The sequence below is a fragment of the Pantoea sp. USHLN256 genome, from assembly GCF_037149875.1.
GTDB classification, from domain to species: Bacteria; Pseudomonadota; Gammaproteobacteria; order Enterobacterales; family Enterobacteriaceae; genus Pantoea; species Pantoea nemavictus.
The window spans coordinates 229,875-287,545 of record NZ_JBBCQO010000004.1; the positions used below are offsets into that span (position 1 = coordinate 229,875).

50 protein-coding genes, 1 pseudogene and 1 other annotated feature (3 of these 52 running past the window's edge) are annotated in these 57,671 nt (G+C 54.0%); of the genes and pseudogenes, 26 read left to right on the forward strand and 25 right to left on the reverse strand.

Going from position 1 to position 57,671, the window contains the following annotated elements:
• From trpB to WFL93_RS12855, 4 genes and pseudogenes are all read right to left on the reverse strand, one after another.
• Positions 1 to 1,051, reverse strand: partial view of a tryptophan synthase subunit beta gene (trpB, locus tag WFL93_RS12840; protein ID WP_007892408.1) — the 5' portion only. Its footprint begins 143 nt before the window's first position; 1,051 of the gene's 1,194 nt are visible here — the first part of the coding sequence; it begins with the start codon at positions 1,049 to 1,051; the stop codon falls past the left edge of the window.
• A 46-nt stretch (positions 1,052 to 1,097) separates the two neighbouring features.
• Positions 1,098 to 2,465, reverse strand: coding sequence for a bifunctional indole-3-glycerol-phosphate synthase TrpC/phosphoribosylanthranilate isomerase TrpF (gene trpCF / locus WFL93_RS12845; RefSeq protein ID WP_442955891.1), 1,368 nt, complete (start codon positions 2,463 to 2,465; stop codon positions 1,098 to 1,100).
• A 1-nt stretch (position 2,466) separates the two neighbouring features.
• Positions 2,467 to 4,060, reverse strand: a pseudogene (trpD, locus tag WFL93_RS12850) (bifunctional anthranilate synthase glutamate amidotransferase component TrpG/anthranilate phosphoribosyltransferase TrpD).
• The gene (locus WFL93_RS12855) at positions 4,060 to 5,622 is read right to left on the reverse strand and encodes an anthranilate synthase component 1 (protein WP_007892415.1); all 1,563 of its coding nucleotides are present in this window, start codon (positions 5,620 to 5,622) and stop codon (positions 4,060 to 4,062) included. The pseudogene trpD and the gene WFL93_RS12855 overlap by 1 nt, the downstream one beginning before the upstream one ends.
• Before the next feature lie 23 nt (positions 5,623 to 5,645).
• Positions 5,646 to 5,750: a sequence feature (Trp leader region), on the reverse strand.
• A 154-nt stretch (positions 5,751 to 5,904) separates the two neighbouring features.
• Between WFL93_RS12855 and rnm the strand changes: the two genes are divergently transcribed.
• Entirely contained in the window at positions 5,905 to 6,789 is an 885-nt protein-coding gene (gene rnm, locus WFL93_RS12860) for an RNase RNM (RefSeq protein WP_336778287.1), read from the forward strand.
• A 12-nt stretch (positions 6,790 to 6,801) separates the two neighbouring features.
• A complete protein-coding gene (locus WFL93_RS12865) occupies positions 6,802 to 7,422 on the forward strand; it encodes an L-threonylcarbamoyladenylate synthase (RefSeq protein ID WP_007892417.1) in 621 nt (206 codons plus the stop codon).
• On the opposite strand, the gene WFL93_RS12870 is transcribed toward WFL93_RS12865, so the two are convergent.
• On the reverse strand, positions 7,423 to 8,079 hold the full coding sequence (locus tag WFL93_RS12870; protein ID WP_336778288.1) for a serine protease: 657 nt from the start codon (positions 8,077 to 8,079) through the stop codon (positions 7,423 to 7,425).
• A gap of 817 nt (positions 8,080 to 8,896) precedes the next feature.
• On the opposite strand from WFL93_RS12870, the gene rluB reads away from it, so the two are divergent.
• A complete protein-coding gene (gene rluB, locus WFL93_RS12875; RefSeq protein WP_336778289.1) occupies positions 8,897 to 9,772 on the forward strand; it encodes a 23S rRNA pseudouridine(2605) synthase RluB in 876 nt (291 codons plus the stop codon).
• Between the two features lie 37 nt (positions 9,773 to 9,809).
• Here the strand turns inward: rluB and cobO are convergent, their stop codons facing one another.
• Positions 9,810 to 10,397, reverse strand: a complete 588-nt coding sequence (gene cobO / locus WFL93_RS12880) for a cob(I)yrinic acid a,c-diamide adenosyltransferase (RefSeq protein ID WP_336778290.1) — start codon at positions 10,395 to 10,397, stop codon at positions 9,810 to 9,812.
• Positions 10,394 to 11,158 carry a YciK family oxidoreductase gene (locus WFL93_RS12885; protein WP_336778291.1) on the reverse strand — a complete coding sequence of 255 codons (765 nt, stop codon included), beginning with the start codon at positions 11,156 to 11,158 and terminating at the stop codon, positions 10,394 to 10,396. The genes cobO and WFL93_RS12885 overlap by 4 nt, the downstream gene beginning before the upstream one ends.
• Before the next feature lie 174 nt (positions 11,159 to 11,332).
• On the opposite strand from WFL93_RS12885, the gene sohB reads away from it, so the two are divergent.
• Positions 11,333 to 12,379: a protease SohB gene (sohB, locus tag WFL93_RS12890; protein ID WP_336778292.1), complete on the forward strand. Its 1,047-nt coding sequence runs from the start codon at positions 11,333 to 11,335 to the stop codon at positions 12,377 to 12,379.
• A 28-nt stretch (positions 12,380 to 12,407) separates the two neighbouring features.
• On the opposite strand, the gene WFL93_RS12895 is transcribed toward sohB, so the two are convergent.
• Positions 12,408 to 12,656 carry a DUF2498 family protein gene (locus tag WFL93_RS12895; protein ID WP_336778293.1) on the reverse strand — a complete coding sequence of 83 codons (249 nt, stop codon included), beginning with the start codon at positions 12,654 to 12,656 and terminating at the stop codon, positions 12,408 to 12,410.
• Positions 12,657 to 13,027: 371 nt separating this feature from the next.
• Between WFL93_RS12895 and topA the strand changes: the two genes are divergently transcribed.
• The 4 genes from topA (at position 13,028) to acnA (ending at position 20,754) form a co-directional block, all read left to right on the forward strand.
• Positions 13,028 to 15,625, forward strand: coding sequence for a type I DNA topoisomerase (gene topA / locus WFL93_RS12900; protein WP_007892424.1), 2,598 nt, complete (start codon positions 13,028 to 13,030; stop codon positions 15,623 to 15,625).
• A 192-nt stretch (positions 15,626 to 15,817) separates the two neighbouring features.
• On the forward strand, positions 15,818 to 16,792 hold the full coding sequence (gene cysB, locus WFL93_RS12905; protein ID WP_007892425.1) for an HTH-type transcriptional regulator CysB: 975 nt from the start codon (positions 15,818 to 15,820) through the stop codon (positions 16,790 to 16,792).
• 493 nt (positions 16,793 to 17,285) lie between these two features.
• Positions 17,286 to 17,444 carry a YmiA family putative membrane protein gene (locus tag WFL93_RS12910; RefSeq protein ID WP_071531079.1) on the forward strand — a complete coding sequence of 53 codons (159 nt, stop codon included), beginning with the start codon at positions 17,286 to 17,288 and terminating at the stop codon, positions 17,442 to 17,444.
• A gap of 628 nt (positions 17,445 to 18,072) precedes the next feature.
• The gene (gene acnA, locus WFL93_RS12915; RefSeq protein WP_336778294.1) at positions 18,073 to 20,754 is read left to right on the forward strand and encodes an aconitate hydratase AcnA; all 2,682 of its coding nucleotides are present in this window, start codon (positions 18,073 to 18,075) and stop codon (positions 20,752 to 20,754) included.
• 45 nt (positions 20,755 to 20,799) lie between these two features.
• On the opposite strand, the gene ribA is transcribed toward acnA, so the two are convergent.
• The gene (gene ribA / locus WFL93_RS12920; protein WP_007892427.1) at positions 20,800 to 21,393 is read right to left on the reverse strand and encodes a GTP cyclohydrolase II; all 594 of its coding nucleotides are present in this window, start codon (positions 21,391 to 21,393) and stop codon (positions 20,800 to 20,802) included.
• 229 nt (positions 21,394 to 21,622) lie between these two features.
• On the opposite strand from ribA, the gene pgpB reads away from it, so the two are divergent.
• The 5 genes from pgpB (at position 21,623) to yciH (ending at position 25,234) form a co-directional block, all read left to right on the forward strand.
• The gene (gene pgpB, locus WFL93_RS12925) at positions 21,623 to 22,387 is read left to right on the forward strand and encodes a phosphatidylglycerophosphatase B (protein WP_049852198.1); all 765 of its coding nucleotides are present in this window, start codon (positions 21,623 to 21,625) and stop codon (positions 22,385 to 22,387) included.
• Between the two features lie 127 nt (positions 22,388 to 22,514).
• Positions 22,515 to 22,820 (forward strand): LapA family protein, encoded by a 306-nt coding sequence (locus tag WFL93_RS12930; RefSeq protein ID WP_007892429.1) that lies wholly within the window; start codon positions 22,515 to 22,517, stop codon positions 22,818 to 22,820.
• A 6-nt stretch (positions 22,821 to 22,826) separates the two neighbouring features.
• Entirely contained in the window at positions 22,827 to 23,996 is a 1,170-nt protein-coding gene (gene lapB / locus WFL93_RS12935; protein ID WP_007892430.1) for a lipopolysaccharide assembly protein LapB, read from the forward strand.
• Between the two features lie 207 nt (positions 23,997 to 24,203).
• Entirely contained in the window at positions 24,204 to 24,911 is a 708-nt protein-coding gene (gene pyrF / locus WFL93_RS12940; RefSeq protein ID WP_336778295.1) for an orotidine-5'-phosphate decarboxylase, read from the forward strand.
• Positions 24,911 to 25,234, forward strand: coding sequence for a stress response translation initiation inhibitor YciH (gene yciH, locus WFL93_RS12945; RefSeq protein ID WP_007892432.1), 324 nt, complete (start codon positions 24,911 to 24,913; stop codon positions 25,232 to 25,234). The genes pyrF and yciH overlap by 1 nt, the downstream gene beginning before the upstream one ends.
• A gap of 69 nt (positions 25,235 to 25,303) precedes the next feature.
• Here the strand turns inward: yciH and osmB are convergent, their stop codons facing one another.
• Positions 25,304 to 25,522: an osmotically-inducible lipoprotein OsmB gene (gene osmB / locus WFL93_RS12950; protein ID WP_049852200.1), complete on the reverse strand. Its 219-nt coding sequence runs from the start codon at positions 25,520 to 25,522 to the stop codon at positions 25,304 to 25,306.
• A gap of 246 nt (positions 25,523 to 25,768) precedes the next feature.
• Between osmB and araD the strand changes: the two genes are divergently transcribed.
• The 3 genes from araD to WFL93_RS12965 all read left to right on the forward strand — a co-directional run bounded on the left by araD (position 25,769) and on the right by WFL93_RS12965 (position 28,693).
• The gene (gene araD / locus WFL93_RS12955) at positions 25,769 to 26,467 is read left to right on the forward strand and encodes an L-ribulose-5-phosphate 4-epimerase (RefSeq protein ID WP_336778296.1); all 699 of its coding nucleotides are present in this window, start codon (positions 25,769 to 25,771) and stop codon (positions 26,465 to 26,467) included.
• 230 nt (positions 26,468 to 26,697) lie between these two features.
• Positions 26,698 to 27,681: a 2-keto-3-deoxygluconate transporter gene (gene kdgT / locus WFL93_RS12960; protein WP_007892437.1), complete on the forward strand. Its 984-nt coding sequence runs from the start codon at positions 26,698 to 26,700 to the stop codon at positions 27,679 to 27,681.
• A 145-nt stretch (positions 27,682 to 27,826) separates the two neighbouring features.
• On the forward strand, positions 27,827 to 28,693 hold the full coding sequence (locus WFL93_RS12965) for a crotonase/enoyl-CoA hydratase family protein (protein ID WP_007892438.1): 867 nt from the start codon (positions 27,827 to 27,829) through the stop codon (positions 28,691 to 28,693).
• Positions 28,694 to 28,708: 15 nt separating this feature from the next.
• Here WFL93_RS12965 and pdeR read toward each other — a convergent pair whose 3' ends face one another.
• The 5 genes from pdeR to WFL93_RS12990 all read right to left on the reverse strand — a co-directional run bounded on the left by pdeR (position 28,709) and on the right by WFL93_RS12990 (position 37,757).
• Entirely contained in the window at positions 28,709 to 30,694 is a 1,986-nt protein-coding gene (gene pdeR, locus WFL93_RS12970; protein WP_007892439.1) for a cyclic di-GMP phosphodiesterase, read from the reverse strand.
• 157 nt (positions 30,695 to 30,851) lie between these two features.
• Entirely contained in the window at positions 30,852 to 31,148 is a 297-nt protein-coding gene (locus WFL93_RS12975) for a YbdD/YjiX family protein (protein WP_336778297.1), read from the reverse strand.
• Complete coding sequence (locus tag WFL93_RS12980; RefSeq protein WP_049852202.1) at positions 31,141 to 33,207, reverse strand: carbon starvation CstA family protein; 2,067 nt, start codon at positions 33,205 to 33,207, stop codon at positions 31,141 to 31,143. The genes WFL93_RS12975 and WFL93_RS12980 overlap by 8 nt, the downstream gene beginning before the upstream one ends.
• 184 nt (positions 33,208 to 33,391) lie before the next feature.
• Positions 33,392 to 35,326, reverse strand: a complete 1,935-nt coding sequence (locus WFL93_RS12985) for an exoribonuclease II (RefSeq protein ID WP_007892442.1) — start codon at positions 35,324 to 35,326, stop codon at positions 33,392 to 33,394.
• A 124-nt stretch (positions 35,327 to 35,450) separates the two neighbouring features.
• Positions 35,451 to 37,757 carry an FdhF/YdeP family oxidoreductase gene (locus WFL93_RS12990; RefSeq protein ID WP_336778298.1) on the reverse strand — a complete coding sequence of 769 codons (2,307 nt, stop codon included), beginning with the start codon at positions 37,755 to 37,757 and terminating at the stop codon, positions 35,451 to 35,453.
• Between the two features lie 244 nt (positions 37,758 to 38,001).
• Between WFL93_RS12990 and WFL93_RS12995 the strand changes: the two genes are divergently transcribed.
• Together WFL93_RS12995 and WFL93_RS13000 are read left to right on the forward strand one after the other, a co-directional pair.
• Entirely contained in the window at positions 38,002 to 39,591 is a 1,590-nt protein-coding gene (locus tag WFL93_RS12995) for a PTS transporter subunit EIIC (protein WP_336778299.1), read from the forward strand.
• Between the two features lie 79 nt (positions 39,592 to 39,670).
• A complete protein-coding gene (locus WFL93_RS13000; protein WP_336778300.1) occupies positions 39,671 to 40,567 on the forward strand; it encodes a LysR family transcriptional regulator in 897 nt (298 codons plus the stop codon).
• On the opposite strand, the gene WFL93_RS13005 is transcribed toward WFL93_RS13000, so the two are convergent.
• The 8 genes from WFL93_RS13005 to pspF form a co-directional block, all read right to left on the reverse strand.
• Entirely contained in the window at positions 40,564 to 41,685 is a 1,122-nt protein-coding gene (locus WFL93_RS13005) for a CMD domain-containing protein (RefSeq protein ID WP_336778301.1), read from the reverse strand. The two genes, WFL93_RS13000 and WFL93_RS13005, sit on opposite strands and share 4 nt — an antisense overlap.
• A gap of 197 nt (positions 41,686 to 41,882) precedes the next feature.
• Positions 41,883 to 42,671 carry an enoyl-ACP reductase FabI gene (gene fabI, locus WFL93_RS13010; protein WP_007892455.1) on the reverse strand — a complete coding sequence of 263 codons (789 nt, stop codon included), beginning with the start codon at positions 42,669 to 42,671 and terminating at the stop codon, positions 41,883 to 41,885.
• A 139-nt stretch (positions 42,672 to 42,810) separates the two neighbouring features.
• The gene (sapF, locus tag WFL93_RS13015; RefSeq protein WP_336778302.1) at positions 42,811 to 43,614 is read right to left on the reverse strand and encodes a putrescine export ABC transporter ATP-binding protein SapF; all 804 of its coding nucleotides are present in this window, start codon (positions 43,612 to 43,614) and stop codon (positions 42,811 to 42,813) included.
• A 2-nt stretch (positions 43,615 to 43,616) separates the two neighbouring features.
• Entirely contained in the window at positions 43,617 to 44,612 is a 996-nt protein-coding gene (gene sapD / locus WFL93_RS13020) for a putrescine export ABC transporter ATP-binding protein SapD (protein ID WP_007892458.1), read from the reverse strand.
• Positions 44,612 to 45,502 carry a putrescine export ABC transporter permease SapC gene (sapC, locus tag WFL93_RS13025; RefSeq protein WP_336778303.1) on the reverse strand — a complete coding sequence of 297 codons (891 nt, stop codon included), beginning with the start codon at positions 45,500 to 45,502 and terminating at the stop codon, positions 44,612 to 44,614. The genes sapD and sapC overlap by 1 nt, the downstream gene beginning before the upstream one ends.
• Positions 45,489 to 46,454, reverse strand: a complete 966-nt coding sequence (gene sapB / locus WFL93_RS13030) for a putrescine export ABC transporter permease SapB (RefSeq protein ID WP_007888087.1) — start codon at positions 46,452 to 46,454, stop codon at positions 45,489 to 45,491. The genes sapC and sapB overlap by 14 nt, the downstream gene beginning before the upstream one ends.
• A gap of 2 nt (positions 46,455 to 46,456) precedes the next feature.
• A complete protein-coding gene (gene sapA, locus WFL93_RS13035) occupies positions 46,457 to 48,079 on the reverse strand; it encodes an ABC transporter substrate-binding protein SapA (protein ID WP_049852207.1) in 1,623 nt (540 codons plus the stop codon).
• Positions 48,080 to 48,965: 886 nt separating this feature from the next.
• Positions 48,966 to 49,964 carry a phage shock protein operon transcriptional activator gene (pspF, locus tag WFL93_RS13040; protein ID WP_180823667.1) on the reverse strand — a complete coding sequence of 333 codons (999 nt, stop codon included), beginning with the start codon at positions 49,962 to 49,964 and terminating at the stop codon, positions 48,966 to 48,968.
• A 164-nt stretch (positions 49,965 to 50,128) separates the two neighbouring features.
• On the opposite strand from pspF, the gene pspA reads away from it, so the two are divergent.
• The 7 genes from pspA to tyrR all read left to right on the forward strand — a co-directional run bounded on the left by pspA (position 50,129) and on the right by tyrR (position 55,964).
• Positions 50,129 to 50,794, forward strand: coding sequence for a phage shock protein PspA (pspA, locus tag WFL93_RS13045; protein WP_180823666.1), 666 nt, complete (start codon positions 50,129 to 50,131; stop codon positions 50,792 to 50,794).
• A gap of 64 nt (positions 50,795 to 50,858) precedes the next feature.
• On the forward strand, positions 50,859 to 51,086 hold the full coding sequence (pspB, locus tag WFL93_RS13050; RefSeq protein ID WP_336778304.1) for an envelope stress response membrane protein PspB: 228 nt from the start codon (positions 50,859 to 50,861) through the stop codon (positions 51,084 to 51,086).
• Positions 51,083 to 51,430, forward strand: coding sequence for an envelope stress response membrane protein PspC (gene pspC / locus WFL93_RS13055; RefSeq protein WP_336778305.1), 348 nt, complete (start codon positions 51,083 to 51,085; stop codon positions 51,428 to 51,430). The genes pspB and pspC overlap by 4 nt, the downstream gene beginning before the upstream one ends.
• Before the next feature lie 58 nt (positions 51,431 to 51,488).
• On the forward strand, positions 51,489 to 51,737 hold the full coding sequence (gene pspD / locus WFL93_RS13060; RefSeq protein WP_007888070.1) for a phage shock protein PspD: 249 nt from the start codon (positions 51,489 to 51,491) through the stop codon (positions 51,735 to 51,737).
• Positions 51,718 to 53,115 carry a YcjX family protein gene (locus WFL93_RS13065; RefSeq protein WP_336778306.1) on the forward strand — a complete coding sequence of 466 codons (1,398 nt, stop codon included), beginning with the start codon at positions 51,718 to 51,720 and terminating at the stop codon, positions 53,113 to 53,115. Before pspD ends, WFL93_RS13065 begins: the two co-directional genes overlap by 20 nt.
• Complete coding sequence (locus WFL93_RS13070) at positions 53,112 to 54,185, forward strand: YcjF family protein (protein WP_336778307.1); 1,074 nt, start codon at positions 53,112 to 53,114, stop codon at positions 54,183 to 54,185. The genes WFL93_RS13065 and WFL93_RS13070 overlap by 4 nt, the downstream gene beginning before the upstream one ends.
• Positions 54,186 to 54,398: 213 nt before the next feature.
• Positions 54,399 to 55,964 (forward strand): transcriptional regulator TyrR, encoded by a 1,566-nt coding sequence (tyrR, locus tag WFL93_RS13075; RefSeq protein WP_049852211.1) that lies wholly within the window; start codon positions 54,399 to 54,401, stop codon positions 55,962 to 55,964.
• A gap of 81 nt (positions 55,965 to 56,045) precedes the next feature.
• Here tyrR and tpx read toward each other — a convergent pair whose 3' ends face one another.
• Positions 56,046 to 56,549 (reverse strand): thiol peroxidase, encoded by a 504-nt coding sequence (tpx, locus tag WFL93_RS13080; protein ID WP_007888056.1) that lies wholly within the window; start codon positions 56,547 to 56,549, stop codon positions 56,046 to 56,048.
• A 156-nt stretch (positions 56,550 to 56,705) separates the two neighbouring features.
• Between tpx and ycjG the strand changes: the two genes are divergently transcribed.
• Positions 56,706 to 57,671, forward strand: partial view of an L-Ala-D/L-Glu epimerase gene (gene ycjG, locus WFL93_RS13085; protein ID WP_336778308.1) — the 5' portion only. It continues 21 nt past the right edge of the window; 966 of the gene's 987 nt are visible here — the first part of the coding sequence; it begins with the start codon at positions 56,706 to 56,708; its stop codon lies off the right edge, out of view.
• Positions 57,661 to 57,671: the final stretch of a murein tripeptide amidase MpaA gene (mpaA, locus tag WFL93_RS13090; RefSeq protein WP_007888036.1), read on the reverse strand. Its footprint extends 703 nt past the window's final position; only the last 11 of its 714 coding nucleotides appear in the window; its start codon lies off the right edge, out of view; its stop codon occupies positions 57,661 to 57,663. The genes ycjG and mpaA overlap by 32 nt on opposite strands.

The following is a 57,671-nucleotide window of genomic DNA, read 5'->3' on the forward strand; positions in this document are numbered from 1 at the left end:
ATTCGAGCGCAGGGATAATCCCTTCCGCGCGACACAGCTCTTTAAAGGCGCTCAGCGCTTCGTCATCAGTAATTGAGACATATTCAGCGCGGCCGATGCTGTTCAGATGCGCGTGCTGTGGACCGACTGATGGGAAGTCCAGACCCGCAGAAATCGAGTAAGACTCTTCAATCTGACCCTCTTCGGTCTGCATCATCGGTGCTTTCATCCCGAAGTAGATGCCTACGCGACCATGTTTCAGTGGCGCACCGTGTTCACCGGTTTCAATGCCGTGACCAGCGGGCTCAACGCCGATCAGACCCACACTCTCTTCTTCGATAAAGTCAGCAAACATGCCGATAGCGTTCGAACCGCCGCCTACGCAGGCTAACACCGCATCTGGCAAACGACCTTCGCGCTCCAGAATCTGCGCTTTCGTCTCTTCGCCAATCATGCGCTGGAATTCACGCACAATGGTTGGGAACGGATGTGGGCCAGCCGCAGTGCCGAGCATATAGTGCGCGGTTTCATAGCTGCCAGACCAGTCGCGCAGCGCTTCATTACAGGCATCTTTCAGCGTAGCGGAGCCGCTATGTACCGGAATCACTTCTGCGCCCATCAAACGCATACGGAATACGTTGGGTGACTGACGTTCGACATCTTTCGCGCCCATATAGATGCGGCATTTCATACCGAGCAGTGCGCAGGCTAACGCCGAGGCCACGCCGTGCTGACCTGCGCCGGTTTCGGCGATAATCTCATTTTTGCCCATACGCTTGGCCAACAGCGCCTGACCGAGCACCTGGTTGGTTTTGTGCGCGCCGCCGTGCAGCAGATCTTCACGCTTCAAATACAGGCGGGTTTTAGTACCTTTGGTCAGGTTGCTGCACAGCGTTAACGCAGTTGGGCGTCCTGCGTAGTTCTTCAGCAGGTCAGTAAACTCGGCCTGAAATTCAGGATCGCGCTGTGCTTCAACAAAGGCGTTTTCCAGCTGGCGCAGGGCTGGCATCAGGATTTGCGGCACATATTGGCCGCCAAACTCGCCAAAATAGGGATTCAATAACGTGGTCATTTCTTCATCTTCCTTATTCGGCCCGCACGCTGGCGGGCAAGCGAAATTAATAGGCGCGCAGCGTGCGGAATACCGCCGCGACTTTGCTGGCATCTTTAATGCCTGGCGCAGACTCTACGCCGGAGTTGAAATCAAGGCCGGCACAGCCTTGCTGCGCGGCTTCAACACAGTTATCTGCGCTTAGGCCACCGGCCAGCAGCACGTTGCTCAAATCCTGGCCTTGCAGCAGGGACCAATCGAAACGCTGGCCGGTACCGCCCTGGCCGTTATCTAACACGTAGCGATCAACATGTGGCCAGTCGCGTGCAGGTAAGTGATCTTTGATGCTCAATGCTTTCCAGATTTTTATTTCTGCTGGCAACGCCTGACGCAGTTCCGCGACGAACGCCTGGTCTTCATCGCCGTGCAGTTGAACCGCCGCCAGTGTTAATGTCGTGGCTTTGGTGACAATGTCACTTATGCTGCTATTGCGGAACACACCCACATACTTCAGCGGAGCGGCAGCCTGCAACTCTTGTGCCTGTTGACTGCTGATTTTACGCGGCGAGCCTTCGGCGAAGATCAGCCCACCGTAAATGGCGCCGGCTTCGTGCGCAGCAAGCGCATCTTCGGCGCGGGTTAAACCGCAAACCTTATTATCACCCAGCAGCACGCGACGCACGCCAGCGGTTAGGTTAGCTTCTTCCATCAATGCGGATCCAATCAGGAAACCATTGGCAAAATGACTCAATTCTCGCACTTGCGCATAGTTATGAATGCCCGATTCACTGATCACGGTGACGCCATGGCCGAGGCGCGGCGCCAGCTGACGTGTGCGGTTCAGGTCGATAGACAGGTCACGCAGGTCGCGGTTGTTAATCCCAACCACTTTGGCTTCCAGCGCAATGGCGCGCTCCAGCTCTTCTTCATTACTCACTTCGGTCAGCACGCCCATTTTCAGGCTGTGTGCCACGGCGGCGAGTTGACGATACTGTTCATCGTCCAGTACCGATAACATCAGCAGAATGGCATCCGCCTGATAATGGCGTGCTAAGTAAATCTGATAAGGATCGATGATAAAGTCTTTGCACAGTACCGGTTGAGTGATGGCGGCGCTGACGATCGGCAGGAACGCAAAATCGCCCTGAAAGTATTTTTCATCGGTTAACACCGAAACCGCAGAAGCGTAATGACGATAAACCCCAGCGATGGTCGCGGGATCGAAGTCCTCGCGAATTAGCCCTTTAGAGGGGGAGGCTTTTTTGCATTCCAGGATGAATACGGTGCGCGAGCCACGCAACGCATCGTAAAAATGACGTGCCGCAGGTTGCAAATCGTTCTGGAAGGTTGCCAGCGGCTGCTGAGCCTGACGCGCTTCAACCCAAACGGCTTTGTCTTGTACGATTTTCTCTAAAACAGTGCCCTTAATACTCATCTCATCCTCTCGCTGCCAGAGCAACAACGCGTTCATAAGCCTGTCCGCTGCGAATGGCAGCGATGGCACGCTGTGCGTTGTCGCGCAAATCTTCATTTCCGAATACTTTCAGCAACATTGCGACGTTCACCGCAACGGCCTGCTCATGGGCGGGCTGGCCTTTACCCTGGAGTAAACGGGTCAGAATGTCACGGTTTTCTTCCGGGGTGCCGCCCGCCAGCGCTTCTTTATCGTGGAAACCAAAACCAAAGTCTTCGGGTGTCAGCTGATATCCGGTGATTTCACCATCGCGCAGCTCTGCCACTTGAGTAGGGCTGTGCAATGCAACTTCATCCATTCCGCCACCGTGTACCACCGCCGCGCGCTGGTAACCCAACACTTTCAGCGTTTGTGCAATCGGTAAAACCAATTCCGGGCTGTATACGCCAATCACTGCCAGCGGTGGACGCGCGGGATTAATCAGTGGACCCAGTACGTTGAACAGCGTGCGCGTCTTCAACTGTTGACGTACCGGCATGGCGTGACGAAAACCGCTGTGATACTGCGGTGCAAACAGAAAACAGACGTTGAGATCGTCCAGCGCCTTGCGTGCTTGCTCTGCCGGCATATCCAGATTGATGCCAAACGCCGCCAGCAGATCGGAAGATCCCGATTTACTCGAGACGCTGCGGTTGCCGTGTTTCGCCACTTTTAAGCCGCAGGTCGCCGCGACAAAGGCGCTGGCGGTGGAAATATTAATGCTATTAATGCCGTCGCCGCCGGTACCGACGATATCGGCAAAGGTGTAATCCGGGCGCGGAAACGGCTTAGCGTCTTCCAGCAGTGCGGAAGCGGCACCGGCAATTTCCTCGGGACGCTCGCCACGCACTTTCATGGCAATCAACGCGGCAGCGAGCTGTGTCGGCTCCAACTGGCCTTTAATAATGGCGCTAAACAGCTGGTGGCTCTCTCCCTGGCTGAGGGTTTCTGATTGGTAAAGTTTTTCCAGAATAGTTTGCATCATAATCTCCCTATTATTTCGCCAGCGCCCAGGCCAACGTCTGTTCTAATAAACGCGCGCCCTGAGTGGTGAGAATGGATTCGGGGTGGAACTGGAAGCCACATACCCGGTCGGCATCATGGCGTACGGCCATCACCATGCCGTTGTAGCTGGCGTTAACGGTTAACTCTGCGGGCGTATTACTGCCTACCAGCGAGTGATAGCGTGCCACTGGCAGTGGATTGCTGAGTCCGGCAAACATGCCTTCGCCGTCATGCGTAATAGAAGACGCTTTTCCGTGCAGGATTTCGCCAGCCTGGCCAACATGACCGCCATAAGCTTCAACGATTGCCTGATGACCGAGACAAATACCGATAATCGGCAGACGACCGCGCAGCGCTTGCAGCAGGTCGGGCATGCAACCGGCATCTTTCGGGGCGCCCGGACCTGGCGACAGCATCAGAATCGGATTTTCCATCTGCTGCAGGCGTTCGATCAGTACGTCAGCGGGCACATTGTTGCGATAAATCACCACGTTATGGCCGAAGGTACGCAGCTGATCAACGAGGTTATAAGTAAAGGAGTCGATGTTATCGAGCAGCAGGATATCGGCCATCAGAAAATCTCCTTGCAGTGATGGGCTGTTGCGATGGCACGTAATACCGCACGCGCTTTGTTGCGGCTCTCGTCCGCTTCGGCCTGAGGCTGAGAATCGAGTACCACACCGGCACCGGCTTGCACGGTAGCCACGCCGTCTTCGACCCAGGCGGAACGGATCACGATGCAGGTATCGAGGTCGCCGTTGGCCGTGAAGTAACCCACGGCGCCGCCGTAGCTGCCGCGACGTGTGCCTTCTTTCTCGGCGATTAGCTGCATTGCGCGCACTTTCGGCGCGCCGCTCAGCGTGCCCATGTTCATGCAGGCGCGATAGGCGTGCAGCACATCAAGGTCTTCACGCAGCGTGCCCACCACGCGTGACACCAAATGCATCACAAACGAGTAGCGGTCAACCTTCGTCAGATCAGCAACGTAGCGGCTACCGGGTACACAGATGCGTGCCAAATCGTTGCGCGCTAAATCGACCAGCATCAGGTGCTCCGCCATCTCTTTATGGTCGGTACGCATTTCAAGTTCGATACGGCTGTCGAGATCGCGGTCCAGCGATCCATCGGCATGGCGACCGCGAGGGCGCGTACCGGCAATCGGGTAGATTTCAATCTGACGCGAGGTAGCGTCATATTTCAGCGAGCTTTCCGGCGACGCGCCAAACAGGGCGAAATCCTGGTCCTGCATAAAGAACATGTAAGGACTCGGGTTGCTGTTTTTCAGCGTGTCATATGCGGCCAATGGTGAAGGGCACGGCAGCGAGAAGCGACGTGAAGGTACCACCTGGAAGATTTCACCGATGCGAATCGCTTCCTGCATCTCACGCACTACGCTGCAATACTCTTCGTCGCTCTGGCTGGTGCTCAGCGCCATCTGCTCGACGCGCTGAACGGGCAGTGCGGGCGCCGCCTGGGTCATTTGACCGCGCAGTTGTTCAATGCGGCCTTGCAGACGCTGGAACTCGCTGGTAGATGGAGTGAACAAACTGGCCTGCAGGCGCGCGCTGCGCTGCTGGTGGTCGATCACCAATAAGGTTTCAGCCAGATAGAAGCAGTAATCCGGGCAGCGCTGTTCGTTGCGCAGTTCTGGCAGATCTTCAAATCCCGCCACTAAGTCATAGGCAAAAAGGCCACCCAGCAACATCGCTTCGCGCTCTTCTTCTGGGCTGTTAACCAGCTGCGGAATCAGGCGCAGGGCATCAAATACTGAGAGTGCTTTCAGGCGTGAATCTTCATCTTGTAGACCCTGTGGCTGAGTGAAATGCAGCTCGCGGCCATCAGGACGCACTTCAATACGTACGTCAGATGGCAGCGCTTCATCCAGCAGCGGCAAGATAGCGCGACCATTTTCGGATAACGCTTTGAGGGTAACGACATTGCCCAGCGCACTGACGCGCAGCGCGCTATCGACGATGAGCAGACTTTTCAGGTTTTGTTTGCTGTCGATATCCGCAGATTCAAGCAGCAGAGTTGCTGGACGTGCGCCGCATAACTGATGAAACACTGCGGCCGGATCTTCGCGGTAGGGCGCGGTACCGGTTATCAACTTCAATGTAGGTTTCGCAATAGCCATAATGGATTCTCTGAATTTCGCTCAAAAAAAAGCCCGCTCGGTGGCGGGCTCAGGTATCTGCACAGCGGTTACGCAAGTTGTGCACGACGACGTCGCCCGTTAAAGGGATCATCGCGCCACCAACCAGTTAAATGCGTACCCAAAATAGCCATGATTAAATACCCGTTACGTGTGAACTTGTGTACTAGTTAACTGGTTCGGGCGAAAAAAGTCAATACCCTTTTTCAGCCCAAGGCAAAATCGTTATCATGCCTGCCAGTTTATGCCGTTGCTGGAGTTCTCTTGTCAGACATTGCTCGTTTTCCCCTTTACGATTTACATAGCCACACGTTGGCTTCAGACGGCCTTTTGACGCCTACCGCGCTGGTGCAACGGGCAGTTGAAATGAAAGTCGGTGTGCTGGCTATTACCGATCACGACACGGTGGCGGGGATAGCAGAGGCGCAGGCAGCGGCAGTGACCCTGGATCTGCCTGTCCGCGTGCTGGCTGGTTTAGAAGCCTCCACCTTATGGGAAAATCACGAAATCCATATTGTGGGGCTGAATGTGGATTGCCAGCACCCCGCGCTGACAGCATTTCTTGCGCATCAGCATCAGTGTCGCCTCGACCGTGCACAGCAGATTGCCGAACGCCTTGAGCGCGCGCGTATTCCCGATGCGCTGGCTGGCGCGCAGCGTTTGGCGCAGGGTGGCCTGATTACTCGCGGCCATTTTGCCCGTTATCTGGTAGAAATCGGCAAAGCCGACAATATGGCGCAGGTCTTCAAGAATTATCTGGCGCGCGGGAAAACCGGCTACGTGCCTCCGCAATGGTGTACAATTAAACAAGCCATTGATGCCATTCATCATTCTGGCGGCTATGCCGTTTTAGCGCACCCAGGTCGTTATGGCTTGTCGGCGAAATGGTTAAAGCGGCTGATTGCGCATTTTGCTGAAGTGGGCGGTGACGCGATGGAAGTCGCGCAGTGCCAGCAAGCGCCGAACGAGCGCACGCAGTTGGCCACCTATGCGCGCGATAATCAGTTAGCAGGGTCGCAAGGATCAGATTTTCACCAACCTTGTCCGTGGATAGAGCTGGGACGTAAATTATGGCTACCGGGTGGCGTAGAGCCGGTTTGGGAACGGTTCCCGGAGTTGGCGCCCAGCGTTGCTGTTGCAGACAGGTGATATGAGGTTTTTATGAGTCAATACTTTCACATTCATCCCGACAATCCGCAGCCGCGCCTGGTTAATCAGGCGGTCGATTATCTGAATAAAGGCAGCGTGATTGTGTACCCAACCGATTCTGGCTACGCGCTGGGCTGTCGGCTGGAAGAGAAAAATGCCATGGAGCGCATTTGTCGTATTCGACAACTGGATGGTAATCACAACTTTACGTTGATGTGTCGCGATCTGTCAGAACTGTCGACTTATGCGCAGGTGGATAACTCTGCGTTTCGTATCCTGAAAAACAATACGCCAGGCAACTACACCTTCATTTTGAAGGCGACAAAAGAGGTGCCGCGTCGATTGATGAATGACAAACGTAAAACCATCGGGCTGCGCGTGCCATCAAATCCCGTGGCGCTAGCGCTGCTGGAGCGTTTGAATGAGCCGATGATGTCGACTTCACTGATGTTGCCGGGCAACGATTTTACGGAGTCCGATCCCGAAGAGATTCAATACAGCATTGGCAAGCTGGTGGATCTGATCATCGATGGTGGCACGCTGGGACAGCAGCCGACTACGGTGATCGATCTCACCAGCGATGCGCCGGTGGTGGTGCGTGAAGGCGTCGGTGACACGCGCCCGTTCCAGTAATCATGCATGGTCAGGCGTGGCGTTCAGCGTCTGACCGATATTTGATTGCAGCCATGTTTTAAAATCTCCGTACGGAATATACAGAGAGACATCTTTTAAGATGACTTTCTTACTACGCACATTTGAAATTTCGTGACTGTAACCGACAATAACACCACCAATAGTTTGGTCAGCATTATATACCGCACCACCTGACATACCTTGCACTACGCCCGCATTGGATGCCATTGCCATGCAGGGTTTTTTATTCCACTTATTGGTGATAGCCGTGCGCGCCAAATTAACGCCGCTCGATTCCACCGGCATGGCGGAAATAAAGCTATAACCGTACATCTTAATCGGTTCGCCCACAGCGCCGCTGCGGAATTTAGCCAGCGTTTCCGGACTGTTTTTATGATAGATAATCGCGACGTCGCAATAAGGGTGATAAGCCTTCACGCGTTGAACGGCGGTTTTCGCTACGTGAGCCGCTGTCAGACTATATTCTGGCGTCAGAGGAATGGTTGTGCCGAGGATGCCCAAACCTAATACAGTCGGGATGCCTGTCACGCTCATATCAACGTGTTGCATCGCAGTACGGCTGTACTCAGTATGGCCCACAGAACAACCGCTCAGTGCCAGCGCCGCAAACGCAGGCCAAAGCAGAGAGGTTTTCATGGTAGTGATCTTCATTAAAGCATGTCACTAAAATCCCTGGTGAAGACTTTCGACATGCGAATTAAATTCATTCCATAAATGAATAAACGCGTTAATTCCCGCACGCGCCGGTTTATATTATCAGTGAAATTACACAGTGTTCGTTAATGACTTGTTAGCAAAACGAAGGTGATTCGTAAGCGTAAGATTTTTTATAAATGCGACACACTGGATTTCAGGCTTAAATTTTACACAGTTTTTTTATCAGAACAATTCATCAAATTTAATCTTAATCAATAAATACAAAAATACAGACTTAATCCAACCTTTAGAGCCAATACGCTATAAATTTAGATTTGATATTAGATTGAAACCCATTTAAGTCTGTTACTTGGAGTTTTGTGCTGTTTTGTTGTTTTTATCTGGATTTAACGTTTGTAGTATTCCAGAAGCGTGGCGAGCTCTGCTATCCACTTAGTCTTGCATGACGCTAATGTATCATGCAGCTAATATTGATGCATTTATAGGGCACAGGAGGTTAGGAGCAAATGAAAATAATTCAGACACTTGGCGGCGATGCGCGGGATAGCAATGGAGGAGATCTATCAATCTGCTGAATGTTTCATCCACTGGCACGGCAAGGGGCGTTTTTGTCAGGCCAACTATTATCGGCAGCAAAGGAAAAGGTGTTAACAAAACTTGCGTTAGTGTAAAATCGCGGGCCGCCTGAGATTGCATAAGCGATGCACAGCGGTAACAGATTCTGATATGGGAATTGGTAATCCCTGTATCGCACCTCTTCTTACCACGACGCCTGGGAAGGCGACAACGAGGCTCCATGAGCGAAAAATTACAGAAAGTTTTAGCGCGCGCCGGTCACGGTTCGCGTCGCGAAATCGAAACCATGATTTCAGCCGGACGCGTTAGCGTTGACGGCAAACTGGCGACGCTTGGCGATCGCATCGAAAGTGATAAATCACTGAAAATCCGTATTGATGGTCATCTGGTTTCCATCGCTGAATCGGCGACCGAAGTCTGCCGCGTGTTGGCGTATTACAAACCGGAAGGTGAACTCTGCACACGCAACGATCCAGAAGGGCGTCCAACCGTCTTTGATCGTCTGCCGCGTCTGCGTGGTTCACGCTGGATTGCCGTTGGTCGTCTGGATGTGAATACCTGCGGCCTGATGCTGTTCACCACCGATGGTGAACTGGCCAATCGCCTGATGCATCCAAGCCGCGAAGTTGAGCGTGAATATGCGGTGCGTGTGTTTGGTGAAGTGGATGACGACAAAATCCGTCAGCTGAGTAAAGGCGTGCAGTTGGAAGATGGTCCCGCTTCCTTTAAAACGATCAAGTTTGCTGGCGGTGAAGGTATTAACCAGTGGTATAACGTGACGCTGACGGAAGGACGCAACCGCGAAGTGCGTCGTCTGTGGGAAGCGGTTGGCGTGCAGGTGAGCCGCCTGATGCGTGTGCGCTACGGTGACATCCAATTGCCAAAAGGCCTGCCACGCGGCGGCTGGATTGAGATGGAGTTACCGGCGGTAAACTATCTGCGTACTTTAGTCAGTATGCCGGAAGAGACCGTGACCAAAGTGGCGGTTGAGAAAGATCGTCGTCGCACCAAGGCTAACCAGATTCGTCGTGCGGTAAAACGTCACGGTGTGGCGAGCAACAATCCGCGTCGCAATACTACTAAACGCGGTTCCTGATGCGATGACTGACGCCGCGTTCTGCGGCGTCAGTCTATTACCAATCAATTCCTTGCTGTGCCTGAATTCCCGCATCAAACGCATGTTTCACCGGACGCATTTCCGTCACGGTATCCGCCAGATCCAGCAATCTACGATGGCAACCACGGCCAGTTACGATCACGCTCTGCTGCGCGGGACGTTGTGCTAGCGCCTGCACCAATTCATCTAAATCCAGATAATCCATGCTCACCATGTAGGTGATTTCATCGAGGATCACCAGATCGATGCTTTCATCCGCTAACATGCGTCGCGCCTGCTGCCACACCAGCTGGCAAGCGGCAGTGTCGGTCTCGCGGTTTTGCGTATCCCAGGTAAACCCGGTGGACATCACCTGAAATGCGACGCCGTGCTGCTCCAGTAAGTTGCGTTCTCCATTTGGCCATTCGCCTTTAATAAACTGTACCGCCGCCACTTTTTTACCGTGCCCGCAGGCGCGCAGTGCGGTGCCAAAGGCGGCGGTAGTTTTACCTTTACCGTTGCCGGTGAACACCATCAATATGCCGCGCGTCTCGGTGGCGGCGGCGATACGGGCATCAACCTGTTCTTTGAGGCGTTGCTGGCGCTGCTGATGGCGATCGCTCATGCGGTTGCCGGCCCCGCTTTGCGTCCCGGCTGCGCATCAAAGCTGGTGCCCGTTTTACGACGACTGTCGTCGCCCATTAAATAGAGATACAACGGCATTAAATCAGCCGGTGTTTTAAGCAAGTTCGCATCTTCTTCCGGGAAGGCACTGGCCCGCATTTTGGTGCGTGTGCCGCCAGGATTAATGCAGTTGACTCGCAGATGACGATTTTTATATTCATCGGCCAACACCTGCATCATGCCTTCAGTCGCAAATTTTGAAACCGCATAAGCGCCCCAGCCGGCACGTCCAATGCGACCCACGCTTGACGTGGTAAAGACCAGCGAACCCGCATCCGATTTCAACAGCAGCGGCAGCAGCGCCTGGGTTAAATAGAAGGTGGCATCAAGGTTAATCTGCATCACATCACGCCAGATTTGAGGATCAAGCTCCTCCAGCGGCACAATCTCACCGAGAATGCCGGCATTGTGCAGCACGCCATCCAGGCGCGGTACCAACGCAGCGACCTGTTCGGCCAACTGTTGACAGCTTGCGGGCGTGGCGTCGGCAAGATCCAATAACAGTGAGGCAGCAGGCTGCTTGTTCAATTGATTAATGGCCTGTTCGGTTTGCTGCAGCGTCTGCGGATTGCGTCCCAACAGAATGACGCGCGCGCCATAACGCGCATAAGTCAGCGCCGCTTCACGGCCAATGCCGTCGGAAGCGCCAGTGACGAGGATAATGCGATTTTCCAGCAGATCGCTTTTCGGTTGATAATGCACAGCGATGTCCTTTGCTCGGGTCAGAAGGTTTTTTGGCTTTATGCCTTAAATTGCCGCCCGGTGCAATCGCTCAGGCTCGCATTCTGTGCCGCCTGCGGGCATTTCACGCGACGACAACGTTTAAAGCGGGTAAACTTAAATCTGTTGTAATTTACTGTTTAATAAGGCGGCAGAATGGATTTTTTCTCCAGTTACGGATTATTTCTGGCTAAAGCCGTCACCGTGGTGGTGGCGATCGCAGCTATTGTTCTGATTGTGCTCAACGCCGCGCTGCGCAAACGTCACAGCGGCGGCCAACTGCGCCTGACGCATCTCGACGATGACTATCGTGAGATGAAGGAAGATTTGCAGCTCGCCAAAATGAAACCGCAGGCGCAAAAAGTATGGCTCAAGCAGCATAAAAAAGAAGAGAAGCAGAAGGCTAAGATCGATAAGCGCAACGCCAAAGCGGGCGTGAGCGAGACGCCAAAGCCAACGCTCTATGTGCTCGAGTTCAAAGGCAGCATGGATGCAAGTGAAGTCACCTCGTTGCGTGAAGAGATCTCTGCAGTATTGGCCGTCGCCACGCCGGGTGATGAAGTGCTGCTCCGCCTGGAAAGTCCTGGCGGCGTGGTGCACGGCTACGGTCTGGCGGCTTCACAGTTGCAACGTCTGCGCGATGCCGGAATGCAGCTGACCGCGGTGGTGGATAAAGTTGCTGCCAGCGGCGGTTACATGATGGCCTGCGTAGCGGATCGCATTGTTGCCGCGCCGTTTTCCATTATTGGTTCGATTGGCGTCGTTGCGCAGATCCCCAACTTCAACCGATTGTTGAAGCGTAATAATATTGATGTCGAGTTGCATACTGCTGGGCAGTACAAACGTACCTTGACACTGTTTGGCGAAAACACCGAAGAAGGGCGCGAAAAGTTTCAGGAAGACCTTAATGAAACCCATCAGCTATTTAAAGACTTCGTGCACCAGATGCGCCCCTCGCTTGATTTGAATAAAGTGGCGACAGGTGAGCATTGGTATGGGGCTCAGGCGCTGGATTTAGGCCTTGTTGATGAAATTGGTACCAGCGACGCATTGATTATTCAGCATATGGAGCGCTTTACCGTATTGGGTGTGCAGTATGCCCGCAAACGTAAAATGATGGATCGCTTCACCCACAGCGCCAGTCTGGCTGCTGAGCGGTTGATTCTGAAAATGTGGCAGCGCGGCGAGAAGCCGCTATTGTAAACGCGAGCCCGGCAATTGCCGGGCTTTTTTATGCCAGGTGATATTGAGCGGAGAGTTCCACGGCAAGGTATTTGAAGACATTAAACACCGTAGTGGTTTTGGCGGTAGGTAAGCCTTCATCATTAAGAAAATAGGGACCACGAAACACCAACACATCACCTTGCTGAATCACATCATTGGCTTCTAATCCGACAAAATAATTGTCGTGCTGCGTGATTAACTGATTAGCTATTTCCAGTAACGCCTGGCGTGTAATAGATTCCGTTGGCACTGACATTGTTTACCTCATTTTTTGACAGCCAATTTTCTCCTTCTATATTACTTGCGAGCCATCGCGTTCAGCAAATCAGCATTGCGTCATAAAACTGGCGCAAAATTAGGCAGAATGCTAATTAAGTTGCGTAACGGATTTTATCAGGTAGAGTGTGGGCGATTCAGCTTTCAGGGAGATCACACCCGGATGTGTGGTTCTGTCAGATGGAAAACTCGCTCCTAATCATAAAGTTGCAGAAGTCGACGCAATCTGACCTGAGATTATCCCTGCTGCCTTGAAATGACAAATGCTGGCAGCAATATTGAACCCATTGGGTTTTGGGGCCTCCAATTCTCTCCCGTTTATCAGGACGTTTCATTTAGGTAAAGGTACATATGGGTAAAGCACTCGTCATCGTTGAGTCCCCGGCAAAGGCCAAAACAATCAATAAATACCTCGGTAATGACTACGTGGTGAAATCCAGCGTCGGTCATATCCGTGATTTGCCGACCAGCGGTTCGACTGCCCGTAAAAGTGCCGACGGGGAAAAGACGAAAACTGGCAAAAAGGTAAAGAAAGATGAGAAAGCCGCATTGGTCAACCGCATGGGTGTCGATCCCTGGCATGGTTGGGAAGCGGATTATCAAATTCTGCCTGGCAAAGAAAAAGTCGTCGCTGAGCTGAAAAACCTGGCTGCCGATGCCGACCACATCTATCTCGCAACGGACCTTGACCGCGAAGGGGAAGCCATTGCCTGGCACCTGCGGGAAGTGATCGGTGGCGACGATAAGCGCTTTAGCCGCGTGGTGTTTAACGAAATCACCAAGAATGCGATTCGTCAGGCGTTTGAGAAGCCGGGCGAACTTAATATTGAACGTGTTAATGCGCAGCAAGCGCGCCGTTTCATGGACCGCGTTGTGGGTTACATGGTCTCGCCGCTGCTGTGGAAGAAAATTGCCCGTGGTCTGTCGGCCGGTCGCGTACAGTCGGTTGCTGTGCGTTTGGTGGTTGAGCGCGAGCACGAAATCAAAGCCTTCGTGCCGGAAGAGTATTGGGAAATCGATGCTGATTTCGCCACGCCGAAAGGCGCCGATCTTGCCATGCAGGTTACGCATCAGAATGACAAAGCGTTCCGCCCGGTTAATCGTGAGCAAACTCACGCCGCGGTCGCCATTCTGCAAAAAGCGCGTTATGAAGTGCTGGATCGTGAAGACAAACCGACCAGCAGCAAACCTTCTGCCCCGTTCATTACATCTACCTTGCAACAGGCGGCGAGCACGCGTCTCGGCTTTGGTGTGAAGAAGACCATGATGATGGCGCAGCGTCTGTATGAAGCCGGCCACATTACTTACATGCGTACCGACTCCACCAACCTGAGCCAGGATGCGGTGGCGATGGCGCGTGGCTATGTTGAAAGCAGCTTTGGTAAAAAATATCTGCCAGATGCGCCGAACACCTATGCCAGCAAAGAGAACTCTCAGGAAGCGCACGAAGCGATTCGTCCTTCAGATGTGAATGTCGTGGCAGAACAGCTGAAAGATATGGAAGCTGACGCGCAAAAACTGTATCAGCTGATTTGGCGTCAGTTTGTTGCCTGCCAGATGGTACCGGCGCAATACGACTCAACCACGCTGACGGTGGGCGCGGCTGAATTCAAATTGAAAGCGAAAGGGCGCACGCTGCGGTTTGATGGCTGGACGCGTGTAATGCCAGCGCTACGTAAAAATGATGAAGATCTTACGCTGCCGCCGGTTGATGTTGGCGACATGCTGGATTTGAAAGAGCTGATGCCCAGCCAGCACTTTACCAAGCCGCCGGCGCGCTTCAGTGAAGCCTCGCTCGTACGTGAGTTGGAAAAGCGCGGTATTGGTCGTCCATCGACCTATGCATCGATCATTTCCACCATCCAGGATCGTGGTTACGTGCGTGTCGAAAACCGCCGTTTCTACGCTGAGAAAATGGGGGAAATCGTTACCGATCGTCTGGAAGCGAATTTCCGCGAGCTGATGAACTATGACTTCACCGCGCGCATGGAAAACAGCCTCGACCAGGTGGCTAATAATGAAGCCGAGTGGAAAGCCGTGCTCGACTCCTTCTTCAGTGATTTCAGCCAGCAGTTAGATCACGCTGAAAAGGATCCAGAAGAGGGCGGCATGCAGCCGAACCAAATGGTTATCACGTCAATCGATTGTCCGACGTGTAGCCGACCAATGGGGATTCGTACAGCCAGTACTGGCGTATTCCTTGGCTGCTCAGGATATGCTTTGCCGCCGAAAGAGCGCTGCAAACAGACCATTAACCTGATTCCGGAAAACGAAGTGCTTAACGTGCTGGAAGGCGATGATGCTGAAACCAACGCGTTGCGCGCCCGTCGCCGCTGCCAGAAGTGTGGTACGGCAATGGACAGCTATCTGATCGATAACCAGCGTAAGTTGCACGTTTGCGGTAATAACCCAGAGTGCGATGGCTACGAAATCGAGCAGGGCGAGTTCCGTATCAAGGGTTATGACGGTCCAATTGTTGAGTGCGAAAAATGTGGTTCTGAAATGCACCTGAAAATGGGCCGTTTCGGTAAATACATGGCTTGTACCAACGACGAATGTAAAAACACCCGTAAAATTCTGCGCAATGGTGATGTCGCGCCGCCGAAAGAAGATCCGGTGCCGCTGCCAGAACTGGCATGTGAAAAATCGGATGCATACTTCGTGCTGCGTGACGGCGCTGCGGGTGTGTTCCTGGCGGCTAATACCTTCCCTAAATCGCGTGAAACCCGCGCGCCGCTGGTAGAAGAGCTGCAGCGCTTTGCCGATCGTTTGCCTGAAAAACTGAAATATCTGTCGGAAGCGCCTGCTGCCGATCCAGAAGGGAACAAAACGCTGGTGCGTTTCAGTCGTAAGACTAAGCAGCAGTACGTTTCATCAGAAAAAGACGGCAAAGCCACGGGTTGGTCAATGTTCTACATTGACGGCAAGTGGCAGGAAGCGAAGAAGTAAATCTCCCTAAGGCCAGCATCAGCTGGCCTTTTTCCCATCCTTATAGCTAAACGTTCTACATTCTTCCTTTAACTGATATAGTGGTTATAGATTCTTTTCGTCTCGCTGATTCGCTTTCCCTCCTTTAATACCATTAAGGTGTCAATACGCCTGCTGGGAATGCACCTCTGTCGCTACCAGGAAGATATAACTATGAAATTGCAGCAGTTGCGTTACATCGTCGAAGTGGTTAATCACAACCTTAATGTCTCGTCGACCGCCGAAGGCTTATATACCTCGCAGCCTGGCATCAGTAAGCAGGTACGTATGCTGGAAGATGAGTTGGGCGTGCAGATCTTTGCCCGCAGTGGTAAACATCTGACACAGGTAACGCCTGCAGGTGAAGAGATAATCCGTATTGCACGTGAAGTGTTATCAAAAGTGGATGCGATTAAATCTGTTGCGGGTGAGCATACCTGGCCGGATAAAGGGTCGCTTTACGTGGCCACCACGCACACCCAAGCGCGTTATGCTTTACCTGGCGTGATTAAAGGCTTTATCGAACGCTACCCGCGCGTTTCACTGCATATGCACCAGGGATCGCCCACGCAGATTGCTGAAGCGGTATCCAAGGGTAATGCTGATTTCGCCATCGCCACGGAAGCTCTGCACCTCTATGACGATCTGATCATGCTGCCGTGCTATCACTGGAACCGTGCAATTGTAGTAACGCCAGACCATCCTTTGGCGGGTAAATCGAATGTGACGATTGAAGAACTCGCTGATTTTCCCTTAGTGACTTACACCTTTGGCTTTACCGGGCGCTCAGAGCTTGATACCGCGTTCAATCGCGCGGGATTAACACCGCGTATTGTGTTTACTGCGACCGATGCGGACGTGATTAAGACCTACGTACGTTTAGGCTTAGGTGTGGGGGTGATTGCCAGCATGGCTGTAGACCCGATTGCCGATCCCGATTTGGTTCGTATTGAAGCATCAGAGATCTTTACGAATAGCACCACCAAAATTGGCTTTAGACGCAGCACTTTCCTGCGCAGCTATATGTATGATTTCATTCAACGTTTTGCACCACATCTGACGCGTGATGTCGTGGATGCAGCGGTTGCATTGCGCTCCAATGAAGACATTGAAGCCATGTTCCGCGACATCAAATTACCCTTCAAGTAAATTCCTAACTCATTCTTTTGCCAAGGTGTCCAGTGGACACCTTCGGAATCCCATAGCGCTTAGCGCCAGTAGTACTTCAAAAAAAATCATTATTTTTATGTAAATGAAACATGGGTCACATGTTTTTCTATTGTTAGTTCTTAAATGCGAATCAGTACACAATTTTTACGATGCTACTTTGCAGCTCGCCAGGAATATTCCCATACTCTAGTTAAGAGTTGATGGAGAAGGGCTTTTTTACTGGGTTACTAAATTAAACTCAAATTTAGATTGGATCTAATTTGTCGATAACCCAAATTTACAATGTAACTATTTAATTAATAGTTATCGTGGCAATTAAATTTATCTCATCAATTTTTTGTGTTTTGATAAATAGCGTTAATCGTTGTGCTCAATAAAAATAACTGGATTTTCGGTCTTAACAAGTTTAGGATTCGTCCTAAATCTTAATCGTTGTCATCAATCGTTTTATTGAGAGTGATTATCAAAAACTATGAACACGAGAATAACTGTACAGCCGGCCTTCCGGACTAAAAGCACCAAAGTTGAGCGTTCTGGTAATACTCGTCGCAAAGCTTGGTTGACTGTCTTCGCTGCTTCAGCACTGTTCTGGGTAGTGGTGGCGTTAATGATTTGGCGTATGTGGGGTTAAGCCATGTGGGCAAATACACTCAGTCGTAAACATCCAGTATCTGCGCGTCAGCCGCAAACGCCTGCGTGCAAAGTGAAAGACGTTGTTTCCACTGAACAGCAAGTAACGATTCCTACTTCGTGGGAACTCAGTGAAAATCAGCGCAATTTTATTGAATCCTTCATGGATATGAAGTCGAAATAACGCAGTCTGCGTTGCGTACCATATACATATATTTAGTCCCTCTTTTTGCCGGATTATCCGGTGGGCAAGTTAAAAGCCCGTCCTTTAACACTCAGCATTAAAAAAACGGTGTCATCAGTACAACGCTGAAGACGGTGGACTTTTTTTGCCCGGAATCCGGGAGGGAGTGAATGATGAACATTAATACAACGACGTTATCCTGGTTTAGCGTATATACCTTTTCGTTTGCTTTTTGGGCAGCAGCCTTTTGGGCAATGATGTAAACCCATAACTCAAATTAAACTGTTCTATTTAAATGCCCTGACAAACGTCGGGGCATTTTTCATTGTGTTATAATGTGTCATTTCGTGTTGTTATCAAAACGTTAACGGGAATGTGGTCTATCTTTAAGTTAAACCTTGCAGTCACTGAGGTTTAAAAAGAGATTTACTTACATGGAGGCGCTATGTCGTTAACGTTACGTGAGCAGAGTCAGGACACGCTGGATGTTCGGGCAAAAAAATATCATTACTACAGCCTGCCTAAAGCCGCTCAGCAATTGGGCAATATTGATCGCTTGCCCAAGTCAATGAAAGTCCTGCTTGAAAACCTGTTGCGCTGGCAAGATGGTGACTCTGTCACGCTTGAAGATATTGAAGCGCTGGTCGCATGGCAAAAAGATGCCCATGCCGATCGCGAAATTGCCTACCGCCCCGCGCGTGTATTGATGCAGGATTTTACCGGTGTGCCCGCAGTGGTGGATTTAGCCGCCATGCGTGAAGCGGTAAAACGACTGGGTGGTGACGTTGCTAGAGTCAATCCACTATCCCCGGTTGATTTGGTTATTGACCACTCGGTCACCGTAGACCATTTCGGTGACAATGAAGCTTTCGGTGAGAACGTTCATTTAGAGATGGAGCGTAATCACGAACGCTACGTCTTCCTGCGCTGGGGGCAAAAAGCCTTTAATCGCTTCCGCGTTGTGCCGCCGGGCACTGGGATTTGCCATCAGGTCAACCTGGAGTATTTGGGTAAATCAGTTTGGCATGAAACCCTAAATGGGGAGGACGTTGCCTACCCGGATACGCTGGTTGGCACCGATTCACATACCACAATGATCAATGCGCTTGGCGTGTTAGGGTGGGGCGTAGGCGGTATTGAAGCCGAGGCTGCCATGTTAGGCCAACCGGTTTCTATGCTGATTCCTGATGTAGTGGGCTTTAAACTCACAGGGAAACTACGCCCCGGTATTACCGCAACCGATCTGGTATTAACCGTCACGCAAATGCTGCGTAAACATGGCGTGGTCGGCAAATTCGTTGAATTCTATGGTGATGGCTTAGCTGACTTACCGCTTGCCGATCGTGCCACTATCGCCAACATGGCTCCTGAATACGGAGCAACCTGTGGCTTCTTCCCTGTTGATGACGTCACATTAAGTTATATGACGCTCACGGGCCGCGATGCAGAGCAGGTGGAATTGGTTGAAGCTTACGCCAAACAGCAGGGCATGTGGCGTAACCCAGGCGACGAGCCGGTGTTCACCAGCTCCCTGGCACTGGATATGGGTACTGTCGAATCCAGCCTTGCGGGACCCAAACGACCACAGGACCGTGTTTCACTGGGCGATGTTCCGACTGCATTTGATGCCAGCAATGAGCTGGAAGTCAATCAGGCTCAAAAACCGCATAAAACCGTCAGTTATCGCGACAGTGAAACTGGAGATAGTTATCAACTGGATGATGGCGCGGTGGTGATCTCGGCGATCACTTCCTGTACCAATACTTCAAACCCAAGCGTATTGATGGCTGCCGGTTTGCTGGCCAAAAAAGCGGTTGAACGCGGTTTGATGCGCAAACCATGGGTAAAAGCTTCGCTGGCGCCGGGATCGAAAGTCGTTTCTGATTATCTGGCCGTTGCGCAATTAACACCTTATCTGGATGAGCTGGGTTTCAATCTGGTCGGGTACGGTTGTACCACCTGTATTGGTAACTCGGGTCCGCTGCCGGATGCTATAGAAAGCGCGATTAAAGAGGGCGATTTAACGGTCGCCGCGGTGCTTTCTGGTAACCGTAACTTTGAAGGACGTATACATCCATTAATCAAAACTAACTGGCTAGCATCACCACCGCTCGTCGTTGCTTATGCCTTGGCGGGCAATATGAAAATCAACCTGCAGTCCGATCCGCTTGGACAGGATCGGCAGGGTAATGATGTGTTTTTGCAAGATATCTGGCCATCGCCGGAAGAGATTGCGGAAGCGGTGCAGAAAGTAACCAGCGATATGTTCCACAAAGAGTATGCCGAAGTCTTTGATGGCACGCCGGAATGGCAGCAAATTAAGGTGAGTGAGGCGGCAACCTATGATTGGGATGGCGACTCGACCTACATTCGTTTGTCGCCATTCTTTGACGACATGGAGAAAACACCGAAGCCGGTACAGGATATTAAAGGTGCGCGAATTCTGGCCATGTTGGGCGATTCGGTCACCACCGACCACATTTCGCCTGCAGGGAGTATCAAAGCTGAAAGTCCAGCTGGGCGCTATTTACTTTCGCACGGTGTTGAGCGAACCGATTTCAACTCGTACGGTTCACGTCGCGGCAACCATGAAGTGATGATGCGCGGCACCTTTGCCAATATTCGCATCCGCAACGAAATGGTGCCGGGCGTAGAAGGCGGTTATACCAAACACTTCCCGAGCAACGAACAGCTGGCGATATACGACGCCGCGATGAAGTATCAGCAAGAAGGCGTGCCGTTAGCAGTGATTGCCGGTAAAGAGTACGGCTCAGGTTCCAGCCGTGACTGGGCGGCAAAAGGACCGCGCTTACAAGGTGTGCGTGTGGTCATTTCAGAATCTTTTGAGCGTATTCACCGCTCTAACCTGATTGGTATGGGGATTCTGCCACTGGAATTTCCGCAAGGCGTAACGCGCAAAACATTGCAGCTTACTGGGGAAGAGTTCATTGATGTTGCGAACCTCTCGCAACTCAAGCCAGGTGGCACGGTTGCTGTGACGCTGACGCGTGCAGATGGCAGTAAAGAGACGTTGGAAACACGCTGCCGTATCGACACCGGTAATGAATTGACCTATTACCAGAACGACGGTATTTTGCACTACGTGATACGCAACATGCTGAACTAAAAGAAAAGCCGGGATTTCCCGGCTTTTTTATTTGTTAGCACCCGCTTAAGACTTGGGTAATAAGTGACCCATTTTTTCGGCTTTGGTATCAAGATAGTGAGCATTTTTCGGGTTACGCCCGACAACCAGCGGCACGCGTTCAACGATATTGATGCCGGCTTCAGTCAGAATCTCAACTTTACGTGGATTGTTCGTCAGCAAGCGCACTTCATTGACGCCCAACAGTTTGAACATATCTGCGCACAAGGTGAAATCACGCTCATCGGCGGCAAAGCCGAGCTGATGATTCGCTTCGACGGTATCGTAACCTTTATCCTGCAGAGCATAGGCGCGGATCTTATTTAACAAACCGATATTACGACCTTCCTGACGGTGATACATCAGAATGCCACGACCCTCTTCCGCAATGGCCGTTAGCGCGGCTTCCAGCTGAAAACCACAATCGCAGCGCAGGCTGAACAGGGCATCGCCCGTCAGGCATTCAGAATGGACGCGCGCCAATACCGGATTGTGATCGCTTATATCTCCGAAAACCAGCGCGACATGGTCGTGGCCGGTTGCCAGTTCTTCAAAACCAACCATCAGGAAATCTCCCCATGGCGTGGGCAGTTTGGCTTCTGCTACCCGTTTAAGCTGCATGTGACTCTCCAGAACCTTCAGAGGATGCGCTATCATCATGATAACGCACGGGCCCACGTGGCCCGATGAAACTTACGCTATTGTGCCACAACCCGAACTCTCGCCGTTAATCGGTCAGAGTGATTGTAGTGATAAAGCACAATTATCCAAGCCGCAATGGGTATGTTATTCTTTTTTCAGCTAAAGTTATGCATGTCGCGCGGGTTAATGCGGATCTAAAAGGAAGCGAATGTTAAAAATCATTCAGCGCACCACCTTCGGGGCGTTTTTATTATTGCTGATGCCACTGGGTGTCTGGTTATCGGGCTGGCAATGGCAGCCGGGGAAAAGTGGCGATCTGCTGCGTGTGCTGTTCTGGATGACCGAAACGGTAACCAGCCCATGGGGGATTCTCACCAGTATCATCCTCAGCGCGTGGGTGCTGTGGTGTTTACGCTTTCGTCTCAAGCCGGCAATTTTGCTCATCCTTATTATGAACGGCGCAATTCTGGCCGGTCAGTACACCAAATCCTCCATAAAAGAACATGTTCAGGAACCGCGTCCTTATGTCATCTGGCTGGAAAAAAGTCATGGCATTACTGGCGATGAGTTCTATCAACTGCATCGCCAGCAGCGTAGCGAGATGGTTTCAACTTTACTGGCCAACGATACGCAACTGCCACAGTGGTTAAAAAATCATTGGGCGTTTGAGACCGGTTATGCGTTCCCTTCCGGACACACTATGTTTGCCGCCAGCTGGGCGCTGCTGGCAATCGGTTTACTTTGGCCGCGCCGCCATATCGCTACGGTAGCGGTATTGTTTGTTTGGGCGACCATGGTGATGGGCAGCCGCTTAGTGTTAGGTATGCACTGGCCGCGGGATCTGGTTATGGCAACCCTGATTTCCTGGCTGCTGGTGACGGTAGCAACCCTGTTAGCCCAGCGCTTCTGCGGACCCTTAACCATTCCGCCAGAAGAACATCGGGAGATCGCGCAACGCGATGATGGATTGTAATTTGGCTGCTTGCCCCCATATGATTGATTGCGCTTACAGAAAAATGCGCTAACTGATGTGGGTATAGCAGCATCAACGGCGCTTTTTTGGCATACTTCTACTGGATAACCTCTCGACAGGACGCATTGTGAAATATTTGCTTATTTTTCTCGTGGTTTTGGTCATTTTTATCATCTCCGTGACGCTCGGAGCGCATAACGACCAAATCATCACCTTTAACTATCTGCTTGCGCAGGGCGAATTCCGGATTTCAACATTGCTGGCCAGTCTGTTTGGCGCTGGGTTCATTCTGGGATGGGCGATTTGCGGCCTGTTCTGGTTACGTTTACGCGTATCACTTGCTAACGCGCAGCGAAAACTCAAGCGGATGCAGGCGCAGAACGAACAAGCCACGACGGTGACTACGACGTCCACTGCTGGCCGTCGGGATTAATTTTCGATGCTTGAACTGCTGTTTCTGCTTCTTCCTGTTGCTGCGGCGTATGGCTGGTACATGGGCCGACGTAGTGCGCATCAGGATAAGCAACACGAAGCGAATCGCCTGTCACGTGAATACGTTGCGGGGGTTAACTTCCTGCTTTCTAATCAACAGGACAAAGCGGTCGATCTGTTTCTCGACATGTTGAAAGAGGATAGCGGCACGGTCGAGGCGCATCTTACTTTGGGTAATCTGTTCCGTTCACGTGGTGAAGTCGATCGCGCCATTCGCATCCACCAATCGCTAATGGAGAGCGCCTCGCTCAGTTATGAGCAGCGCCTGCTAGCGATTCAGCAGCTTGGCCGCGACTATATGGCCGCCGGGTTATACGACCGCGCAGAGGATATGTTTGGTCAACTGGTCGAGGAAACCGATTTTCGCATCGGTGCTTTGCAGCAGTTGTTGCTGATTCATCAGGCGACCAGTGACTGGCAAAAAGCCATCGAAGTGGCGGAAAAACTGGTCAAGCTCGGCAAAGATAAGCAGAAGGGTGAAATCGCCCATTTCTATTGCGAACTCGCATTGCAGGCGTTAAGCAGCGACGATCTTGATCGTGCCATGAGCTTATTGAAGAAGGGCGAATCAGCCGATCATCAAAGCGCCCGTGTCTCCATCATGATGGGGCGCATCCTAATGGAGCAGGGCGAGTACGCGAAGGCTGCAAGCCGATTGCAGCGCGTGCTGGAACAGGACAAAGAGCTGGTTAGCGAGACGTTGCCCATGCTGGAAACTTGCTATCAGCGCCTGAATCAGCCTGAGAATTGGGCACAATTTTTACAGCGTTGCGTTGATGAAAATACCGGCGCCGCAGCCGAGCTTTATCTTTCCGATATCCTCGAACAGCAGCAGGGCCCTGAAGCCGCGCAGCTCTATATCAATCGTCAACTCCAGCGTCATCCAACCATGCGTGTGTTTCATCGTTTGATGGATTTCCACCTGCACGAAGCAGAAGATGGACGCGCGAAAGAGAGCTTGATGGTGTTACGCGATATGGTCGGTGAACAGATTCGCACCAAACCCCGTTATCGCTGCCAGAAATGCGGCTTTACCGCTCATGCACTTTACTGGCATTGCCCATCATGCCGGGCTTGGTCCTCCGTTAAACCCATCCGCGGACTCGACGGCCAATAACAGTGGCCGTATTGTCTTTATTTTATCGCCCTTATTAGTTACAACATACTTATGGCGTGAGTAATATCGCAACCTTCGACTATCGTGCATTTAGCCGTTAAACAGGCTAGTTGATGCGGAACCACGATTGTTGTATCCGGCCTGGGCAGGTAGAATGCTTGCCGTTTGTCCATCGCGCCTGCGGGTGCCTGTCACTGAGGAAACGTTATGCCTGCAACCACTTCACCAATTCTGGTGGCACTCGACTATCACGATCTCAACAGCGCGCTGCAGTTTATTGACCGCATCGATCCGAGCCAGTGCCGCCTGAAAGTCGGTAAAGAGATGTTCACGCTGTTTGGTCCATCTCTGGTGAAAACATTGCAGCAACGCGGTTTTGAGGTGTTTCTTGACCTCAAGTTTCATGACATCCCGAACACCACTGCGCATGCAGTGGCGGCAGCGGCCGATCTCGGTGTATGGATGGTGAATGTGCACGCCAGCGGCGGGGCGCGCATGATGAATGCAGCGCGTGAAGCGTTGGTGCCTTTTGGTAAAGATGCGCCAATGCTGATTGCGGTGACCGTACTGACCAGCATGGATGAAGACGATCTGAAAGGCTTAGGCATTACGCTGTCTCCAGCGCAGCAGGCTGAACGCCTGGCGCGTTTAACGCGTGATTGCGGTCTGCACGGCGTTGTTTGTTCGGCACAGGAAGCCGCACACTTCAAACAGGTAATCGGCCAGGATTTCGCGCTGGTGACGCCAGGCATTCGGCCGGCAGGCAGCGATGCCGGCGACCAGCGCCGTATTATGACGCCGCAGCAGGCAAAATTCGCCGGCGTAGACTATATGGTAATTGGACGTCCGATCACCCAATCCGCCGATCCTGCCGCTACGCTGCAGCAGATCCTGCAAAGTTTACAGGAGGCATAATGGCTCACGACAATCGGCTGGTTTATTCCACTGAAACCGGACGCATCGCGCCAGAAGAAGAAAAAGTGGCCCGTCCTAAAGGTGATGGCATTGTGCGCATTCAGCGTCAGACCAGCGGACGCAAAGGAAAGGGCGTATGCCTGATAACCGGCGTTGACCTTGATGATGCTGCACTGGAAAAACTGGCTGCCGAACTGAAGAAAAAATGTGGCTGCGGCGGGGCAGTGAAAGAGGGCGTGATTGAGATTCAAGGTGACAAGCGCGATCTGATAAAAACGTTGCTGGAAGCCAAAGGTATGAAGGTGAAGCTGGCCGGCGGTTGATAAAGTTCGGGCCACCTTGTGAGTGGCCCGTTGTTAAGTAGATGCGCTGCGTAGCCTGATTATTATAATTTACTTGCTGATCTGATGGCCGATGATACCGCCGACGGCCGCGCCGCCTACCGTGCCCAGCCCGCTACCATTGGTTAATACTGAGCCGCCAATGGCACCCGCACCCGCACCAATTGCAGTGTTGCGGTCGCGTTTTGACCAGTTTGAACAGCCGCTCAGCGCGACAACTAAAGTGGTAGCCAATACGACAGCCGTAAAACGTTTCATTGTTGTAGTCATTAACTTCTCCTTGATTGTTAACACAGAGGTAACTCTTTAAGTATAGATGTTACATTGCACTCGGCAGGGTAAAACGGTCCTAAACTGCGAGTTTGTAACCCACTTTTTATTTAATGCTCAAAACCAACCCACGCCACACATTTACAGCCTCAGCCACTTTCCGCAGCTTTTACAGCTAATCCTTCCATAACGCTTTTAGCGCCAGCTCCGCACAATTCAGTTATCACAGTTTGCAGGAGAACAAACATGCTGGAAGCGTTAAAGCAGCAAGTACTGGAAGCCAATCTTGATCTACCGCGTTACAACCTTGTCACCTTTACCTGGGGCAATGTGAGCGCAGTGGATCGCGAACAAGGCCTGCTGGTAATTAAACCGTCAGGTGTTAAGTATGAACAGATGCAGCGCGACGATATGGTAGTCATTGAACTAGCCAGCGGTAACGTGGTTGAAGGTAAAATGCGCCCGTCATCAGACACCGCGACGCATCGCGCACTCTATCTCGCCTGGCCAGAGATTGGTGGCATCGTACATACGCATTCACGCCATGCCACCATATGGGCACAGGCTGGACGCGAAATCATCGCCTTGGGCACCACACACGCCGACGACTTTTACGGCACGATTCCCTGCACACGACCGATGAAGCGTGAAGAGATTGAGCAGGATTATGAGTGGAATACCGGTCAGGTGATTATTGAAACCTTTGCTCAGCGCGGCATTCAGCCATCCGCCATTCCCGCCGCGCTGGTGAATTCGCATGGACCTTTTGCCTGGGGTAAAGATGCACATGCTGCGGTGCACAGCGCGGTAGTCCTTGAAGAGGTGGCCTATATGGCGCTGCATACTGAACAGCTGCGTACTGAGTTGCCGCCCATCTCGCAAACCTTATTGGACCTGCATTATCTGCGTAAGCACGGAAAGAACGCCTGGTATGGACAAAATTGATTGGATTTAAAAGACTTAGGCGCCTATGGGCGCCTTTCTTTTAGCTTGTCTTAATCTGGTATGGCGATGCGCATCATAAATACAAAATGATCAATCAATAAAATTAAAACAACGTTTCATAAATAGATGTGCGATCACTTTTTTCCTTCCCGTAGCCCGTTATCTTGCTCGCCATGCCATCCGGCAAATCATAAAACACCTCCCTCTGGCTCAGTTAAGGTGACATAACTATGCATATCAAACGTGCAATCGATAAAATTCCTGGCGGTATGATGCTGATCCCGCTGTTTCTGGGCGCGCTCTGTCATACCTTCTCCCCTGGTGCGGGCAAATACTTCGGTTCGTTTACTAATGGCTTGATGACCGGCACCGTACCAATTCTTGCGGTATGGTTCTTCTGCATGGGCGCATCCATCAAACTCAGCGCAACGGGCACGGTGCTGCGTAAATCGGGCACGCTGGTGCTGACTAAAATCGCTGTAGCCTGGGTGGTTGCGGCCATCGCTTCACGCGTAATGCCGGAAAATGGTGTGGAGGTCGGAATGTTTGCCGGGCTCTCGACGCTGGCATTAGTGGCGGCAATGGACATGACCAACGGCGGTTTGTACGCCTCAATCATGCAGCAATACGGGTCGAAAGAGGAAGCCGGCGCATTTGTCCTGATGTCGCTGGAGTCGGGGCCGTTGATGACGATGGTGATTCTTGGAACCGCGGGTATTGCGTCGTTTGAACCGCATGTTTTTGTCGGAGCGGTGCTGCCGTTTATCGTAGGATTTGCGTTGGGCAATCTCGATCCCGAACTGCGTGAATTCTTCGGCAAAGCGGTACACACCTTAATTCCGTTCTTTGCCTTCGCGCTGGGAAACACCATCGATTTAACCGTCATCGCACAGACCGGCTTGTTGGGCATCATGTTGGGCGTCGCCGTTATCATTGTCACCGGCATTCCACTGATTATTGCCGACCGTCTGATTGGTGGCGGTGATGGCACCGCAGGCATTGCAGCCTCAAGCACCGCCGGTGCTGCTGTGGCGACTCCGGTCTTAATCGCCGAGATGCTGCCCCAGTTTAAACCGGTCGCACCCGCCGCCACGGCTTTAGTCGCGACGTCGGTGATCGTCACTTCTGTTATCGTGCCAATCATCACCGCTGTTTATTCACGACGCGTTAAGCGTTCTCATGTTGCCGTAGGGCAGCGTGCCGCCATCAAGTAAGCCCGCTAATGCTTCCCCGGCCGGTGGTCGGGGATATCTCTGGATTTTGCTATATAAATCAATCTCTCATTTGGTCTGGCCTCACTCTGGATTACGCTGATGTGGCGTTTAACGCACTACATAAACATAAACAGAGGATGAGACAATGACAGTAATTAACCAACCAACATGCAGACTGTTCACCGAAGTTGGACAAACCACACAGCTCGCCGCCTACTATGAAGAGGGGCGCCGTACTATGTGGATGATGCTGCGTGCGCAACCGCGCCCAAGTTTCAACCACGAATTAATTGAGGAGATCATGAACCTGAGCTATTCAGCCCAGCGTTCCGGTCTGCCGATTGACTTCTGGGTGACGGGTTCGTTGGTACCGCAGATGTTTAACGCCGGTGGCGATTTGCGCTTCTTTGTCGAGTGCATTCGTAACAACCGCCGTGAAGCGCTGCGTGCCTATGCGCGCGCCTGTGTGGACTGCATCCACTCCGCAGCACGGGGTTTTGATACGGGTGCGGTAACGCTGGCGATGATTGAGGGCAGTGCGCTCGGCGGTGGCTTTGAGGCGGCGCTGGCGCATCACTTCATTCTGGCGCAGAACAGCGCACGCATGGGTTTCCCGGAGATCGCGTTTAACCTGTTCCCGGGCATGGGCGGCTACTCATTAGTGGCGCGTCGCTCTGGCATGAAGCTGGCCGAAGAGCTGATTATGGAAGGAGAGTCACACAGCGCGGAGTGGTATGAAACGCGTGGTCTGGTCGATAAAGTGTTCCAACCGGGCGATGGCTATCGCACCACGCGGACCTTTATCGATACGTTGCGTCCAAAGCTCAACGGCGTGCGTGCCATGCTGAAGGCGCGTCAGCGCGTGTTGCAGTTATCACGCGCTGAGTTAATGGATATCACGGAGGATTGGGTTGATTATGCCTTCACGCTGGAACCGAAAGACATTGCTTATATGGAACGTCTGGTACAACTGCAGAACCGTCATAGCGCATCCTTGCGCAAAGCCGGCTAATCTCGCAAACCAGCGTTAGACGCGGGCAGGATGCTTAGCCAGCCAATGCCCGAGCTGTTCTGCGGGCATTGGTTTTGCATAATAATAACCTTGACGCCCATCGACACCGTTGGCCATCACAAACTTCTCTTCGGCTTTCGTTTCAATGCCCTCGGCAATCACCTGCAGCTTAAGGGCTTTGGCAACCGCGACAATCGCACGGACCAGCGACTGCGCGACAGGTTGCTTATTGATATTACGCACAAAGCTCTGATCCAGTTTTATGGCATCGATAGGGATGCGCGCCAGCTGGGAAAGCGAGGAGTAACCGGTACCAAAATCATCGAGATGAATTTGCGCACCCAGTTCCTGGAACTGCTTCATCAGCATCAGCGCGCCAGCTTCATTCTCAATCAAACAACTTTCCGTTAATTCGATATCGATCGGGCAATCCGTCAGGCCAGCTTCGGTCAGCGCATGTTTCAAATCAGTATAAATACTCTGGTCGATCAGTTGCTTAGCGGAGACATTCACCGCGACACGCAGATAGATGCCTTCGCTACGCCACTTAATAATCTGCTGCAGCACATTGAGCATCACCCAGCGACCCAATGGCACAATCAAACCAGACTCTTCAGCATAGGAGATGAAGTCGCCCGGTGGCACCAACCCGCGCTCCGGTGAGTTCCAGCGCACCAGTGCTTCGGCGCTTAGCACCTCGCCATCGGCATTCAGTTTCGGCTGATAATGCACCACCAGATGGTCGAGTTCGAGCGCTTTGCGCAGATTGGTATCGAGCCAAAGGTACTCAAACACCCGCTGGTTCATCTCATTTGCGAATACGCAGAACTTGCCGCGCCCGTTCTCCTTGGCGTGGTACATCGCGGTATCCGCGTTGCGAATCAAGCTTTCACGATCTTCGCCGTGCAGCGGAGCCAGAGCGATACCAATCGAGCAACCGCTATACACCTCAATCAGGCCGATGCGGAAGGGCTGGCGCAGACGTTCAAGAATACGCGAGGCCATCGCCTCCAGCGCCGCCTGGCTGGTATGTTCCGCCAGTACGACAAATTCATCGCCGCCGAGGCGCGCCAGCGTCTGGTCTTTGCTCAGGCAGCTGAGGATCGCCAGAGACACTGCTTGCAGCAACTGATCGCCGAACATATGGCCGTACGCGTCATTGACCTTCTTAAAATTGTCTAAATCGAGGTAAACCACACCGGTTTGACTGCCATTTGCCAGCTCCAGTGCCAGACTAATCTGCTGATGAATAGCGTTGCGGTTAGGCAACCCCGTCACCGTATCGGTATTGGCTAAGACGCGCAGCCGTTCCTGCGCCCGGCGCTCTTCGGTGATGTCCGTTCCTGAACAGATGAGGAAAATTTCATTTTTTCCGCTACCACTGTGAACAAACTTATTACGAAACAGAAACAGTCGCTGGCCTTTACGGGTTTTAATCCAGCGCTCAACCTCGTAAGAACTGCCTTCACTGAAGAAACCGGCGATGTTACGCCGTGACGCCTGCGCTTCCTGCTTGGTCATAAACAGTTGAAACACATTACGGCCAATCACTTCCTGCTCTTTCAGTCCGGTGTACTCTTCGCTTAAACGATTGAATCGCTGAATATTGCCGCGTTGATCGAGTATCACAATCACGGAATTGGCTTCCGAAACTACCTGCTCCGCGAACGATAAACCGAGCGTCAAATCCCGCGCGACAGCAGAGGTATCGCCCCATGCTGATGAGGTGCCAGCCCAGGTGGATTGATTAACTTTACGGCCAACAAAATGCATCGGTACCGGCTCGCCATGCAGCGACAGCGTGAGGTTAATACTGGAGGTTATAACGGTCATCGCACGCAACAAACTGGCTTGTGCGGGAGTAAGTGGAACCGCCATATTGGTATTCGCGTTCTCATCTTCGGCAAAATGCAAAGCATCACTATCTGAGGTTAAACGCCAATGAGGGCTGGTGGTGCCAAACAAGGTGTACAACAGTGTTTGCCCTTGTTCATCGGTCATGGAAACTTCCTCCGGGGGGAATGCTCAGCGGGCGGTATCTCATTATTTTAGCTACAGTATTCAACCTCCTGAGCCAGCACAAGATGCAATCTGAATATATTTTTGTTTTTATTAAAGAATGGCACGAAAAAGCCCCGATAAACGGGGCTGAAAAGCGTTAGCAAGGACACTTGCCGAGTTTGCCTGGCTGGCTGGGAAAACGCGCATCGAGGCAGTGTCGGTGGAAAGCCCGTTCATTCATTGGCGCGATCTCTGGATGATGTTCACGCATATGCTTCAGATAAGTTTGATAGTCATGAACGCCGACCATTAAGCGAAAGCTCTGCTGCAAACCCTGCCACAGTCGCTGCCAGCGCGTAAGAGTTTGCCCAGCCGGGGCGGATGCCATCGGTAAGCATTGCTGAATGTGCCACGCGCCGCGCGGTTTTCTCCAATGGAAAATGGACTCAGACATTTCGCACCTCTTTACGCAGAGAGATCTCAGATTCATGGGTAGTCGGTACTGCGCTGTTAAGTGCCCGACGAATCACGAAGAAGGCGGCAACCAGCATGGTGACCGCCACCAGCATGAAGAAGGCGCACAGGGCCGCGTTAATTTGATTGCTAAACACGATGGTTTGCATATCAGCGACCGTTTTCGCTGGGGCAATGACAATCCCATCATCAATGCCTTTACGGAATTTATTGGCCTGAGCGAGGAAACCAATCGAGGGCTTCTCATGGAAGATCTTCTGCCAGCCAGCGGTCATTGAGGTAATAAACAGCCAGGCGGTGGGTAAAATTGTTACCCATGCGTAGCGCTGCTTTTTCATCTTGAACAGCACCACGGTGCCGAGAATCAACGCCATTGACGCCAGCATCTGGTTGCCGATGCCAAACAGCGGCCACAGCGTATTAATGCCGCCGAGCGGATCGACCACGCCTTGATAGACAAAGAAGCCCCAGCCAGCGACAGCGACAGTGGTGCCAGCCATATTGCCCAACCATGAACGGTTATTGGCCATGGACGGCACCACGGTGCCCACCAGATCCTGCACCATAAACCGGCAGGCGCGCGTACCGGCATCAACCGCAGTAAGAATAAACAGCGCTTCAAACAGAATGGCGAAGTGATACCAGAACGCCATCATGGCGCGGCTGTTAAACACTTCGGTAATAATATGCGCCATGCCCACCGCGAAGGTTGGCGCGCCACCGGCACGTGACAGAATGGTGCTTTCACCCACGTCGCGCGCGATGCCGCTTAGCATCTCTGGCGTCACCACAAAGCCCCAGCCGTTAATCGCCTGCGAGGCGCTTTCCACCGTGGTGCCAATCAGTGCCGCAGGGGAGTTCATGGCAAAGTAGACGCCTGGATCGAGCACCGAGGCGCAAATCAGCGCCATGATCGCCACGAACGACTCCATCAACATCGCGCCATAGCCGATAAAGCGAATATGACTTTCGCGCTCAACAAGTTTCGGCGTGGTTCCGCTCGAGACCAACGCGTGGAAGCCGGAAATCGCGCCACAGGCAATGGTAATAAACAGGAATGGGAACAGTGCGCCGGAGAATACCGGGCCGGTGCCATCAATAAATTTGGTGACGGCGGGCATCTTCATTTCAGGCATGGCAAATAGAATGCCAATCGCCAGACCAATGATGACGCCGATTTTCAGGAAGGTAGAGAGATAATCGCGCGGCGCCAGCAGCAACCACACCGGCAGCGAAGAGGCGATAAAACCGTAGATCACCAGCACCCACGTCAACTCCGTGCCTTTCAGGGTAAACAGCGGGCCCCAGTAAGGGTCAGCTGCCACGTTGCCGCCGTAAATGATCGCCGCCATCATTAGAACGAAGCCAATGATCGACACTTCCGCAATTTTCCCCGGTCGCAGGAAGCGCATATACACGCCCATAAACAGCGCAATGGGAATGGTTGCGGCAATAGTGAACAAGCCCCACGGACTGTTTGCTAACGCTTTTACCACCACCAGCGCCAGTGCGGAGAGGATGATGATCATCACGCCCAACGCGCCAAGCATGGTAACCACACCGGCGAAGGAGCCGAGCTCCTGGCGCGCCATCTCACCCAGTGAACGTCCATCACGACGCGTCGAGATAAACAGAATCAGGAAGTCCTGCACCGCGCCGGCAAACATGACGCCCACCAGAATCCAGATGGTGCCAGGCAGAAAACCCATTTGTGCCGCGAGAATCGGCCCAACCAGCGGCCCCGCACCGGCAATCGCCGCAAAGTGGTGGCCGAACAGCACCCATTTATTGGTGGGAACGTAATCGAGACCGTCACTGAGGCGCTCCGCCGGCGTAAGTCGACGATCGTCCAGTTCAAAGATGCGCTTTGAAATAAACAGGCTGTAGAAGCGGTAGGCAATGCTGTAGCAGGCGACGGAGGCAATGACCAGCCAGACAGCGTTGACATGTTCGCCGCGGCTGAGCGCCAGCATGGCAAACGCGCCCGCGCCAATTAACGCCACCGCTAACCAGATCAATCTGGTTTTGACGTTGTTCATGAGTTAACTCCTTGTAGGGACCGGGAAAAGAGGCGATCGAATACAACAAGTTAAAAGTAATGTAATGAATTGTTAACGACAGGCGAAGGCGTTAGAAATGTGAAGCGGAATGCAAATTTAACATTTGCTAAAGCGGGCGAAGAGAAATGCGGGATAACGGCTGTTATCCCGCAGGTTTTCATGCTCAGGCGGCGGGACGAGCCACCACGCTGCGTGTTTCCATGCGCACTTCGGCGATGGTCACATCAATGATGTCAGTAACGCGGTAAGCCACTTCACCTTTAATCTGCACGGTGCCGCTCTCCTGCGAGCACACCAGTTCATCACGCACCGCGTGGATGAATGGTGCAGGGATAAAGGCAACCGCGCCATTTTCCTGCAAACGAACGCGCATACCGCCGCGCGACACGTCGATAACTTCGGCGCTGAATTTGCGGTCGGTGCCAGCAAATGGCGACAGGAAACGTGCGTAAAGCCAATCACCCACATCGCGTTCTGCCATACGGTTTAGGCGACGACGCTCGCTCATGATCGTCGTCAGCTCATCCTGCGGACGGGCGATGCTGTCACCGCGCACAATCGCTTTCAGCAGACGATGGTTGATCATGTCGCCAAACTTACGAATCGGCGATGTCCAGGTCGCGTAGGCGTCAAGGCCGAGACCAAAGTGCGGGCCAGGTTCGGTGCCGACTTCCGCAAAGGACTGGAAGCGACGAATGCGGCTGTCAAGATACTGCGTTGGCTGCGCATCGAGTTCACGACGCAGCTGACGGAAGCCTTCCAGCGTGGTAATTGCCTGCGGATCAACGGTGATACCGTGTCCCGCCAGCACGCCAGCGGCCTGCTCAGCATTCGCCAGATCAAAGCCGGTATGCAGGTTGTAGATACCGAAGCCCAGTTTCTCCTGCAGCACGTTGGCGGCACAGACGTTAGCCAGAATCATTGACTCTTCTACGATGCGGTTAGCGATGCGACGTGGTTCGGAGATGATATCCAGCACTTCGCCTTTCTCGCCCAGCACAAAGCGGTAGTCCGGACGATCTTTAAACACCAGCGCATGGGTTTGACGCCACTCGCTGCGCGCCAGGCAAACCTGATGCAGCAGGCGAATCTGCTGGGCAATCGCCTCGTTTTCTGGCTGCCAGCTGCCGCTATTTTCCAGCCAATCGGAGACCTCGTCATAAACCAGTTTGGCTTTCGATTCGATCCACGCGGCGAAGAAGTGCACATCGTCAGCCAGGCTGCCATCTTTCAGTACCGTTACGCGGCACGCCAGCGCCGGACGACGCGCGTTCGGACGCAGTGAACAGACGTTGTCAGAAAGCTCGCGCGGCAGCATTGGAATGTTAAAGCCAGGCAGATAGTTGGTGAAGGCGCGTTTTGACGCCAGCTTATCCAGCTCACTGCCTTCCGGCACGTAAGCGGTAGGATCGGCGATAGCGATGGTCAGCGAAAGATTGCCGTCGGCGGTCTCTTCCACATACAGCGCATCATCCATATCCTGGGTGCTGGCGCTGTCGATGGTGACGAAGTTCAGGGCAGTCAGATCTTCACGCTGCAGATTCTCATCAATCATCTCACCAAAACCGACGTCGGGTGCCTGACGTTCGAGGTTGTGACGCGACAGCGTCACCCACCACGGCGCGAGGTGATCGTCTGCAGTGACAATGAATTCGGTCAGTTCGGCATAGAAACCGCGATCGCCCTTCAGCGGATGACGGCGCATTTCCGCCACCGCCCAATCGCCGTTCTGGAAATCGTGGGACACGCTACGATCGGCGCGACACTGAATCGCATCTTTCAGCAGCGGATGATCCGGTACAATCGACAGGCGATCGTCCTTCTTTTGTACGCGGCCGACAAAGCGGGTCAGGAACGGCTCAACCAGGGTTTCCGGCTCGGCACTCTCGCGGTCTTTATCGGTGTGGATCACGGCTGAAATACGGTCGCCGTGCATCACTTTCTTCATCTGCGGTGGCGGAATGAAGTAGCTTTTTTGGGCATCAACTTCAAGGAAGCCAAAGCCTTTTTCCGTACCTTTAACAACACCTTCGACGCGCGGAGTCTGCGCGTGAAGCTTCTCTTTAAGCTGCGCGAGCAGCGGATTATCCTGGAACATAATTTATATAGTTTCGTGGCCTAAGAGCGGCTGACAGTTTTACGCGAATCGGGTGCGCGCGGCAAGGCCAAAACAGGCTAAAAAGCCGCTTTACGCGGCTTTTTACCTTCTGATAACGCTTTGGTCAGGCGATACGTTGCGAGGGTACGGCGGCGGTTAATGCCAGCTTAACCGGCACCGATTTTGAGGTCGGCGTGCCGCTGCCGTCGCCGAAGCTGGAAAGCGGCACCAGCGGGTTAGTTTCCGGATAATAAGCGGCGAGGTTGCCGCGCGGAATATTGTAAGGCACCAGCTTGAAACCACTGACGCGACGCGTCAAACCGTCATTCCACAGCGTTTCAATATCCACCAACTGGCCTTCGGTGAAGCCCAGCGATGCCATATCCTCCGGATGAATAAACACCACCTCGCGCTGACCGTACACGCCGCGATAGCGATCGTCGAGACCATAAATGGTGGTGTTGTACTGATCGTGGGAGCGCAGAGTTTGCAGCGTGAACGGCACGGCAACATCACCCAGCTGTGGAAACAGCGAGGTTGGCAGTGCCGCTGCGCTGAACTCGGCTAATTTGCTCGGCGTGTTGAAGCGCAGTTCGGCCGCGGCGCTGCCCAGATAGAATCCGCCTGGGATGTCGCATTTGTTATTGAAATCGGCAAAGCCCGGAATCGTCGCCGCAATGTGATCGCGAATCAGATCGTAGTTGCCCGCCATCGCCAGCCAGTCGATTTTATCGCTGCCTAAGGTTGCATGCGCAATGCCCGCAACAATCGCGGTTTCGGAACGCTGCGTCTCGGCCAGCGGAATGCCCACACCTTCAGAAGCGTGCACCATGCTGAAGGAGTCTTCGACGGTAATATATTGATTGCCGCTTGCCTGGCGATCGCGCTCGGTGCGGCCCAATGTCGGCAGAATCAACCCTTCATGGCCCGGCACCAGATGGCTGCGGTTCAGTTTGGTGCTGATGTGCACCGTCAAACCGCAGTGCTGCAACGCCGCTTCGGTGACCGGTGAATCCGGTGCTGCCGCAGCGAGGTTACCGCCCAGCGCAATCAGCACTTTCACTTCGTCACGCAGCATCGCATTCAACGCTTCAACGGTGTTGTGGCCATGCTCGCGTGGTGGCTCGAAATCAAAATGTGCGCCCAGTGCATCGAGGAACGCTTTGCTCGGCTTCTCATCAATCCCCATGGTGCGGTTGCCCTGCACGTTACTGTGGCCGCGTACCGGACACAGGCCAGCGCCTTTTTTGCCCAGTTGACCAAACAGCAGCTGCAGGTTGGTGATTTCGCGAACGGTATCGACCGAATGTTTGTGCTGGGTGATGCCCATTGCCCAGGTGACGATGACGCGTTCGGCACTTTGATAAATGGCCGCTGCTTCACGAATCTGCGTTTCGCTCAGGCCCGATTGGCGCACAATATCATCCCAGCGGGTGTTATCCAACGCGGCAAGATACTCGTCGATGCCTTGCGTGTTGGCATCGATAAAGGCTTGATCGAAAATACCTTTCTCACCGGCGGCCAAACGCGCACGCTGCACTTCCAGCAGCGTTTTCACCATGCCACGAATTGCCGCCATATCGCCGCCGAGGTTGGGCTGGTAATAGGCAGAACTAATCGTGCCAGCCATCGAGGTGACGATCTCCAGCGGCTTCTGCGGATCGGCAAAACGCTCAAGTCCGCGCTCACGTAAGGTATTAAAGGTGACGATTTTCGCGCCGTGATCGGCAGCGTGACGCAGGCTGTGCAGCATACGTGGATGGTTGGTGCCGGGATTCTGGCCCAGGACGAAAATCGCGTCTGCGTGATCGAAATCATCCAGACGAATGGTGCCTTTGCCCACGCCGATGCTGCGCTTTAGGCCAGTACCACTGGCTTCGTGGCACATGTTGGAGCAGTCAGGGAAGTTATTGCTGCCCATCACGCGACCAAACAGTTGATAAAGCCACGAGGCTTCATTGCTGGCGCGGCCGGAGGTATACAGCTCCATCTGATTCGGATGGTCCATCGCCTGCAGGTGGCGTGCAATGAGCGCAAAGGCATCATCCCAGCTAATCGGCTCGTAATGGTCGGTCGCGCTGTTATAGCGCATTGGGTGGGTCAAGCGTCCCTGATATTCGAGGAAATAGTCACTTTGCTGATACAGGGTGCTTACGCTGTGCTGGGCGAAGAATTCAGGCTCAACTACACGACGTGTCGCTTCCCACGTCACCGCTTTGGCGCCGTTTTCACAGAAGCTGAAAGTGCTTTTGTTGTCATCGCCCCATGCACAACCTGGGCAGTCGAAACCGCGCGCTTTGTTCATACGCATCAGATTACGCATGTTTTTCAGCGCCGCTTTGCTATCAAGGACGAAACGGGTGGTGGCTTCCAAAGAACCCCAGCCGCCCGCCGCCGCGCGATAGGGTTGAATCTTACGTTTAAATTTCATAGTTGCAGGCTTATTTGTTTATGAGTTGTTATCAGAATATGTCTTCTGTTAGCGGGAAGTGTGCGACTCTCCTTAAAAGTTGTCTAATTGATTGGTTTAATGGTGCGATAGGCGGCGTTTATCGCAACACGCGCGTAAAGCGTGACCTAAATCAAACTTTCCCGGCTGATAAGGGCCGGCGGTTACGTGTTGCTGAGATAACTGACTAATAATTGCTCTTTCCATTCTGAAAAGGGCATGCAGCATGAAGAGTCTGGCCAGCCAAATTCACGCCTTCGGTAAAGCCTTAATGATGCCGATCTCGGTGATCGCCGCCGCAGGGATCTTCCTTGGGTTAGCCGCGGCGATGCAAAATCCTGCCATCACCGGTGATGTCTTCGCCAATCTGCAGGTGCCGCAACTGATTATTGGCTTTATCCGCAAAGTGGCGGGCGCGCTGTTCGCCAATCTACCGCTGTTCTTTGCGGTAGCCAGCGCTATCGGACTGGCAAAAGCCGAGAAGCCCACCGCCGCATTCGCCGCCGTCATTGGCTATATCGCCATGAACGTCGGCATCAGCGCCACGCTGGCGTCGAAAGGGCTGACGGCGGCGACCACCACGCCAGAAGCGTTGCAAAAAGCGGGCATGGACCAAACCGCGGCGATGATGACCTCGGCTGAATACATCGACATGCTTGGCATTTTTACCTACAACATGAGCGTGCTGGGCGGCGTGATTGCTGGCTTGATTACTGTGTTGCTGCATAACCGTTTCTATACTCAGCAACTGCCTACGGCGATCAGCTTCTTTGGCGGACGGCGCTTTGTGCCGATCGTTACCGTGGTGGTGTTGCCGCTGATTGGCGTGCTGCTGGCGCTGATTTGGCCGACCATTGGGGAAGGTATTGCGTGGGTGGGCCTGATGATTGGTAAAAGTGGGCAGTATGGCGCGTTCCTGCTGGGTACCAGCGAGCGCTTACTGATTCCCACCGGTTTGCATCACATCCTCAACGAAACCGTGCGCTTTACCCCCATTGGCGGCATGGCAACGGTCGACGGGCAAAGCATTGTCGGGGCGTTGAACATCTTCAACACCTCGTTAACGCATCCCGGCGCCATTCCAGATGAGACGGTACGCGGCGCCACGCAGTTTCTTGCCCAGGGCAAGATTCCGATCATGATGTTTGGTTTACCCGCCGCCGCACTGGCGATTTACCACACCGCGCGGCCCGAGCATAAACAGCGCGTCAAAGCGCTGGTGTTGGCCGGCGCGCTGACTTCATTTACCACCGGCATCACCGAGCCGCTGGAGTTCTGTTTCATCTTCGTGTCGCCGGTGCTGTATATCCTGCATGCGCTGTTAACCGGCCTGTCGTTTATGCTGATGTCGATGCTGCAGCTGATGATTGGCAACGTGCAGGGCGGCGCGATCGATTTGGTGGTGTTCGGCATCCTCGGCGGCAGCAAAACCCATTGGTGGTGGACGATGGTCCTCGGCGTGATTTACGTGCCGATTTATTATTACGGCTTCCGTTTTGTCATCACCCGCATGCGCGTGGAGACGCCGGGACGCGAATCTGATGAAGAGCAAAAACCTGAATTGGTAGCGGCCGATGAACGCACTAAGGTCATCATCAGCGGACTCGGTGGTGAGGCCAATATAGAGGATGTCGATTGCTGCTTCACGCGACTGCGGGTGCGGGTGAAACAGATGAATGAAGTGGTTGATCAAACCTTGCTGACCACCGGTGCCAACGGTATCAATCGCGTCAGCGAACACGATGTGCAGGTGATTTATGGCCCGCAGGTCGAGAAGATTGCCAACGACGTCAAAACTGCTCTCGGCGTGGCGTAACAACATGCCGCTGCGCGGGCCTTCAGCGCAGCGGCATGCGCCATGATACACTGTTGTTTTCCAGCCAATTCTGCTTTCCATGGACATCAAACAATTAATCTACCTCACTAATCTGGAGCGCGAGCGCCACTTTGGTCGTGCAGCCGAAGCCAGTTTTGTCAGCCAGCCGACGCTGTCGATGCGTCTGAAAAACCTTGAGCGCGAATTAGGCCTTTCGCTGATTAACCGCAGCAATAATTTCGATGGCTTTACGCCAGAGGGCGAACGCGTGCTGACGTGGGCGCGGGAGATTGTCTCGGTGTATCAGGGTTTGAAGCTGGAAGTTGAATCGCTTAAGCATGGCGTCAACGGCACGTTGCGGCTGGGCGTCATGCCGCAGTGCAGCGTGGCGCTGCCGGCGCTGTTGAAGGCGGTGGAAGTGCGCTACCCGCAGCTCGACTATCGCGTTTCGGCGATGAGTGCTGACCAACTGCTGGAAGCGCTCAACAGCCATACCGTGGACGGCGGTATCGGGTTCTTTGAACTGACGTCACTGCGTGAGCTGCACTTCCAGACGGCACTGCTGAAAGATCCCGGCGTGGAAGCCCTGTTTAATCCGGCGCATTTTCCAGCGTTGCTGCAGCAGGAAACCATCACGCTCTCTGCACTCGCCAGCCAACCGCTGTGCCTGGCCGAACCGACGCGCTATTTTCGCCGCTATCTCGACGGGCAACTGCGAGAAACCGGACTGATCCCACGCGTTATCGTCGAAAGCGCCTCAATTATGCAGCTGTTGCAAAGTGCGCAGGTAGGATTGGGGGTGATGGTTTCGCCGTGCGGCCATCTGTTGCCGGAGCTGATGCAGAATCTGGCGCGGCGGCCAATTGATATCGCGCCGATGGGGCGTCAGGCGGCGCTGGTGATTGCCGAGCCGGGCAGAGCATCGCCGCTGGCTCAGCATTTCTTTGATGAAGCGCGCCGGCATCTACCCGATTAACGGGTTTCGCCGAGCGCCATCAGTACGCGATCCTGCCAGCTGGCAAAGGCTACCGCTTGTAACAGCGTGAAGATGCGTTCGGTGCCCCAGCCAGCATTTAACAGCGGCTGCAGATGCGCAGCGCTAAAGCGGTCGGGCAGGCGAGTTAACTGGGCGCTGAGGGTAATCACCGGCGAGGTGTTAGCGGCGCGCTCGATATCCTGCACTAGCGCCGTGCGCCATTCACCTGCGAGCAGATCAAACTGGCGTCGACACCCCAGCACGCGCGCACTAACCGCCTGTGCCAGCGCTTCATTCAGCGCAAAATGTTCGCTAAGCCGCTGCTTCAGAGTGGCGAAGCCGTACAACGCTTGCGCATCCTGCACCAGCAGCCACGTTGCTTCATCCAAACCCTCAATGCCCTGACAGAACGTCACGGCGGCCAGCTGTTCGGCGCTGGCATAGCGCAATTCAACCGGTTTTAACGCTGGTTGCCAGTCGGCGGAGTGGGCAAACAGGTCGGCGTTGGCATCTGGCGGCGGAGAAACACCCGGAATCCAGCGCACCGGCAAGCCCATCATCGCCTGCAGCGACGCCACTACGCGCGACTGATAACTGACATAGCCCACCAGTTGGTTGAGCGTGACGATATCGGGCTCAGTTAATCCCACCGCATCCAACGCGCTAATGCTGTTGCGGGTAATCAGCTCCGGCTGCATCGCTAGCTGGCGCGCATATTGGGTAATTTGCGTCAGGCGATTATTGCTTTCACGTGAAGAGTCCGGGCCGGGCAACGGATTTAGCCGGGCAGAATAGTGATTGCACAAGCGCTGCACACCAGCGACCTGCGCCACCGTTAACGCGGTGCTGAGGCGATCGTACAGGGTTAACGTGTGCGTCAAACTGGTCGAGAGCGTGTCGGGAAACAGGATCTGACTCAGATCGCGCGCAGCCAACAGTGCAGGCTGAAAACGTGTCAGCAGCGGTTGTAACGCCGTGGCTTCCTGTTGCAAACCGAGCAGAAAACGGTCTTCGATATAGGCGGCTTCGGGCACCAGCGGTGCGGTAGCGGTAGTATTCGGGCGAGTCTGGCTTTCATAAAACCAGTGGTCATGGCCGGGAGAACGGCGTTGTTCCATGGTCATTCCTTTCGCTAAAAACGGACTTGCTGCAGGGCGTGCGAATCTGAAAAGCAGGCGTGCAACAAAGGGCTAGCTTATCGTCGCTGAACGGCTGTCCACGGCAAAAGAATGATGGGGAATAATTAATAGCTTAGGAGTATAAGGGCGGGGGCTTTTTAAACAGGTCGCCAGAAATGGCGACCTGTGGATGAATCTTATTTCAGTTCCAGCTCGTTCATCGCGGCGATGCTGAAGCCGCCATCAACGTGTACCACTTCACCGGTGATACCACCCGCGAGGTCAGAACACAGGAAGGCCGCAGAGTTACCCACGTCTTCGATGGTCACGGTACGGCGAATCGGGGTAACCGCTTCGCAGTGTGCCAGCATCTTACGGAAGTCTTTGATGCCTGACGCCGCCAGGGTACGGATTGGACCGGCTGACACGGCGTTAACGCGCGTGCCTTCTGGACCCATCGCGTTCGCCATGTAACGAACGTTGGCTTCCAGAGACGCTTTCGCCAGACCCATAACGTTGTAGTTAGGGATCGCGCGCTCTGCACCCAGGTAGGACAGGGTCAGCAGGGCAGAGTTAGGATTCAGCATCGCACGGCACTCTTTAGCCATCGCAACAAAGCTGTAGGCGCTGATGTCGTGAGCGATTTTGAAGCCTTCACGGGTCACGGCGTTCACATAGTCACCATCCAGCTGATCGCCAGGCGCGAAACCGATGGAGTGAACGAAACCGTCAAATTTCGGCCAGGTTTTTGCCAGTTCGGTGAACAGCGCAGTGATGCTCTCGTCTTCGGCTACATCGCAAGGCAGAACAATGTCTGAACCCAGATCTTTAGCAAACTCTTCCACACGACTTTTCAGTTTGTCGTTCTGGTAGGTGAAAGCCAGTTCTGCGCCCTGTTTGTGCATCGCCTGCGCAATACCGTAGGCGATTGAGAGTTTACTGGCAACGCCAGTAATCAGAATGCGCTTACCGGAAAGAAAACCCATAGCTGTAATCCTTTTGGTCATTGTTGTTGGCGGTCGCGATGATTAAAAAATAGGCGACCGACGTTAATCACGTGCGAAGTCTAGCACGTCTCTATAAATGCGGTAAATCGCACCGCGTTTTCCGCGGTAACCTGCGCCATCAGCGTTCGCGTCGCCAGGCTTCTGCGGTTAAAGCTTCGCCAAAATGGCTGGTGATCAGACGTTTGGTCAAATCGTGCAGCGGCGAGGCCAGTACATCGGCGGTACCGCCGCGTTCAACCACTTCGCCCTGATGCATCACCAGCACCTGATCGCTAATGTGCTTCATCATGCCGAGATGCTGCGTCACATAAATATAGGCGATGCCATGCTTCTCCTGCAGTTCCAGCATCAGGTTCACCAGCTGTGAACGCATGGTCATATCCAGCGAGGCGAGCGCCTCATCGGCAACGATCACTTTCGGCTGTAAAATCAGCGCTCGCGCCAGCGCCAGACGCTGCTTCTGTCCGGGCGCCAGCATATGCGGATAGTAACCGGCGTGATCGCGCAGCAAGCCCACCTGACGCAGCGTGGCGATGATGCGTTTTTCTCGCGATTCATCATCCAATTCGGTATTCAGGCGCAGCGGGAAATCAAGAATCTGACTGATGCGCTGGCGCGGGTTGAGCGACGTAGAGGGATCCTGAAAAATCATGCGGATGCGCTGGCTGCGGTAACCGTAGTCACCGTACTCCAAAGGATGATCGTCAATCAGCATGTCCCCTGCGGTGGGTTCCACCATGCCGCTCAGCATTTTCGCCAGCGTCGATTTTCCGGAGCCATTTTCACCAATCACCGCCAGCGTCTGCTTCTCGCGTAGGGTAAAACTCACGCCTTTCACCGCTTCGACGTGCTGACGACGGAATAAACCGGTGCGATAGCGATAGGTTTTGCTCAGATTGCGCACTTCCAGCAAGGTTTCCATCGTTACTGGCTCTCCATATTCAACGGGAAGTGACAGGCGAACAGATGCGCTTTGTTGCCGGTCAGGCGCGGTGTTTCGATACATTTGCGCTGCGCATAGGGGCAGCGCGGGCCAAGGCGGCAGCCAATCGGAAGATGTTCCAGCGAAGGAATAGCACCTGAGAGCGTATTCAGCCGGCTTTTATGCGGCAGCGCGCTGCCAAAATCCGGCATCGCACGGATCAACGCCTGGGTATAAGGATGATGTGGCGTATCCATTAAATCTTCGCTCTGGGCGGTTTCAACCGTCTGTCCGCAATACATTACGTTAATGCGGTCGGCCCATTGGCTCATGGTGCGCAGGTCATGGCTGATCAGCAATATCGTGGTGTTGTTGTTTTGATTCAGTCGGCTCAGCAAGCGGAAAATCTGCGCCTGCGTCGTTGGCTCCATCGCATTGGTCGGTTCATCGGCAATCAGCAAGCGCGGCTGATTGGCCAGCGCGATGGCGATCATCACTTTCTGGCATTCGCCGTCGGTCAATTCGTACGGAAAACTGCGCATGATGTCTTTGTGATCTTTAATGCCTACGCGGTGCAACAGCTCAATGGCTCGCACTTTACGCCAGAACCACAAACGCTGATACCAGCGGCCTTTGTGGGTCCAGCGCGGAATCGCCTGCATGAGTTGGCGGCCAATACTTTCCGAAGGATCGAGACAGGACTGCGGCTCCTGGAAAATCATCGATACGTTATGGCCGACAATACGTCGCCTTTCTCGCGGCGACAGGCGCAGGAGATCGATGTCGTCAAACACCATGCGATCGGCGGTGACGCGCCAGTTATCTTTGGTGACGCCACAGATAGCTTTAGCGATCAGGCTCTTGCCCGATCCCGATTCACCTACCAGCCCACGCACTTCACCTTCAGTGAGCGTTAAATTGATACGATCGACCGCTTTGACCGGACCGTCTGCGGTCATAAATTCAATGGTCAGGTTACGGATATCCAGTAGCGGCATTATTCAACTCCCGCTTCTACCGCGCGACGGATACCGTCGCCCAGCAGGTTAACGATCAATACGCTGACCATCAGCGCCACGCCCGGCAGCATCACCGTCCAGGGCGCGACGTAGATCAACTCCAGCGCGTCACCCAGCATCGCTCCCCATTCGGGTGAGGGCAGCTGCGCACCAAGATCGAGGAAACCGAGCGCGGCGATATCCAGAATCGCCATTGACAGCGAGCGGGTAAACTCACTCACCAGCAGCGGCAGCACGTTGGGCAGCACCGCGTTCCATAAAATATTCAGGTTGCGCGCGCCATCGAGGCGCAATGCCACCACATACTCTTTTTCCATCTCATCATGCACAGCAGTATAGATCTCGCGCACCAAACGTGGGATCAGCGCCAGAAACACCGCCAGCATCGCGTGTTCCAGCCGTGGACCAAGAAACGCCACCACGATAATCGCCAGCAGCAGCGAAGGAATTGACAGCAGCGTATCCAGCACATGATTCATCACCGCTGAACGTACGCCGTGGGTGATCCCGGCAAATACGCCCAGTACCAGCGCGCAGACCGCCGCCAGCAGCGTCACCACCATCGCGGAACCGACGGTAGGTGCCACGCCGCTCAACAGGCGGCTTAAGACATCACGCCCGAGATCGTCAGTACCGAGGAAGAAGGAGACGTCGCCATAGCGCGACCACGACGGCGGCAGCAGCTGATAACCGAGGAATTGCTGATCGATGCCATACGGCGCCAGTAACCCCCCGAACAGGCACAGGAACAGCAGGATGCCAAAGCCGTACAAACCGACCATGCCGCTGGTGTCGCGGTACAGGCGCTGCCAGCTGCGACGCAGCGTGCTGGGCAGCCGCTTCTCGTCGTAGACATTATCGTAGGGCATACCATTCCTTATGTTTCAGCGGATTAAGCGCCGCACCGAGAATATCCGATAACACGCTAACCAGAATAACCAGCCCACCAACCACCATTACGCCGGCGGAGATTGCCGCGTAATCCTGCTGGCGAATGGCATTGATCAGCCAGCGGCCAATGCCTGGCCAGTTGAACACCACTTCGGTGATCATCGCTAACGTCAGCATGGTAGAGAACTGCAGGCCAAGACGCGGAATCACCGGCGGCAGCGCATTGTGCAGCACGTGCCGACGAATCACGGTGAGACGCGATAATCCGCGCGTGGCGGCGGCTTTGACGTAATTTTTGTCCATCACTTCGCTGGTGCTGCTGCGCAGTAAACGGATCATTTCGGTGGTAGGCGCAACCGCTAATACCACCACTGGCAAAATCATGTGCGTTAAGGCGCTCACCATCATTTCGTGGCGCCACGGTGAATGGCTCAGCCAGGCATCAATCAAGGCGAAACCGGTAACATTTTGCACTGGATAGAGCAGATCGAAACGCCCGGAAACCGGCAGCCAGCCGAGCGTTAATGAGAAGAACAGGGTGAAGAGCAGCGCCAGCCAGAACACCGGCATCGAGAACCCCAGCAGCGCCAGCGCACTGATGGCTTTATCCTGCCATTTTTTACGCATTACACCGGCGCAGATCCCCAGCGGAATGCCGACCAGCAGCGCCAGCATAAATGCCAGCACGCACAGCTCCAGCGTGGCGGGAAACACTTCGCGCAGCTGAATATCGATCGATTGGCCGTTGGTGCTAGAGACGCCAAAATCAAACTGCAGCAGGCCTTTAAACCAGAACCACCAGGCATCAAACAGCGAAGCACCTTCCAGCGGCGCGTTCGGCGTGAAGTAGCTCAGGCTAAAGCTCACCAGCGACAGCAAAAACAGAGTGATCAGCAGCAGCACCAGACGACGCAAAATATAGATGATCATGCTTACTCCTCGCTGCTCTCATCGCGGTAGACGCCAGCAAATGAGGCGTTACCAAACGGGCTCAGCACTAAGCCTTTAATATCATGGCGATAGGCCTGCAAACGCAGCGAAGAGGCCAGCGGTAATACCGGCAGCTCCTGCGCTAAAATCTGCTGCGCTTTATCGTAGCTATCAATGCGCGCCGACAGCTGCTGCGACAACAGCGCATGTTGTAGGGATTCATCAAAAGCTGGCGAGCACCAGTGCGCATAGTTGGTCTGTGAACGGATGGCTGCGCAGCTCAACAGGGGCCGGAAAAAACTGTCGGGATCGTTACTGTCCGTGGCCCAGCCGGTTAGGGTGAGATCGTGATTCATCTCCATTAATTGCGCTTCCTGAAAGCGGCCTTCAACCGGTGCAATAGTCACGCGCACGCCAACCTGAGCCAAATCGGCTTGTAACAGTTCAGCGGTTTTTAGCGGGCTAGGATTCCATGATTGCGACGATGAGGGCACCACCAGGCGCAAATGCAGATTCTCCAGACCGAGCGCTTTCAGTGCTTCACGTGCTTTAGCCGGGTTGTATTCGGTGACGCGCGCATCGCTGTCGTAAGCCCAGGAGGCACGCGGCAAAATCGAGGCGGCGGTCTCTGCGGTACCGTAATAGATCGACTCCATCAGGCGTTCGTTATTGATCGCCAGCGCCAGCGCGTGACGCACCTCCGGGCGATCAAGCGGCGGCTTGCGCGTATTAAACGCCAGATAGGCGATGTTCATGCCGGGGCGCAGCGTCATGCGCAGACGCGGGTCATCGCGCAAGATGCTCAGCTGGCTGGCGGCAGGATAGGCCAGCACATCGCATTCGCCGGTCAGCAGTTTGGATAAACGTCCGGTACCGCCGACACCGAGATCAATCACCACCTGCTGCAGGCGCGGTACACCTTTCCAGTACTGCGGATTACGCGCCAGCCGCAGATATTGTCCGGTGCGGTATTCACTCAGCTGGAACGGACCTGTGCCGACCGGTTCACGATCCAGCTGCTCCTGCTGGCCCTTAGCGCTGAGATTGTTGGCGTATTCCTGTGACAGAATCGGCGCGTAATGCGTGGCGATATGCCAGAGGAAGGAGGCGTCCGGGCTGTTGAGGCGAATCTCAACCGTATCGCTGTCGAGCTTCTTGACGCTCTGCACCGAATCGGCGAACTGCAGGCTATCAAAATAAGGATAGCTACCACCGTTAACGTTATGCCACGGATGCTTGCGGTCGAACATGCGCGCAAAGCTGAACACCACATCATCGGCGTTCATTTTGCGCGTCGGTTTAAACCAGTTGGTGTGCTGGAAGGCGACATCTTTGCGCAGGTGAAAACGGTAGGTGGCGCCGTTATCGCGCACTTCCCAGCTCTGGGCGAGGTCAGGAATCAGCCGATAGGTGTAAGGATCCACGTCGAGCAGGCGGTCATAGAGCTGCGCCGCCAGCGTATCAACCACTAAGCCGCTACTCACCATTTGTGGATTAAAGGTATTGACCGTGCCGTTAACACAATAGACAAAACCGCTGTTGCGGATATTGTCGGTTGGCGCGGCCCACGCTGACGCACTCATCATGCTGAGACCAAGCAGCAGAGAAGGGAATAATTTTGGCATAGAACTCAACGATTCTGAGGCAATAGCGAGAGTGTATCGCAAAGGTCTCGTACTCCCCAAATTCGCGACACTTCTGCTGTGTTTTTCGTCAAAGTGGCGATGGGGTAATCACATTGTTAGTGTGGAAATGAGAAAAATTCTCAATTAGGGCTTTACAGATGATAATAAGAATGATTATTATTCTTCTGCGCTTCGACGGTGGCTCTACCGAAGAAGAGCACGACATTGCTCACATTGCTTCCAGTATTAGTTGCCCGCACTCTGTTGCGGGCTTTTTTTCGTCCTGTTTCAAGCGGCTGCTGCGTTGGCTGCGCTCGCCCACCCTGGTCACATACTTATGTATGCTCCGAGGGATGTCCTCGCTTGCCGCCTTGCTTCCGCTCGAAACAGTTAGAAAAAAACACTGTGCGGTTTGCTAAAAAAATAAAAACCAACTTAATACGTAGGGGCGCCATTTATGACGTAATGCTCGTCAGTTAAGCAGCGCACTGGCTCCGCGGGGGTTACCTGGTCGCCATGAATGGCGACCCTACAGGCGTTAAGGCGATGGTGATTTAGAAAAACGCCTTGATGCTGCAGCGTGGGGGTTGAGGCGACATCCCAACCCGCTGAGCGAGTGAGGGATTCCAGGGCGAGCCGCAGGGATGGGGCGAGAGGCGGCGCTGAGCAGGAGCGAATCGCCGCCGGTCCGTCAGGAATCGCGATTGAGTGAAGGCACCGCGTAGCGGCGGGATGGGCTGGCGCAGGGCCGGGGAGTGAAGAGGGCGTGGCCCAGACGCCCTCTTCTCGGTCGCCGCACGGCGTAGATGAAACTGCCTCAGCCGATGGCGAACGAAAGTCGCTCAGCGCTTAACTGATCGGCATTACGCCATTTATGGCGACCTGACTAATCCTCGTCGCGCGCCTGAATACCATGTTTTTTCATCATGGCGCGCAGCTGATGGTAAGTAACGCGTAATAGTTCAGCAGCACGGCGCTGGTTGTATTTGGCCTGCTGTAAGCTTGCCTCAACTAACTCTCGCTCTTGCTGGTTTTGCCATTGGCGTATATCCAGCGGCAGGGAAGGTAGGGTGCTGGTTGCGGGTTCAGTGAGGGTGTCGGGTGGCGGATTGCGCGGTGCGAAGGGATTAATGATGATGTTGTCCAGTTCGTCTTCGGCACTATGATGACGATAAACCGAACGCTCGACTACATTCTTCAATTCGCGCACGTTACCCGGCCAGCTGTGATTCAGCAGCGTCAGCTGCGCACGATCGCTGAAGCCAGGAAACAGCGGCAAGCCCAGCTCGCGGCACATCTGGATAGCGAAATGATTGGCCATCACCAGAATATCGCTACGCCGCTCACGTAGCGGCGGCAGCTGCACCACATCGAAGGCGAGGCGATCGAGCAGGTCGGCGCGGAACTTGCCGGCGGCGGCCAGCATCGGCAGGTCTTCGTTAGTGGCGCAGACTAATCGCACGTTCACCTGCAACGATTGATTGCCGCCGACGCGCTCTAGCTGCCCATACTCAATCACGCGCAACAGTTTTTCCTGTACCAGCATCGGCGCGGTGGCCAGTTCATCAAGAAACAGCGTGCCACCATCGGCACGCTCAAAGCGCCCCAGATGACGTTTCTGCGCACCGGTAAAGGCGCCAGCTTCATGACCGAACAGTTCAGAGTCGAGCAGGTTTTCATTCAGCGCGGCGCAGTTGAGGGAAACAAACGGGCCTTCCCAACGGTTTGACAGGTAGTGCAGACGGCTGGCGATCAATTCTTTACCCGTGCCGCGTTCACCCACCACCAGAACCGGCTTCTCCAGCGGCGCCAAACGCGATACCTGCTCCAGCACCTCAAGAAAGTTGTTGGACTCGCCTAACAGATTGTCTGAATTATTTGCCATGATGAAATTCGCCACTGATTAATCATTTTCACTACCTTAAGGGATGCGGTAGCGGATGTAAAATAAACAAATCCTGTAAAATCAGCGTATTAAAAGTTGGCACGCGAATTGTATTAGTGAAGGGCGCCTCGCGCACCTACATACAAAATTTGAGGAACATCATTATGGGTATTTTTTCTCGTTTCGCCGACATCGTGAACGCTAACATCAACTCTCTGCTGGAACGCGCCGAAGATCCGCAGAAACTGGTACGCCTGATGATTCAGGAAATGGAAGACACGCTGGTAGAAGTGCGCTCTACCTCTGCCCGTGCGCTGGCGGAAAAGAAACAGCTGGCACGCCGCATGGAGCAGGCTGAAATTCAGCAGGCCGAGTGGCAGGAAAAAGCCGAACTGGCGATTAATAAAGGTAAAGAAGATTTAGCGCGCGCGGCCTTAATTGAAAAGCAGAAGCTGACCGATTTAATCGCGGCCCTGCAGCAGGAATCGACGCAAGTTGAAGAGACACTGGAACGCATGAAAGGCGAGATCGGTGAGCTGGAGAAAAAACTCACTGAAACGCGGGCCCGTCAGCAGGCATTAACCTTGCGTCATCAGGCCGCATCCTCTTCACGCGATGTGCGTCGTCAGCTCGACAGCGGCAAGATTGATGATGCAATGGCGCGTTTTGAATCCTTCGAACGTCGTATCGATCACATGGAAGCCGAAGCGGAAAGTCAGCGCTTTGGTAAGCCGAAAGGTCTGGATCAGGAGTTCGCTGAACTGAAAGCCGATGATGAAATCAGCCAGCAGCTGGCCGCGCTGAAAGCCAAAATGAATCGCCCTGAGTGATCGCCACGGGTCTGGTAGCAGGCCCGAGTTAAAATGGTGTCAATGATTAAGGAGAGTCGAATTAATGAGCGCACTTTTTCTAGCCATACCTTTAACCATCTTCGTGCTTTTTGTGGCGCCGATCTGGTTATGGCTGCATTACAGCAACAAGCGCAACGGCGGCGCCGATTTGTCGTCGAGCGATTTGCAGCGTTTACAACAAATTACTCAGGATGCGAGCCGCATGCGTGAGCGTGTCGAAGCGCTGGAAGCCATTTTGGATGCCGAGCATCCGAACTGGAGGCAGCCATGATGAATGGACGTAAATTGTGGCGCATCCCACAACAGGGCAAAGTGCGCGGCGTCTGTGCCGGCGTGGCAGAATATCTCGACATTCCGGTACGCTTACTGCGAGTGATTGTGGTGCTGTCGCTATTCCTTGGCTTATTTATGTTCACCATCGTTGCCTATTTTATTCTCGGTTTTGTGCTGGATGAGAAGCCCGCCGATGCCGCGGGTGAACGCACGCCGAGCGCACGGGAACTGCTCGACGAGCTGGAAGCCACGCTACACAGCGACGAATGTAACGTGCGTGAGATTGAACGCTATGTCACCTCGGAAACATTTAGCGTGCGTAGCCGCTTCCGCCAAATCTGATTTTTATCCCCGAGCCCGCTAATGGGCTCGCTTCTTCTACATTAAGGTAAGAGGCTCTATGCAAACTCAACGTTTTACTGCTCTGCGCCGTCGCGCGACACCTGCGTTGATGTCGGCGGGGAAATTTATCATCATTAGTGCAGTAACTTACGGGCCCGGCGGTATCGCTGGCTGGGCTGTGAAATCGGTGGCGCGCCGTCCGCTGCGCCTGTTGCTGGCGGCCGCCCTGGAACCGTTGCTGAGCAAAGCGTTTAAACGCTTGTCAGCACGATTCATCAGGGAGAACGATGAAAAGACTGCAAAATGAATTGCTGGCGCTGATGAACCGCGGTGTTGACCGCCATCTGCGCCTGGCCGTCACCGGCTTAAGCCGCAGCGGCAAAACCGCGTTTATCACCTCGCTGGTTAACCAACTGCTCAATGTGCACAGCGGCGCGCGTTTGCCGCTGTTTTCCGTGGTGCGCGAAGAACGCCTGCTTGGGGTGAAACGCGTACCGCAGCGCGAACTCGGTACGCCGCGTTTCACCTACGATGAAGGTCTGGCGCAGCTTTATGGCACACCGCCGATGTGGCCGACGCCCACCCGCGGCGTGAGCGAAATGCGCCTGGCGCTGCGCTATCGCCCGGATGAATCGCTGCTGCGCCACTTCAAAGATACCGCCACGCTCTATCTCGAAATTGTCGATTATCCCGGCGAATGGCTGCTGGATCTGCCGATGCTGGCGCAGGATTATCTCAGCTGGTCACGGCAGATGGTTGGCTTATTGCAGGGCGATCGCGCCACCTGGTCTGCGCAATGGCGCAGCTTGTGTGCCGATCTCGATCCCTTTGCACCCGCCGATGAAAATCGTCTCGCCGCAATCGCCGCCGCCTGGACCGATTACCTGCATCAATGCAAAACCGAAGGGTTGCACTTTATTCAGCCGGGCCGCTTTGTGCTGCCGGGCGATATGGCGGGTGCGCCCGCGCTACAGTTCTTCCCGTGGCCGCAGGTTGAAGAGATGCAGGTCAGCAAACTGGCGCAAGCCCCCGCCGGCAGCAACTTTGCTATGCTGCAGCAGCGCTTTAACTACTATTGCCAGCACGTGGTGAAAGGTTTCTATAAGAATCACTTCCTGCATTTTGATCGCCAAATCGTGCTGGTCGATTGCCTGCAGCCGCTCAATAGCGGACCGCAGGCGTTCAGCGATATGCGTCTGGCGCTGACCCAGCTAATGCAGAGTTTCCATTACGGTCAGCGCACGCTGTTTCGCCGCCTGTTTTCGCCGGTCATCGACAAGTTGCTGTTTGCCGCCACCAAAGCCGATCACGTTACCTCCGATCAACACGCCAATATGGTCTCTCTGCTGCAGCAGCTGGTGCAGGACGCATGGCAGAACGCGGCGTTTGAAGGCATTAATATGGATTGCCTCGGCTTAGCGTCGGTACAAGCTACCGAAAGCGGGCTGGTTGATCATCGGGGTGAAAAGCTGCCTGCGCTGCGCGGCAATCGGCTGGCCGATGATGAAGCGCTGACTTTTTATCCCGGCGAAGTACCGCCGCGCTTGCCGGGGCACAGCTTCTGGCAGCAGCAGGGATTTCAGTTTGAACAGTTCCGGCCGCGGCAGCTGGATGTTGACCGCCCGCTGCCACACATTCGCATGGATGCCGCGCTGGAATTTTTACTGGGAGATAAATTGCGATGAGCGACGAAACACCTTTAAAAGGACGCATTGATTTTGCCCGTCCGCTGACGGTGGATGCGGAAAAACCGCTGCGCGCGGCACAAACCTTTAGTGCGGAAACGGACCATGCGTTTCTTGCCACCGCAGAAGCCGAGCCGCTGGAAGAGGGCGAAGCCGAAAAAGTGGTGGAAGCCGCGCTGCGTCCTAAACGCAGCCTGTGGCGCAAAATGGTGGGCGTTGGCCTCGCTATTTTCGCGGTTAGCGTGGTGGCGCAGGGCGCGCAAACGCTGCACGACGCCTGGATAGTGCGCGACTGGTTTACGCTGGGCACCGGTGTGGCCGGTACCTTGATTGTTGCGGCCGGTGCTGGTGCGCTGATTGGCGAATGGCGTCGCTTGTATCGTCTGCGCCAGCGTGCCGAAGAGCGCGATATTGGCCGCGAACTGCTGCACAGCCACGGCGTGGGGAAAGGCCGCGCATTTTGTGAAAAGCTGGCGCAGCAGGCACAGCTGGATCAGGCACATCCGGCGCTGCAACGCTGGCACGCGGCGCTGCATGAAACGCATAACGATCGCGAAATCGTCACGTTATATGCTCAGCTGGTGCAGCCGGTGCTGGATCGTCAGGCGCGGCGTGAAATCAGCCGTCATGCTGCAGAATCTACGCTGATGATCGCCGTTAGCCCGCTGGCGCTGGTGGATATGGCGTTTATCGCCTGGCGCAATCTGCGGCTGGTGAATCGCATCGCAGCAATTTATGGCATTGAGCTCGGCTACTTCAGCCGTATTCGCCTGTTCCGTTTAGTGCTGCTGAATATGGCGTTTGCCGGCGCATCGGAACTGGTGCGCGAAGTGGGCATGGATTGGATGTCGCAGGATCTCGCCGCGCGTCTCTCCACCCGTGCTGCGCAAGGGATTGGTGCCGGTTTACTGACCGCGCGACTGGGCATTAAGGCGATGGAGTTGTGTCGTCCCTTGCCGTGGCTGGAAGAGGATAAGCCGCGTCTCGGCGATTTCCGTCGCGAATTAATCGGTCAGCTGAAAGAATCCCTGGTAAAAAGTGGGGATAAAGCAGGGCAGGCTGCTAAATAATCACTCCCTGCTTACCTTTCACGCTATGGATGGCGTGAAAGGTAAAATTATCTGTGTCTCAGCCTATATTCGGCGGGATTTTTGTTGGTCGCTCCGCTACACTTCTTCCTGTCACCTGCCTCTGGCTGTCAACTTTTCCTGACAGGCCTCTTCTGAGGCGCTGCAAGTTAGCGTATTATCACTAAAATCAAAACCTGACTAAGGCTCATCGCAATGCGTTTGGAAGTTTTCTGCCAGGACCGAATCGGTCTGGCGCGCGAGTTGCTCGACCTGCTGGTTGCCCGCAATATTGACCTGCGCGGCATCGAAATTGCGCCACTCGGTCGCATTTACCTCAATTTTACCGCGCTGGAATTTGAACCTTTCAGCAACCTGATGGCAGAAATTCGCCGTACACCTGGCGTGACAGACGTTCGTACCGTTTCGTTTATGCCATCTGAACGTGAGCATCGTGCGCTGAGCGCGCTGCTGGTGGCGATGCCGGAGCCGGTGTTGTCTATCGATCTGAAATGCAAGGTCGAGCTGGCGAACCCGGCAGCACAAAATCTGTTTACCCTCGATGAACAAAAACTGCGTAATCAAAACGTCGCAACCTTAATCACCGGTTTCAATTTTCAGCGCTGGCTGGAAAACGAGCGGGTTGACGCCCAGGCGCAGCACGTGGTGATTCAGGGGCGTGATTTTCTGATGGAGGCGCGGCCAATTTATCTGGCGGAAGAAGAGGGACAGAGCGATCTGCCCGTCGGGGCGATGATTACGCTGAAATCGACGGCGCGCATGGGTCGTCAGTTGCAGAACCTGACCGTCACCGACGAATCTGAATTCGATCACATCGTCGCCGTCACGCCAAAAATGCGTCAGGTTATCGATCAGGCGCGTAAGCTCGCGATGCACGATGCACCGCTGCTGATCGTCGGCGATACCGGCACCGGTAAAGATATGCTGGCGCGTGCCTGTCATTTGCGCAGCGCACGCGGCAAAAAGCCGTTCCTGGCGTTGAACTGCGCCTCGTTGCCAGATGATGTGGCTGAGAGCGAGCTATTTGGTCACGCGGCGGGTGCTTATCCCAACGCGCTGGAAGGCAAGAAAGGTTTCTTTGAACAGGCCAATGGCGGCTCGGTGCTGCTGGATGAGATTGGCGAAATGTCGCCGCGGATGCAGACCAAACTGCTGCGCTTCCTCAACGACGGGACTTTCCGTCGCGTGGGTGAGGAGCATGAAGTCCACGTCGATGTCCGTGTCATTTGTGCCACGCAGAAGAACCTGATTGAGCTGGTGCAACGCGGTGAGTTTCGTGAGGATCTGTTCTATCGGCTGAACGTGCTGACGCTAAATCTACCACCGCTACGCGAACGTCCGCTGGATATTTTGCCGCTGACCGAAATGTTCGTCGCCCGCTTTGCTGATGAGCAAGGATTGCCACGTCCGCGCCTGTCATCGCAGCTAACGCCGTTCCTCACACGTTATAACTGGCCGGGCAATGTGCGTCAGCTGAAAAATGCGCTGTACCGCGCGCTGACGCAGTTGGAAGGATACGAATTAGGGCCGCAAGATATCGTGCTGCCTGAGCAGGCACTTGATGTGTCGTTGGGAGAAGAGGCGATGGAGGGGTCGCTGGACGATATCACCAGCCGTTTTGAACGTTCGGTGTTGACCCGTTTGTATCTCTCTTATCCCAGCACGCGCAAGCTGGCGAAGCGTCTTGGCGTATCGCATACCGCGATTGCCAATAAGTTGCGTGAGTATGGCCTGGGGCAAAAACGAAGCGAGAGTGAATAACGCATAGAGTTACTGATCTAAACCTATGCGCCCCAAATAAACGCCGCCTTTTTAAGGCGGCGTTGTTATTTTGGCAGCCATTTACTTCAGTGCAGCCAGCGCCGCATCGTAGTTAGGCTCTTCGGTGATTTCGTTCACCAGTTCGCTATAAATCACTTTATCGTTTTCATCCAGCACCACCACGGCACGTGCGGTAAGGCCTTTCAGCGGACCATCCGCAATCGCCACGCCATAATCTTCCTTGAATTCAGCACCGCGCAGTGAAGAGAGTGTGATGACGTTGCTCACGTTCTCAGCGCCGCAGAAGCGTGACTGGGCAAAAGGCAGATCCGAAGAGATACACAGCACCACGGTATTGTCCGCTTCACCTGAACGCTCGTTGAACTTGCGCACCGAGGCCGCGCATACGCCAGTATCAATGCTTGGGAAAATGTTCAGAACTTTGCGTTTGCCTGCATACTTAGAAAGGGATACGTCACCAAGATCTTTAGCGACAAGGCTGAACGGTTTAGCCTGCTCGCCAACTTGTGGGAAGTGGCCTGCAACTGGCACCGGATTGCCCTGGAAGTGAACATTCTGAGACATACGATTTCCTTTTATAACGACGGGGAATGTCTGACTTTAGCAGCGTCAGATTAGATATAGCGCTAATTTATGACATAATTTTTAAGGGTTTACGAGCGCCTTTCCTGGCGATAATCGAGCCGGCTCGCAATTATGTTGCGGTTCTAAGGAGAAATAATGAGAACAGTAAAGAGTTATCCGGAAGCCTGGCCGTTGCATTCGCCGTTTGTTATTTCACGAGGCAGTCGCACCGAAGCGCATGTCGTGGTAGTGGAAATTGAGCAGGATGGCGTGAAAGGTGTGGGTGAAGCGACACCTTACGCGCGCTACGGTGAAAGCGAAGAGTCGGTGCTGCAACAAATTGCTTCGCAGCTGAGCGCGCTGCAGGATGGTATGACGCGTGAAGCGTTGCAGCAGGCATTACCGGCCGGTGCGGCGCGCAATGCCATCGACTGTGCATTGTGGGATTTAGCGCGCCAGCAGCAGGGGAAAAGCCTGGTGGATTTGTGCGATGTCGCGTTGGCTAATGAAATCGTCATCGCGCATACCATCAGTATCGACACGCCAGATGCGATGGCCAGCAGTGCACAGGCGCTATGGCAGCATGGCGCGCGCTTGTTGAAGATTAAAATGGATGACCATCTGATCAGCGAACGTCTGGTGGCCATTCGCAGCGCGGTGCCGCAGGCCACGCTGATCGTTGATGCCAATGAATCCTGGCATGCCGAAGGACTGGCGGCGCGTTGTCAGCTGCTGGCCGATCTCGACGTGGCGATGCTTGAGCAGCCACTTCCGGCGGCGCAGGATGCCGCGCTGGGCAACTTTATTCATCCGCTACCGATCTGTGCAGACGAGAGCTGTCATACGCGTGAAAGCCTGCCCCAGCTTCAAGGGCGCTATGAAATGGTGAATATCAAACTGGATAAAACGGGCGGCTTAACTGAAGCGCTGGCGTTAGCGGATGCGGCGCAGCAGCAGGGTTTTGCCATTATGCTCGGCTGCATGCTGTGTACTTCGCGGGCGATTCGCGCGGCTTTACCGCTGACAACCCGGGCGAAATTTGCCGATCTCGACGGTCCAACCTGGCTGGCTGCTGATGTTGAACCGTCGCTGCATTTCTCTCACGGCGTACTCAAACCGCGG

Excerpts from the sequence above, each read along its gene's own strand:
- trpCF (WP_442955891.1), bottom strand. The coding sequence starts at position 2,465 with ATGAGTATTAAGGGCACTGTTTTAGAGAAAATCGTACAAGACAAAGCC.
- WFL93_RS12855 (WP_007892415.1), bottom strand. The coding sequence starts at position 5,622 with ATGGCTATTGCGAAACCTACATTGAAGTTGATAACCGGTACCGCGCCC.
- WFL93_RS12865 (WP_007892417.1), top strand. The coding sequence starts at position 6,802 with ATGAGTCAATACTTTCACATTCATCCCGACAATCCGCAGCCGCGCCTG.
- WFL93_RS12870 (WP_336778288.1), bottom strand. The coding sequence starts at position 8,079 with ATGAAAACCTCTCTGCTTTGGCCTGCGTTTGCGGCGCTGGCACTGAGC.
- rluB (WP_336778289.1), top strand. The coding sequence starts at position 8,897 with ATGAGCGAAAAATTACAGAAAGTTTTAGCGCGCGCCGGTCACGGTTCG.
- cobO (WP_336778290.1), bottom strand. The coding sequence starts at position 10,397 with ATGAGCGATCGCCATCAGCAGCGCCAGCAACGCCTCAAAGAACAGGTT.
- sohB (WP_336778292.1), top strand. The coding sequence starts at position 11,333 with ATGGATTTTTTCTCCAGTTACGGATTATTTCTGGCTAAAGCCGTCACC.
- WFL93_RS12895 (WP_336778293.1), bottom strand. The coding sequence starts at position 12,656 with ATGTCAGTGCCAACGGAATCTATTACACGCCAGGCGTTACTGGAAATA.
- topA (WP_007892424.1), top strand. The coding sequence starts at position 13,028 with ATGGGTAAAGCACTCGTCATCGTTGAGTCCCCGGCAAAGGCCAAAACA.
- cysB (WP_007892425.1), top strand. The coding sequence starts at position 15,818 with ATGAAATTGCAGCAGTTGCGTTACATCGTCGAAGTGGTTAATCACAAC.
- WFL93_RS12910 (WP_071531079.1), top strand. The coding sequence starts at position 17,286 with ATGAACACGAGAATAACTGTACAGCCGGCCTTCCGGACTAAAAGCACC.
- acnA (WP_336778294.1), top strand. The coding sequence starts at position 18,073 with ATGTCGTTAACGTTACGTGAGCAGAGTCAGGACACGCTGGATGTTCGG.
- ribA (WP_007892427.1), bottom strand. The coding sequence starts at position 21,393 with ATGCAGCTTAAACGGGTAGCAGAAGCCAAACTGCCCACGCCATGGGGA.
- pgpB (WP_049852198.1), top strand. The coding sequence starts at position 21,623 with ATGTTAAAAATCATTCAGCGCACCACCTTCGGGGCGTTTTTATTATTG.
- lapB (WP_007892430.1), top strand. The coding sequence starts at position 22,827 with ATGCTTGAACTGCTGTTTCTGCTTCTTCCTGTTGCTGCGGCGTATGGC.
- pyrF (WP_336778295.1), top strand. The coding sequence starts at position 24,204 with ATGCCTGCAACCACTTCACCAATTCTGGTGGCACTCGACTATCACGAT.
- yciH (WP_007892432.1), top strand. The coding sequence starts at position 24,911 with ATGGCTCACGACAATCGGCTGGTTTATTCCACTGAAACCGGACGCATC.
- osmB (WP_049852200.1), bottom strand. The coding sequence starts at position 25,522 with ATGACTACAACAATGAAACGTTTTACGGCTGTCGTATTGGCTACCACT.
- araD (WP_336778296.1), top strand. The coding sequence starts at position 25,769 with ATGCTGGAAGCGTTAAAGCAGCAAGTACTGGAAGCCAATCTTGATCTA.
- kdgT (WP_007892437.1), top strand. The coding sequence starts at position 26,698 with ATGCATATCAAACGTGCAATCGATAAAATTCCTGGCGGTATGATGCTG.
- WFL93_RS12965 (WP_007892438.1), top strand. The coding sequence starts at position 27,827 with ATGACAGTAATTAACCAACCAACATGCAGACTGTTCACCGAAGTTGGA.
- pdeR (WP_007892439.1), bottom strand. The coding sequence starts at position 30,694 with ATGACCGATGAACAAGGGCAAACACTGTTGTACACCTTGTTTGGCACC.
- WFL93_RS12975 (WP_336778297.1), bottom strand. The coding sequence starts at position 31,148 with ATGTCTGAGTCCATTTTCCATTGGAGAAAACCGCGCGGCGCGTGGCAC.
- WFL93_RS12980 (WP_049852202.1), bottom strand. The coding sequence starts at position 33,207 with ATGAACAACGTCAAAACCAGATTGATCTGGTTAGCGGTGGCGTTAATT.
- WFL93_RS12985 (WP_007892442.1), bottom strand. The coding sequence starts at position 35,326 with ATGTTCCAGGATAATCCGCTGCTCGCGCAGCTTAAAGAGAAGCTTCAC.
- WFL93_RS12990 (WP_336778298.1), bottom strand. The coding sequence starts at position 37,757 with ATGAAATTTAAACGTAAGATTCAACCCTATCGCGCGGCGGCGGGCGGC.
- WFL93_RS12995 (WP_336778299.1), top strand. The coding sequence starts at position 38,002 with ATGAAGAGTCTGGCCAGCCAAATTCACGCCTTCGGTAAAGCCTTAATG.
- WFL93_RS13000 (WP_336778300.1), top strand. The coding sequence starts at position 39,671 with ATGGACATCAAACAATTAATCTACCTCACTAATCTGGAGCGCGAGCGC.
- WFL93_RS13005 (WP_336778301.1), bottom strand. The coding sequence starts at position 41,685 with ATGGAACAACGCCGTTCTCCCGGCCATGACCACTGGTTTTATGAAAGC.
- fabI (WP_007892455.1), bottom strand. The coding sequence starts at position 42,671 with ATGGGTTTTCTTTCCGGTAAGCGCATTCTGATTACTGGCGTTGCCAGT.
- sapF (WP_336778302.1), bottom strand. The coding sequence starts at position 43,614 with ATGGAAACCTTGCTGGAAGTGCGCAATCTGAGCAAAACCTATCGCTAT.
- sapD (WP_007892458.1), bottom strand. The coding sequence starts at position 44,612 with ATGCCGCTACTGGATATCCGTAACCTGACCATTGAATTTATGACCGCA.
- sapC (WP_336778303.1), bottom strand. The coding sequence starts at position 45,502 with ATGCCCTACGATAATGTCTACGACGAGAAGCGGCTGCCCAGCACGCTG.
- sapB (WP_007888087.1), bottom strand. The coding sequence starts at position 46,454 with ATGATCATCTATATTTTGCGTCGTCTGGTGCTGCTGCTGATCACTCTG.
- sapA (WP_049852207.1), bottom strand. The coding sequence starts at position 48,079 with ATGCCAAAATTATTCCCTTCTCTGCTGCTTGGTCTCAGCATGATGAGT.
- pspF (WP_180823667.1), bottom strand. The coding sequence starts at position 49,964 with ATGGCAAATAATTCAGACAATCTGTTAGGCGAGTCCAACAACTTTCTT.
- pspA (WP_180823666.1), top strand. The coding sequence starts at position 50,129 with ATGGGTATTTTTTCTCGTTTCGCCGACATCGTGAACGCTAACATCAAC.
- pspB (WP_336778304.1), top strand. The coding sequence starts at position 50,859 with ATGAGCGCACTTTTTCTAGCCATACCTTTAACCATCTTCGTGCTTTTT.
- pspC (WP_336778305.1), top strand. The coding sequence starts at position 51,083 with ATGATGAATGGACGTAAATTGTGGCGCATCCCACAACAGGGCAAAGTG.
- pspD (WP_007888070.1), top strand. The coding sequence starts at position 51,489 with ATGCAAACTCAACGTTTTACTGCTCTGCGCCGTCGCGCGACACCTGCG.
- WFL93_RS13065 (WP_336778306.1), top strand. The coding sequence starts at position 51,718 with ATGAAAAGACTGCAAAATGAATTGCTGGCGCTGATGAACCGCGGTGTT.
- WFL93_RS13070 (WP_336778307.1), top strand. The coding sequence starts at position 53,112 with ATGAGCGACGAAACACCTTTAAAAGGACGCATTGATTTTGCCCGTCCG.
- tyrR (WP_049852211.1), top strand. The coding sequence starts at position 54,399 with ATGCGTTTGGAAGTTTTCTGCCAGGACCGAATCGGTCTGGCGCGCGAG.
- tpx (WP_007888056.1), bottom strand. The coding sequence starts at position 56,549 with ATGTCTCAGAATGTTCACTTCCAGGGCAATCCGGTGCCAGTTGCAGGC.